Consider the following 49,720-nt stretch of genomic DNA (forward strand, 5'->3'; position numbering starts at 1 on the left):
ATCTTCCCCTTCAGTTTGATAAACATTCCAAGCATTCAGCGACAATCCTAATCCCCACGTTAGTAAAATGAACAGTGACCAAGAAAGCTCGTGCGAACCTGCTAGATTAAACAAAACTAGAAAAGTATTGATAATTGCGTACTTGGTCACATTTTTCTGCAATTTGCGACGACGGTAAGAGTTAAAAACCAGCTTTTCTTGAAATTCTCCTCTAGTTGCTAACCATTGCTGTTCCGCTGCTACAATATCCTGTTCGGAAATGCCCAATTCCGCTGCAATCTCGAAAAGCTGCACTCTGGATAATTCGCCTTCATCCTGTCGGCGCGCGATCGCAAGCTGTAAAATACCCTGAGCATCCTCTGAACCGTAAATGTGATTTATTTGACTTTCATTTGTCGCCATAAGAGGTTTCCTATAATTCCTGACATCCTTTCTATGATAGATATAGACGCAGTTAAACGACAGGTAGTGACATTGGCGGATTTCAACACCCGGACATTTGAGTGAGCGAGACTCCTGACTATGAGAGGGGAAATCGAAGAACCGATATATTTCCCCAAATTGCAACTAATTAATTTCCCGAACTGTGACTAAGTTTGCTATCTCGTTTCAACATAAATTGATAAAATATCCCAAACAAAATCACCGCAATCATTCCCACCACTAAAGAACCTTCACCCTCATGCCAATATTTAAACAAATCTAGGCGATTAGATGCAACTAACAATGCCATTCCCGCCACTCGCAAAACATTAATAATAAAACCACAAATGACCGCGAAACCTATTACCAAAGCCTTATTTTGTTTAGTTGGAAACATCAACAAACAAATTACAGCTAAACCTAATAAGTAATTCATTGCCTCTATACCCGAACAACCCCCATTTACCAACACCCTTCCTGTTGGCAAAGCAACATAATTACCGTCGCGTGTTACATCAAAACCGACATACCACAAAGAATAATGAGCAAATTTAGCAGTAAGTGAGGTAACAAAATCCACGAAAGGTAACGTAAGGACACTGGGGGTGCCATGAAAAAATAGTATTACCAATTCACGCCAATATAGTTTTAAGTTCTGAAAACCTACCGCAATTAGGCTCAAACCTAAACCAGACAAAAAAGGTGCAAGTCTTAAAAAAGGATCGAATTTACTGGAAACCACAGCACTTTGAAATAGAATAAAAGCTATTAATAGCGTCCCTGCTATTGTCGATAATAGGTCACTTTTTATCTCACTCTTTTTGAGAATATCCTGGTTGTCCCAAAGCAGGGAACCCACAGCGAACCAAAAAACTATACTCATCCAAAAATGAGCCACATCGTCCAGTTTCCACAGGAGTGTCATATTCAGAGTTACTAAAGCTGTGGCGATAATGATGAGCCAAAAAATTTTTCTCTTGAACATTTTAGATATTCGTTATTAGTTGATTGATGAGAGCCATACTGCGGACAGTTATTGATTGCAAACCCTAGAATAAGGGTTTCCCGGCGATTCGGTAATCGAAGTACCAACGGAAAATTGAGGGTTTCAGACTACAAACTAAAAACAGTCCAGACTATTGTTAGATCATATCATAAAAATAGTAGGGGAGGTGGACAACTCAGTAGCTTGAACCCCTCCTACCCAAAGGACTCGGAGGATGTTAAGCGCCGTAAATCTTTGAGATGAGGTTAGGAAACACTCTGGAATTTGATGAATGGTGAGACTCAGAGGCAACGCATCGCTCAGCATTAGGACACCTATTGAAAAGACTACTACTCGAAATGATTGGTTCGATGCCTAGCGCTTGCTTACTTGGCCCCTGTAAGCAAATACTAAAAAGCGAGTGAATCAACAAAAATTAAAAATAAGTAGCCTCAATGATGCTTGCATTTGTTGAGAGTAGACGTAATTGGCACTCTGCACGGTGTGACACTGAGGTTCGAGTAAATACGGCTGAGCGAGTTAGAGTTCGAGCAATGATCAATGGTGATTATCTCCTTTTAAAGAATCTCAGTGTCTTTATAGCAATCCTAAATCATTTGTGAATTTCTTCCTCAGAGCGGGTTCGGGGTGGGTTGGGGTGGGGTAAAAAATTTACGACTCCTGCAAGGATTGCTATAGGGAAATACTTCACAAACAGCCTTACGGTAGTTCTTAAATGCGCTGTCTAGGGGGATTTGACTGAGATAGGGAGCATCTCAATGAAAGCAGCCCAGCTAGAAATTGGAGCCAGGAGAAAGAAGGAAGGAGCCCGAAGAAGTGTTTTTACAAATATGAGATGCTCCCTTGATCTCGGCTTCCAAGTCGGGGGTGTTCACGGTGGCACGCTATCAGATACTAAAAACCTGGTTTCACCAAGAAACCAGGTTTTTAGCTCGGACATAAAATAATCAGTGTGGCATCAAGCCAGAATCGAAAATGAGTTCAAACGATCGCCTATTCAGATTTTTGAGCCTGAGCGCGTTGCTTTTTGAACATAGTACCAAACCCAACAGCGGCTCCAGCAGCAAGCATTGTTAAAGGTTCAGGAGTAGCTTCAGTGTTGCTAGTGCTGCTGATGTAAGAATCGCTTGCACCATTGGGTAAGGCTTGAACGTGCAAACCTAATTTTAAGGCACCAGTATTCAAAGCGGAAACTACGTCAGCATAATTTCCAGTAAACCTCACTCCCAAACTTTCGCTACCTTGGACAGCCCATTTATTACCACCACCATTATCCCTTGTGAAGGCATAGTCTGTGGTGAAGCCAGTACCACCTTGAGGCAATTGATCGCTACTAGCACCACCAGTAAAGGCTACATCACCAATGTTATTAATGTTAGCCACGGCATTAGACAGATAGCCATTATCATCAAACAGAACTTTACCGATAAACATACTAGGGGCGGCGGCATTTCCCGAGTTGAAGATGTTAAAAAGAACTGAGGAACCTTCGTCAATTACGTCAAATGAAAAGCTATTTACATAGGCATCTCCAGGCGTATCGCCACCAGTGATATTACCAAAGCTGAAGGCAGAGGCAGGTGCTGCGGAGACTGCACTAACAGCGGCGACACCGGCAACAGCTAAAATAGATTTGACTAAGTTTAATTGGAATTTCATGGTTGACACCTTTATTTTTTAAGTTAACTGGAAGCGGGTTTTTTTCCTTCACATATTCAATCTAAAGCAAAGCACAGGTTAATGCAAGTAGGTTTGATAAAGATTCGATGAAGATTGGGAATAAGCTGATGGGATTTAGGCAAAATGCCTAAGTTGATGGCTTCTAGCTAGCTATTTCCTATGGCGTGCATCAAAAAATAGGGGTGCTGCCATCCGGATTTTAGTCCGGACTTCTCTCTCTTTTAAAAAGCTATAACCCAGATCCCTAAACTGGGGTGCAACACAGCATAACTACTGATTAAACTAGAGTTCTTGCAAAAGTCAAATTCACCCCCCCAAGTCCCCCCTTATTCAGAGGGGGGAACAAGAATAATCTTGCCCCTCCCCAGATTTAAGGGCAGGGTTGGGGTGGGTGCTTTTTATTTTTGCAAGAACTCTACTCTTTTTAAGTGAAAAATTAGGTTTTTAATTCGTTCGCACTTTTCAATACTAGCCACTTCGCTACGCCACCCCTCTAGCGATGATTGGCCCTTTAACTGTGCCGCATCAATTCGGCTCAGTCCGTTGCGGAGATTGCTCACCCTCTAAGAGGTTTCCATGCCTAGTTGATACACTTGATTCCCAGGACTCAATTATAGATTTTAATAACAACCGTAGCGCTGCAAAGGTGTTGGAGATAGGCTTCCAAGTCAGGGGTGTTCACGGTGGCACGCTATCAGATACTAAAAAACCTGGTTTCACCAAGAAACCAGGTTTTTAGCTCGAACATAAAATAATCAGTGTGGCATCAAGCCAGAATCGAAAATGAGTTCAAACGATCGCCTATTCAGCTTTTTGAGCCTGAGCGCGTTGCTTTTTGAACATAGTACCAAACCCAACAGCGGCTCCAGCAGCAAGCATTGTTAAAGGTTCAGGAGTAGCTTCAGTGTTGCTAGTGCTGCTGATGTAAGAATCGCTTGCACCATTGGGTAAGGCTTGAACGTGCAAACCTAATTTTAAGGCACCAGTATTCAAAGCGGAAACTACGTCAGCATAATTTCCAGTAAACCTCACTCCCAAACTTTCGCTACCTTGGACAGCCCATTTATTACCACCACCATTATCCCTTGTGAAGGCATAGTCTGTGGTGAAGCCAGTACCACCTTGAGGCAATTGATCGCTACTAGCACCACCAGTAAAGGCTACATCACCAATGTTATTAATGTTAGCCACGGCATTAGACAGATAGCCATTATCATCAAACAGAACTTTACCGATAAACATACTAGGGGCGGCGGCATTTCCCGAGTTGAAGATGTTAAAAAGAACTGAGGAACCTTCGTCAATTACGTCAAATGAAAAGCTATTTACATAGGCATCTCCAGGCGTATCGCCACCAGTGATATTACCAAAGCTGAAGGCAGAGGCAGGTGCTGCGGAGACTGCACTAACAGCGGCGACACCGGCAACAGCTAAAATAGATTTGACTAAGTTTAATTGGAATTTCATGGTTGACACCTTTATTTTTTAAGTTAACTGGAAGCGGGTTTTTTTCCTTCACATATTCAATCTAAAGCAAAGCACAGGTTAATGCAAGTAGGTTTGATAAAGATTCGATGAAGATTGGGAATAAGCTGATGGGATTTAGGCAAAATGCCTAAGTTGATGGCTTCTAGCTAGCTATTTCCTATGGCGTGCATCAAAAAATAGGGGTGCTGCCATCCGGATTTTAGTCCGGACTTCTCTCTCTTTTAAAAAGTTATAACTCAGCTCCCTAAACTGGGGTGTCACACAGCATAATTACTGATTAAACTCTTTTCAAGCTCTAAAGTATGCCGTTAAAAAGTTTTTTATCCGTGAATGTACGGTAGAAAAGTTTAAGTGAGAGCTTGATTGCTGGGTAAAAACAAGTAAAAACCGATGGTGACAGTGGAAACTGCGGAATTTGGGCTATAACTCAGGACAAGATCTTGGATCATATTCGGTGCGTCGATTCTCCCTTTCGGATTCGGCAACCAGCGCAATTTAGACTTATATATTGCACCATTACCAAGAACCGGCTTTGGGGCCCGTTCCACAAAGAATGAGTTTTCTTGTGGGGAGTAGGGGGTGGGCAGGAGATGCCGCCCAAAACAGGCTTGTTGATCATGGTGCAACATCTCTGTTTAGAGACCAATGGTTTCGGTGCTCGTTATTATCTGTGACGCCGGAACTTTGGCAGACTAAAGGGACGACTCGACTTTCTGGGACATAGTTTTCGGAACACCTCTACCGTCAGGGCTGTTTCGGGGCAACCACGGGGGGATTGCCCCTACGGAAAACCAGCTTTTTGTAGGGTTCGTGCCAAGAATGCCGACCAATCCAGAATTTGTTAGGCCTTTGGTGGGATTGGGGCAGCCACGGGATTGGGGCAACCACGGGATTGGGGCAACCACGGGGGGATTGCCCCTACAAGAGAATGAAACAGCCCTGCGTCTACCGTCTGACTCTTTTAAGATACAAGGGGCGGGTTTTTGAGATTGTCAATTATTGGCTGGTATTGTTGGTGAACCCGCCCCTACCTTATTAGGGGTAATCGACCAGACATAATATGACAAGCTTACCCAGCAAAAGCGGAAAAACGCCGAAAATTCGATCGACTGGTGGGCCTGGTGCAACGAAGCCTGAGAGAGGGCCCGGAGGGAAAATAAACCGATTTTTCTGTCAATTAGTTACTGTAGCTGCCACTGGTGTAGGGTGATGGAAGGTGCAGCATTTTGCGATCGGGCGATCGTCCAATACCTGAATTCGCACTTTATATCGATAAAAAGCGCTTTTCACTGTCCCACCTGTTTCTTCAACCGCCACCGCCCAAATGCTTGTTCGTACTTTTCCCCTTCAGTTCGATCGACATTCCCAGCATTCAGCGACAATCCCAAGCCCCACCTTCGTAAAATCAACAGCCACCAATCAAGCCCGTGCACTGCTGCTATATCAATTTTTGCAGGAGTCGTAAATTTTTTACCCCACCCCAACCCTTCCCAAACTCGCGGGGAGGGAGTAAGAAATTCACAAATTATGCCAGGATTGCCATAACAGGTTTCCGATAATTCCTGACATCCTTTATATGAAAGATATAAGCGCAGTTAAACGGCAGGTAGTGGCATTTGCGGATTTCAACACCCTTTTAAGAACAGGCAAGATGTCTGTTCCACAAAAGAGTCTACTTATTGTGGAACAGGCATCTTGCCTGTGCCCGATAGAGGTACAAAATACCAATAACTAACCCAAAGTATACATCCAGCCATCCCTCCCGCAAATCCTCACAATTCCGTCCCAAACTACAGGCGTCGCCTCAAATGACAAACCCGGCTTAAATCTCCCCGATTCTATTACTTTCAAACGGTAAAACTCCCCTTTAGCATTTCTCAAAGCATTCTGATCTCCCGACTTCGCTCGTTCCCAATTCAAATTGAACAAATAAACACCGTTGTATCCCGCACTGATCAGTTTATTGCCATCGGTAAAAATCGGAGTTGAAATTGAAGAACCAATCGCTTTTTTAAATACTATTATCGGAGTATCGTAAGACTGGTTTCGCCAAGGCACAAAAGTTTTTTTACCTGTAATCATATCTTGGGAACCGATGTACAAATTGCCGTCGAGCGCATTTGTGGCAAACAGCGCCGGAAACTCCCCTGAATTGTACTCGTCGTTCAACGCCACCGAGCCAATTATCCCGCCTTCCCAGCTAGACAGTCGGCGATTTCCGGTAGGCAAAAACCATTCAACACTGGCATTCGGTTCTTTATTCGGATTCAGCTTCAGCACTCCGCCGTTGCCCTGAATGTATTGTTTTTCAATCGCACAAAACAGTTTCCCTGATTTAGAAATTACAGCACTTCCATCCAAATCTGAACCAGTATAGAAATCCCAAACTATCTTTTTAGTTTCAATGCTAATACCGTAAATATGACCGGAACCAGCAGCTATAAATATTCTATCTTTGAGCCGTGATGGCGATGACTCCGCTACCAAGTTGCCACGGTGCTTGCTGATATCTGCTGCTGCATAAAGCTGTACTTCTGACAAGATATCTGGCTGTTTAATTCCTTGTTTGAGCTTGGCACTGCTTGTGGAACTATCGAGAAAATAGCCGATCGCATTTTCCCCCGCATTGAACAAAACGCCACCGCCGATGTCCAAAGCGCTGCTGTCATTATCCCGGCTGTAGCTGGGCGTTTTCCTGATGTCTAATTTCCAAAGTTCCTTGCCAGTTCTAAAAGATATTGCCCTAAAACTTGGCACGACACTTTTGCCACCGCCACCACTGCGGCTGCCTTGCAAAATTACAATTTTGTTTTCGGCGCTAGCTTTTTGATCGATATAAATTGTTGATGAACCTTTGATTACATCATCAAACTTATAGCGCCAAACTTCTTTATTGGTGGCAATATCTATTTTTCGCAAATTGTGGTCATAAGCACCTATAATTAAATAAGTTTTTCCCCCGTCTCTGGTAATTGTCGGCTGTCCTGTCCAACCGGCACCGCTCCAAACTACAGACCGCTTTCCCAGAAAAGTCCGGCCACTGCCGAGTTGAAATTTGTCGATTAACTTCAAACTTTTCGGAACACCTCTGCCGTAGAACCGACGCTTGTCGTTACCTAAAAAGGTCGGGACTAATAATTCTATTTCTGGGTCTGCTTTAGCGAGAAGATTGTTAAGATTAGTTTCTAATAAAGCTTGCTCCGAGGATTCAGTTTGGATCAGTCTGATAACAGCAGGAGGAACAGCAGCACTCAGCAAAAATTGTCCTAGCTGTTGATTGAAGGTTCTCCGAGATGATAAGCTCATACTAGATCGAGATAATCAGCCTTAATATTAAAACATAATTATCAACAACAACTCAACTAAAACATCTCGCGCTAAACTGCTATAGAACTGACAAGCTTACTCAGCACGAGTTAAAGTGGATTTGATTATGGTCAACCGTCTTGCTCAATCCCAAAGCCTTTACCTGCGGAAACACGCCGAAAATCCGATCGACTGGTGGCCCTGGTGCGACGAAGCCCTAGAAACGGCCCGAAGCGAAAATAAACCGATTTTCCTGTCAATTGGCTACTCTAGCTGCCACTGGTGTACGGTGATGGAAGGGGAAGCATTTTCCGATCGCGCGATCGCCCAATACATGAATTCGCATTTTATACCGATAAAAGTCGATCGCGAAGAACGCCCGGATATTGACAGCATTTATATGCAAACCTTGCAAATGATGACCGGTCAAGGCGGTTGGCCGCTCAACGTTTTTCTCACTCCAGACGAGCGAGTTCCCTTCTACGGAGGCACTTATTTCCCCGTAGAACCGCGCTACGGACGGCCGGGATTTTTAGAAGTTTTGCAAGCAATTCGCCGCTTTTACGACACAGAAAAAGGCAAAGTAGAAGCCTTCAAAGCAGAGATTTTAGGCAATCTCCAACAGACGGCAGCGCTGTCAGGAGTAACCGCCGAATTAAATCGCGAACTCTTCCAAAAAGGCTTAGAACTCAACACCGGAATTATTGCGGGCAGCAACCCCGGCCCCAGTTTTCCGATGATACCTTATGCTGATCTAGCACTGCGGGGAACGCGATTTAATTTTGAGTCAAAATACGACAGCACACAAGTCTGCACTCAGCGCGGATTAGACTTAGCATTGGGCGGCATTTACGACCACGTAGGAGGCGGATTTCACCGCTATACGGTTGATGCGACTTGGACTGTGCCTCACTTTGAAAAAATGCTCTACGACAACGGTCAAATTGTTGAGTATTTAGCAAATTTGTGGAGCGCGGGAATACAAGAACCCGCTTTTGAAAGTGCGATCGCGGGGACAGTAGAATGGTTGAAGCGAGAAATGATTGCGCCAACAGGCTATTTTTATGCTGCACAGGATGCGGACAGCTTTAACACTTCTGAAGAAGTTGAACCGGAAGAAGGAGCATTTTATGTCTGGACTTATGCCGAACTCGAAGCACTATTAACTGCTGAGGAATTGGCGGAAATTAAAGCACAGTTTACTGTTAGTCGCAGCGGCAATTTTGAAGGCAAGAATGTATTGCAGCGCCGCCATCAGGGAAAAGTGAGCGACACGGTAGAAACGGCTTTGGCTAAACTTTTTGCTGTGCGTTACGGTGCCAAGCCCGATACTGTAAAAACCTTTCCGCCAGCGCGCAACAATCAAGAAGCTAAAAACGACAGTTGGCCGGGTAGAATTCCCGCCGTTACTGACACGAAAATGATTGCTGCTTGGAATAGCTTAATGATTTCGGGTTTAGCCCGCGCTGCGGCTGTTTTTGGGAATTGGGAATATCTGGAATTAGCTGTGAAAGCGGCTAAGTTTATTTTAGAAAATCAGTGGAGGGATGGGCGGTTTCAGCGGTTGAATTATGACGGACAATCTGCTGTTACCGCGCAGTCGGAAGATTATGCTTTGTTTGTGAAAGCATTGTTGGATTTGCACCAAGCAAGTTTGACTTTAGGCAATGGGGAAGAGGCAAAACAGTTGCCGAATTCTCTGTTTTGGTTGGAGAAAGCTGTGCAGGTGCAAGAAGAGTTTGATGAGTTTTTGTGGAGCGTGGAATTGGGAGGATATTACAATACTGCTAAGGATGCTAGCGGAGATTTGTTGGTGCGGGAACGCAGCTATATAGACAATGCAACTCCGGCGGCGAATGGAATTGCGATCGCCTCTTTGGTTCGTCTGGCGCTGTTGGGCCCGAATTTAGAATATCTCGATCGCGCGGAGCAAGGTTTGCAAGCTTTCAGCAGTATTGTACAAGATGCTCCGCAAGCTTGTCCGAGTCTACTTTCGGCGATCGACTGGTATCAGCATTCTACCCTGATTCGCACGACTCCCGACCAGATTTCGGGGTTGATTTCGCAGTATTATCCGACTGCTGTCTGTCAGATTGAGACTGATTTGCCTGAAGGGGTTATCGGGTTAGTTTGCGAGTGTTTGACTTGCAAGGAACCTGCGAAAAGTCAAGAGCGACTGTTGGAGGAAATTGTGCAAAGTCAAACGCGAGTTTAGCACCAATACGGTCTATATTATTGAACCGCGAAGACACCAAGGACGCGAAGGAAGAAGGAGGAAGCAGAAGGAAGAAGTAGATTATCTTCTACCGGGAAGGAAGTGCATCTTCAATCGGCTCCTCAATCTTCTAAAATCTCAACTAAGTTTTCCATTGTCAACAAATGCAAATACTTTCCGGCGGCACGGCAACTCGAACGCTGTCGCCGACTTGGTGTCGCTGCAAGTCATCTCTGTGCAAGTTTTGTCGGCGAAGGGCGATCGAACTTTTAGCAGTCAACCGTACCGTATAGCGCGTATCAGTGCCAATATAAATAGCCTCTTCTACTATTCCCGGCCAGCTATTTTCATCGTCATAATTAGCCGGATAAATAGCAGCTTTTTCTGGCCGCAACACCAGCGTTACAACTTTCCCAGCGGGCATATCTTCTGCTGTCGCAACTAACACGGGCAACTGCTGGTCAACCAACACGATTATTTTACCGTCTTGCTTTTCTACTACTCGACCACTTAAAAAATTACTGTCGCCAATAAAATCAGCAACAAACCGCGTTTTAGGATATTCATAAATATCAACAGGCGTGCCGACTTGTTGCAGTTTTCCTCCATCCATCACTGCAATTCTGTCCGACATCGTTAGTGCTTCTTCCTGATCGTGAGTTACATAAATAAACGTAATTCCCAATTTTCGCTGCATTTTTTTTAATTCTAATTGCATCTCTTTACGCAATTTTAAATCCAGCGCTCCTAAAGGTTCATCCAACAGCAAAACAGACGGCTGTTTGACTAATGCTCTTGCTAGTGCTACTCGCTGCTGCTGTCCCCCTGACAGTTGGCGGGGATAGCGTTTTCCTACCTCGGTTAACTGTACTAATGCTAAGGCTTCAGCAACGCGATCGCCAATTGTTTTCTGAGGCATATTCTCCATTTCCAACCCAAAAGCGACATTTTGTGCTACTGTCATGTGCGGAAATAAAGCATAGTTTTGAAATACCGTATTTACTGGCCGGTGAAATGGCGGGCGATTTTGCATCGGTTGGCCGTGAATGTAAATTTCGCCGGCGGTGGGAATTTCAAAACCAGCGATCATTCGCAAAGTTGTAGTTTTGCCACAGCCAGAAGGGCCGAGTAAAGAAAAGAATTCTCGATCGTAAATTTGCAGGTTGATGTTATCTACAGCTAAGAAATCTTTACTGCGGGCACTTTTAAATATTTTGGAAACTTCTAAAACTTCGACAGAGTGCATTGTGTTAGTATGTGTGAGTATAAAAATCTGAGTTCGAGTCCGGTTAAACTGATATCTTGCACTATTCTCAATTATTTGTTTAGGAACGGGCAAGATGCCCGTTCCACAAGAAAATTAAGTTTTGTGGAACGGGCATCTTGCCCGTTCTTGACGATGGTGCAACTCCAATGCAAACTAAAAATTTAAGTGAACCAGCCCAGGCAGAAACCTGTTTTATATCTACTTTCCGGCCCCTGCTTTAACTTCCGTCCAAGCTCGATCGTACAATGCGGTTGCTGTCCCGACATCCTGCAATAGTTTCATTTTGCCAAACACCTCAGCCGACGGGTAAATTTGAGGATTATTCAAATCTTTCGGGTCAATTAAACCTTGATCGATTGCTGCTTTGTTCGGCGAGCCGAAGTGGGTAAAATTGGAAATTTGAGCGCCGACTTCTGGCTGCAAAATAAAGTTAATAAATTTCTCCGCTAACTCTTTCTGGGGCGCACCTTTGGGAATAGCCATGTTGTCAGAAAAAATGATTGTTCCTTCTTTGGGAATAGCGTAACGGAGATTAGGATTTTCTGTCATCACTTGGAAAATATCACCACTCCATTCCATTGCCAAATTTACTTCTCCTTGATCTAGCATATTTTGCCCGGTGTCGGGGACAAAAGCTGCAATGATATTTTTACTTTTAATCAGCAAATCGCGGGCTTTGTTAATCTCTTCGGGATTGGTTGTATTTGGGTCAAATCCTAAATACATTAAAACTCCTGCTAATGTGTATCTGGCATCGTCTTGCCACGCGACTTTTCCGGTATATTTTGGGTCGAACATCACCCCCCAACTGTTAATTTCTCCCTGGATTGTTTTCACGTTGTAGCCAATTCCCATGGTTCCCCACTGGTAGGGCAGCGAATATTTATTTCCCGGATCAAAAGCTTGATTGATAAACTTAGGTTCTAGGTTCTTTTGGTTGGGAATATTGTTTAAATTCAGCGGCTCAATTATATTTTCTGCGATCATGATTTTCACCATGTAATCGGCGGGAAATATTAAGTCGTAACCGGGGTTTCCCTGTTTGAGTTTGGCATAGAGTGCGTCGCTGTTCTCGAAAGTGTCGTATTGAATCTTAACATTGTTCTCTTTCTCGAATTGGGCGATCGTTTCTGGGGCGATATAACTTGCATAATTGTAAATGCTGAGCACTTGCTGTTGGTTGCCACCTGTGGGGCTACAGCCGAAAGCCACCGTTGCACTCATCACGAACAAAAGTAGGAAAGTCAGCAGGCGTTTCATAGGTTTTGTTAGTTGCAGACAAAAATAATTATGACACAGAAAGCAATTTTTTTAAGTTTTCTGAACTTTTAACGATGATACAACCAGCAACAAAGAAGCCAACAACATCAAAGTTGAAATGGCATTAATCGCTGGCGTCACTGAGAACTTTATCATGCCATAAACAAATAATGGTAGCGTCATGGAACCGACGCCCGTGGTAAAAAATGTCACGACAAAATCGTCCAGCGACAGAGTAAAAGCCAGCAGTGCCGCGCTGAAAATAGCAGGCCAAATCAGAGGGAGAGTGATGCGCCAAAAAGCCCGCCATTCGTTAGCGCCTAAGTCAAAAGCTGCTTGTTCTAATTGAGGATCGAGTTCCGCCAAACGCGCCCTGACAGTAATAGTCACAAAGGAAATATTAAAGACAACATGACCTATAATTACGGTAGGTAAGCCGAGATTCAGGCGAATTCCCGTGAGATTTTCTACGATCCGAAATACTAGGGTAAAGAAAACTAGCAGCGAAATGCCGATCGTAATTTCGGGCATGATAATCGGCAAAAACAGTAAAGCTTCTACAGATTTGCGCCCTGGGAAATGAAAGCGTTCGAGTGCTAGGGCGAGCATTGTACCAAAAATTGTCGCTAACACCGTCGAAATAGCTGCAATTAGCAAGCTGTTGTTGAGTGCTGTCCAGATTCCGGCGCTGCTACTCGTAGCAATCGTCGCCCCTGCATTGCTAAACAAACTGCGATACCAATCGAGGGTAAAGCCGCGCCAAACGGCATTGAATCTGGAGGCGTTAAAGGAGTAAATAATTAAGATGAGAATTGGCAAGTAAAGAAAGGCTAATGCTAGTACAGCTTGTACCCAAAGCCACTTTTTGCCGATCGCCCGCACGAGTAAATCTAGTTTAGTCATTAGTCAAAAATAGGTTTGCCTGTAGCGGCGGGTTTTAAAGACAATCTGTGCCTAAGAGCAATAATCTCATAAACCCGCCCCCACCCAACTGTAAATCTCAATCTACCTGTTTAAGTTTCATCAGATACGCGGAAGTAAATTAAAACCGGAATCAATATGATTACCGTCAACAGCATAGAAAGCGCCGAACCAAAAGGCCAATCGCGGGCTTTCATAAACTGATTTTGAATCAAATTTCCTACCATAACTGTTTTAGAACCACCCAATATATCCGGTGTGATGAAAGCGCCGACAGCGGGAACAAAAACTAAAATCGAGCCTGCAACTATACCGCGAGTTGTTAATGGTAAAAATACGCGCCAGAAAGTGCGAATATCATTTGCCCCTAAATCGTGAGCGGCTTCTACCAATGAAAAATTGAAGCGTTCTATGCTAGAATATAAAGGCAGAACCATGAAAGGTAAATAGCCGTAAATAAGACCGATCGCCACAGCGAAAGGCGTAAAAAGCAAGTTTAACGGTTCGCTAATAATTTGCAAGCTTTGCAAGGCTGTGTTAACTACTCCTTCGCTACGCAGCAGTATGATCCAGGCGTAGGTTCTCACTAAAAAATTAGTCCAAAATGGAATAATTACCAGCAAAAGCAAAGCATTTCGCCAGCGAGGAGAACGAGTCGCGATGAAGAATGCTAGGGGATAGCCAATTAACAAGCAAGTGGCTGTTGTTAGAAAAGCCAGCCAGAGCGATCGCCCAATTACTCCTAAAAAAAGTCCACTGAACAAACGCTGGTAGTTGCTGAGAGTAAATACCCAAGTAACGCCGCCGTAAGTACCGCGTTCTAAGAAACTGTACAACAGTACAATTAGCACTGGCAAAATGAAGAAAACCATCAGCCATGCCGTAGCGGGAAATAAGAGCAGCAACAGGTTAGTCTGCTGGCGGTTTTTGACACTCATTATTTACTCAAGCGAAATTTAGCACATAATGCAACACATTTTATATCAAATCCGCATTTTATGAATTATGTCATCATTAATAAATTATCAAGAGGTACGCAATGTCAGCAGAATCGTCAACCCCCAAAATAGTCGTCGTCGGTGCAGGATGGGCCGGTTTAGGCGCTACCTATCACCTAGCCCAGCAAGGCTATGACGTAACTTTGTTAGAAGCAGGCCCTTATCCGGGTGGCTTAGTTGCAGGGTGGAAAACCGCCGGCGGGCGTTCCGTAGAAGCTGGGATTCATGGCTTCTGGTATCCCTACCAAAATATCTTTTCCTTAGTCAAGAAATTAGGACTCGATCCGTTCACGCCTTGGACTCGTTCTTGTCAGTATTCACCGGCGGGATTGGAAGTAGAATCGCCGATTTTTCAGGACGAACCGCGCCTTCCCACACCGTTAGGAACCTTTCTTTACACCAGATTTAAAAGGCTGCCATTAGTCGATCGGCTTTCAGCCTTACCCTTACTCTACGCCGTCCTAGATTTCGACAATTCCGACGAAGCTTGGCGCAGGTACGATCGCGTCACCGCCCGCGAACTATTCAAACAGTTTGGCGTTTCTGCAAGACTGTACCGCGATGCTTTTGAACCGATGTTATTAGTAGGTTTATTTGCACCAGGAGAACAATGTTCTGCTGCCGCAGCTTTGGGAATGCTTTATTATTTTATATTAGCACACCAACCGGATTTTGATGTAGTTTGGTGTCGCGGCACAGTCGGAGAAAAAATCTTTCGTCCCTGGGTCGAACGCATTGAAAAACTCGGTGCAAAAGTATTGACTCAGCGGCGAGTTACTGATTTAATACTTGACAGCAACAACCGAGCCACAGGCGTTGTTTGCGGCGAAGAAACCTTCGATGCAGATGCAGTTATTTTTGCAGTTGGCATCACGGGAATGCAAAAAATTATCAGCAGCAGCCCAGCTTTGCAAAGTCGCCAAGAGTTTCGGGACGCGATGAATTTGGGTGCAGTTGACGTGTTAGCTGTTCGCCTGTGGTTTGACCGAAAAATTGACATCCCGCTGCCTTCTAATGCCTGTTTTGGATTTAGTTCAACTACTGGTTGGACGTTTTTTGATTTGAATGCTTTGCACGACGAATTTCGAGACGAACCGGGAACAGTTGTCGAAGCTGACTTTTATCACGCAAATCAATTAATTCCCCTGAAAGATGAGGAAATTGTTTCCTTAGTTCAGCGGGATTTAGCCACTTGTATTCCCGCTTTTCGGGAGGCAAAAGTAATTGACAGCAGCGCGATTCGGCTGTCGCGGGCGGTGACGCATTTTGCCCCTGGCAGCTATCAGTATTTGTTGCCTGCGGTAACAAGTTATGATAATGTATTTATGAGCGGCGATTGGGTTGTGACCCGCCACGGTTCTTGGTCGCAGGAAAAGGCTTATGTTACTGGTTTGGAGGCGGCCAATTTGGTGATTTCGCGTTTCGGAATCGGGAACAAAGCGGCAATTATTCCCGTGGAAGCTGACGAACCGCACATTCAAATCGGGAGAAAGATTAATCAGTTTACACGCAGTTTGACTAAAACATTCATTCCTGATTTTTGGCTGCCATAATAAGAAGGAAGTTGGGCAACGAGCAGTGTACGGGATTTAACGGATGGAAGGAAGAAGGAAGACGGAATTTCTTGCTTGAAGCGGTAAGGTGCGCGGCCCGGCGCACCCTACATATAGACTAATAACCAATGACCAATGACTAATGATACTATCTTCAAAAAAGAATGCGACTTTAGACAAGCTCGAAACCACGAGCCTCATCAGTCATGGCCAATCTAAAATCTAAAATCTACAATCTAAAATCGCTTGACTATCGCCAATAAGGACGGCCCTTCCAAAAAACTCCCACCGTAACTCCTATTAGTGCAGTTTCTGATAAACTGGCTAAAGAAGCAGGTATGGGCAGGAATGACTTTAACAGCAAACCCAGGAGTAGGCACAAAACTAAAACCCACAAACTCACTCGGTTCAGCAAAAATTGCTGCTGCCAATACTCTAAAAAGTAAACCGCTAAAGCCCCAATTCCCAATGCGATAGCGAAAGGTATCAATATCCCCAGCGAGGAACCGAAGAGAAGCGTAAAGACCTTCCCGAATACTTCCGACTGAATCAAGCCCCACACTAAAAATAACTCCAATCCAACCACGATGCAGTTGACGAGGGCGGAAATTTGCAGCATTTCTCGCCAAGGTAAAAGTTTTAAGCGCCGCAGAAAATTGCTCACGATCGGCAGATTAGGTAGGTTGCTTTGATTTTATAACAGTTTTGCCCTGGCGATCGACCTTTGATGACAATTTGTGAAGTAAAATAAAGATATAGAGCAGTCTCTTGACAAATTCACCCAGAGTACCTGCCTATTAGTTGTTGGAACCGTGAAAGGAAAAAAGTTATGGTGGAGAACACTGTCGATTGTGCTGTAGCTTGCGTCAATGGCTGCGTTCTGGGCGACAAGTGCCCGAAGCGGGAATACGCAGAAGCAACATCCAACTTTATTGAAAATACTTCTCTGGATAAAATGCTAGAAATAGCAGAGGAAGCGGTGAGAAGGAAACGGATGGAACCCCCCAAATGGGTAATTCCTGATTTTCCAGAATAGAATTAGCCTCCCTATTAAAAAGCGATCGCCCTTTTCAAACGGGCGATCGCTTTTTGTATTCCCAATGAAATAGCTGCTCAAAATCCATATATTTCCTGAGATAGAAGCTAAAAGCTTAAATAGCAATTTATAATATCACTTAATTATAGCGATAAGCCATTACTAAAAACTATTCAGAGCAAGCCAAATTCAGACATTTTTAATTTAATTGAGTTCAAAAACAAACAGGAGTAAGTATCGTGGCACAGCAAAAAAAACGCAACACACAAAAAACAACAGAACGCGATAATGTGGGCGAATTGCCTCAAGAAATTACCGAATCTTACGGTACCGGCGTAATTGATCAACCGGGAGTGACCCAAGACGACATAACAACCCTGCAGGACAGCAGTTCGGAATACTCTTCGGCCAGTTCCCAAATCGGTGGCGAAGATGGTGATCCGGCTGCGGAACAAGAAAGTGCCACTGGCGAGCAATCGGTGGGTGGAACCGCGCCTACTCCCGACCTGGATATGGTTGACGAACTCGGAGCCGCTGCGGGCATAGAAATGCCCGATGGGGCTATTTTGCACACAACAAATATGCTTGAACATCGAGATGAAAGTCGCTGGGAATTAGACCCTAGTTCTGCGGAAGATTATCAGGAACGACCGGATTTTTAGGTATATTTTTCACCCAAAAATAGGTAGTATAATAGGAGCGGGTTCACCAGTATCCATACTTCATATCCCAAGTATTTGTAAATCCGCCCCTCATCACTTTTGCTCTCGCAACACATATCCAAATCCCCGAACAGTATGCAGCCGGCGTTTTGAGTTACTTGCTTCTAACTTAATCCGTAACGCACGAATATACACTTCAATAATGTTTGACTCGCCCCTAAAATCGTAACCCCAAACTTTTTCTAAAATCCGGTCGCGGGTAATGACTTGACGGGGATTTTACAGCCTAAATTCTAACTAATTCAACTCTTTGGCAGTGAGTTCAATTAGTTGACTGCCTCGATATAGTTCACGGGTTAAACCGTTTAATATTATCTCTTCAAATTATAACTTATCCGGGTCATTTGGTTGAGTTCGGTGCAGACGTGCTTTCACTCTCGCTAGGAGTTCTTCAATACTGAAAAGCCAGTAACATATAGGCTCAACGTGATGCAGGGAATTAGTTGCTAATCGGCACTGACATTACCGCCAGCAGTTTTCATTTCCCTGAGAACAAAGTAATTGCTTAATTGCCTAATTGAGAAACCTGTAGCTCACCCAACTGACAACTGCTATATCTTCTTATTGCTCAACATCTCCGGTGAATTACCCCTCATAAAGCGTGTTGGTAGTCAGGACTTTAGCCCTCTATATGGGGGTGAATAATCACTATTAGTCCTGACTAGCAAATTCCTGTGCTTAGATCACCGGGTATGATATTATGTATCGCAAAAACCGGGTTGATGAAGCCAACCCTCTTCAACAAAAAGCTGATCTATGGAATTTAAAGATTTTCTGGCTTTGCTGCATCCTATTTTAGCTGTAGCGATTGTTTTTCCTATGCTTGGTATTGTTCTCAATATGGCGTGGCAAACTATGCAGCGTCGCAAGCAAATTACGATCGACATCAAGAGCAAAATTCCACCTGTAGTCGGTCCAGAACACGTCAAAGCAGGTCGAATTCTGTCAGGTTCTGTAGTAGGAGTGACCTTGTTGGGTCTAGCCTACCCGATTTTTGAGCATATTTTGAGCAAGGATGTTTGGAGCAAAAACTCGTTTCAGGTCATTTTCATTGTGCTGATGTTTGTTGCAACTGTCGCCTCTTTGGTCATGCTATATCGAGCGACACCCGCTTTATGGCGCGGCATATTTGCGACCCTAACAGGTACGGGTTTGGTAATTCTTGGCACTCAAGATGGCGTTTATCGGCGAACCAATGAATGGTATTGGTCTCACTACTACATTGGCATCGCCGCTGCGCTAATTATGGTTTTCTCCCTTGCCATCATTGAAGACATTTACAAAGACCGCTCAAATCGCTGGCGCACTATCCATGTGATCTTGAACTCGATCGCTGTGCTGCTCTTTCTGGGACAGGGAATGACCGGAACCAGGGATTTATTAGAAATTCCTCTAAACTGGCAGAAACCCTATATTTATACCTGTGATTTCACCAATAAGACCTGCCCAAAACCGTGAGCGATCGCATTACTTCGAGATTCCCGTCTAAAATTAGTAGAAATTAGAGCAATAAACCCGGTTTCTGAATTTAACAAAGTCCTCGTATCAACAGGAGTGAGAACGAGAAACCGAGTTTATGAAGCTCCGATTGCGTCAGTTCTAATTATTCATAAATCTTAATCATTGCGAGTCAAACCCTGAAGGCTAACTTGCAAAATCGACAAACCCAAAATTAGCAAAAACAAAACCAGCCCGATCGTACAAGCATAGCCAATTTCCAAATCCTTAAAAGCCCGTTCGTAAAGATAATAAACAACAGTCTTAGAACTATTGCGCGGCCCGCCCTGAGTCATAATATAAACTTCTTCAAAAACCTTAGTAGCAGAAATCGCAGAAATTACCGCTACCAAAACTAAATAAGGCTTCATCAGTGGCACAGTAATATCCCAATGCTTTCCCAAACCATCAGAACCATCAATAGCAGCCGCCTCATAAAGCTCTGCCGGAATAGCTTGCAGCCCTGCCAAATAAATCACCATGTAATAGCCCAATCCTTTCCAGATAGTAACCGCCATGACGCTAAAGATTGCTAACTTCGGATTAGCCAGCCAAGAAACAGGAGGTAAACCCAACAATTCCCCTAACTGATTCAGCAGTCCAGTCTCAGCAAACAGCCACTTCCAAGCAATCCCGGCGACAACCATTGAAATCACCGCCGGCGTGTAGTATGCGGCTCGAAACCAGTTCATCCCCTTAAGTTTTTGGTTGCACAAAATCGCCATTCCCAACGGTAAAACAACCAATACAGGCACAACGCAGGTGAGATACAGCAGCGTATTCGTCAAAGTTTGCCAAAATGTGCGATCGCCCCACAACCTCTCAAAATTCTTCAACCCCACCCACTGCGGCATTTGAGTTAAATCATATTCGTAGTTGGTAAAACTCAAATAAAAAGCTTGCACCGCCGGCCACAAAACAGTCAAACTCAAAATAAATAAAGCCGGTAGCAAAAAGAAATAAGGCGTCAAATAGCGTCGAGAAAAAGTCACAGACATAAATTAATTATTAGTTATTGGTTATTAGTTATTTTACTCGTTAACAGGCTCTGCCTGGTAACGCATATCCGGAGGCTCGGCCTCCAATTTTCCTACTAACAAGCGAGGCAGAGCCTCTGGACATTGATTCCCAGGCATAGCCTGGGAACCATTTATAAAACTCGCATTTTACTCGTTAACAGGCTCTGCCTGGTAACGCATATCCGGAGGCTCGGCCTCCAATTTTCCTACTAACAAGCGAGGCAGAGCCTCTGGACATTGATTCCCAGGCATAGCCTGGGAACCATTTATAAAACTCGCATTTGTAGGGTGCTATTCGGCACACCTGCGCTGAATCCTTGAAAATATTTCTTGTCCCCCCCTTATTAAGGGGGGTTAGGGGGGATCTAGACTTCGACCCTACAAACAATAGTTATTTAACTCCAGAAAACAAAGCCTGCCACTCTCCGGGAGAACTGCCATTTTCCCCCTCTTTTACCTCAAAAGTAACGTTGCAAGCTTGAGGTTGTTCCAAAGCCTGCACACACAATTCTGCAATATCTTCCCGACTGACTTTGCCCCTAATATTGTCTCCTTGCTCAAATATTAAAGCTTTGCCTCCCGGTTCTTCAGTCAAAGCGCAAGGTCTGACAACAGTATAAGGTATGCCGCTCGATCGCACGCAATCTTCCCCTTTCAACTTCCAAGTCAAAATCCCCCCCAACATATCATTCATTCTGACGGCAGGCGGTTCTTCTTCCAAGTTAATTCCAGGGCGGCCCGGGCGGGTAACTCCTGCCGAACTGACCATCACAAATCGCGGCAAGGTCTGTCCCCCATCAGCTTTAATAGATTCTAACTCCAGTTGAAAAATACCCGGTGTAAATTTCGGGTTGAGCGCGCCATCATATTCAAACTTGCTCAACATTAACTGAAAAGAAAAAATACTGCTGGCATCAAATTTAGAGCCATCTTTGACAGTTTTGGCGCGGAATACTGGAATTAACTCATCAAAGGGAACAGTGACAGTAATCCAGATATTGTAAACAGTATCGAACGAATAGCAATAGCCAATTCCATCCCATTTAGCTTCGCTGCGAACAATCAATTTGTAGCGCTTGCCGTCTCCTTTGACACGTAGTTGGAGGCCGCTACATCCTGCGAGATTAAGCGGAGGATCAAAGTTGCGGGTACGCACCGAAGCAAAGCCGCCCGAGTTGGCAGTAGAAACATTGCCTGTGAAGATAGCTGTATTGTCTGTAAGTACGATCGAACTTTCGCTGGTGCCGCCCATTACGATGTCGTCGAGGGCACCCCAAGTTTCTTTTAAATCTTGGCTGGGTTTTGTGAAGTCAAAAATTGTTTTTTCGCCTGCTTGAATTAGCTGGCGGCGAACAGCTTGCACTAAATTATTGAGGCCTTTGTATTCGACTATTTCGGGAACATCGACCACTTCCGGCATATAAAATTTCATGCCTTGATAGTATTTTTCCCTGGTTGGGGTGTCTCCTTCTACTGGTTGAACTTTGGTGCCGGTGCAGCAGATAACTGCTTCTATGCCCTCGGTTACTAACGGTGTTAGGGTTTCTGGCAGAGTGATATCTCCTTCGACTAATTCGACATTTTTGCCGATAATTTCTGTTGCTCTTTTGGTATCTCTGACGAGGCAGCGTACTCTATATCCCCGCTGTTGCAGCCGCTTCACAACTCGCTTCCCGACGCCGCCGGTGGCACCGGCTACCAGTATAAGTTTGGGTTGCTCTTTTTTAGTGTTGCTGCTGCTTCCAAAGAGTTGTTGCAGCCAGCTAATGCTGCCAATGAAGGGAATGACGCCGAAATAAGCCAAGGTTTTGAGAAACCGGCCGGCATCCCATTGGGCGGTTTTTTTTTCAGTCATACTAGCTTCCTCTGAATTGGCTCAAATCTACTTAGCTGCTTTTGTATTTTAATCGAATTTTCGATTTTTGAATTTGGTCGATTTCCTAGCCTTTGGGATACCTTCGCTAGCGCGGACTTTTTTTCACTTGACGATGGGTGTGGGATGAGTTTGGTTCAAGGGAATCTCAATAATCAACTCGGTTCCCTCTCCGGGGGCAGAAATGCAAGTCAATTTGCCACCGTGTTGTTCTAGCACAATTTCGTGGCTAATCGCCAAACCTATCCCCGCACCTTTGCCCACCTGTTTTGTGGTAAAAAAAGGCTCAAAAATTTTCTGGCGCACTTTTTCTTCCATGCCCCAACCGTTGTCCTTGATCCGAACTGCTACGGCTTTTTTTCCCGGACAAAGTTCAGTCACAATCCGAATTTGTCCGTACTTAACTGGCTGTTCTTTGTCCCCGCCGTGCGAGGATAAATTATTGTTGACAAAGGCCTCTTCGAGAGCATCAATTGCATTTGCCAATACATTCATAAATACTTGGTTGATTTGAACTGCGTAACACTCAACCAAAGGCAGAGAGCCATATTCTTTGATGAGATGAATTGCGGGGCGATCGGGCTTCGGTTTGAGTCGGTTGCTCAAAATCAGCAAAGCGCTGTCCAATCCGTCGTGAATGTCAACTGGTTTAATCTCTGCTTCGTCAATTCTAGAGAAGTTTCGCAGCGATTGAACTATCTCGCGGATGCGGTTAGCTCCTACTTTCATTGAACCCAGCAACTTCGGTAAGTCTTCAACTATGAACTCTAATTCTGCTGCTTCTATTTGTGCTTGAATTTCTGGCGAAGGCGACGGATAGTGCTGGTCGTAAAGATGCAATAAATTGATCATTTTTTGACTGTATTCATTAGCATAGCTAAGATTGCCGTAGATGAAGTTAATCGGGTTAGTGACTTCATAAGCTACCGCCGCCACCAACTGTCCCAAACTAGACATTCTTTCGCTTTGCACCAATTGAGTTTGCGCCCGCTTAAGTTCGGACATCGCTGTTTTTAAATTAGCAGTTTTTTCCCGTTCCCTGGCGACTGATTCTTCTAGTGCTGTATTTAACTTTTCTAGTTTATCGACTTGACACAGCACTATATTAATCATTGCTTTTTTCAGTTCCAAGGCCGCGTCTATTTCGCATTGTTTCCAAGGCAACGATTTGTACCTCACATTTTCTTTCCACAGCTCGAAGGATTTCCGAGGAGAGAGTCGAGGGTTGCCATCTTCATCGGTTTCAACTGGTTTGTTGGGGTTGCCCGCCCAATTTACGGTCTTAATTACTTCCGGGCGAAACCACAAAACGTATATTTTCTGCGTCGGCGATATTGCTATAGCCAAACACCCGCTGGCTGTGTCTTTAAATTCCTCAGCTTCTGGATAGCATTTGGTGAGCGAGTCTGTATAAAAAATTTCTTTATTTAAATGCTCTTGCACCCAATTAGTTAAGTATTTGAGCGCTTCTCCTTGAGGTGTTTGCCCTACTTGATAGCAATTGTCTCCAAATACTATTGCGGCTCCCTGGGCGTTGACTGCTTCTAGCAAATTCTGCTGACATTTAACTAACACTTCTGACAAGTTGTCGGACGTGGATATGTCTTCAAAAATCTTGGTTTGAATGGATTTTAAGTGTAGTTTGTAGTCGTAGTCTTCGTTTCCTTCTTTTGATTGCAGTTCTAAGGACATTACTTGCCCGATAAATTCGCAGGCGGCGCGCAATTCATAGTTGAGGTATTTTGGTGTATAATTGTGGCAAGCAATCAATCCCCACAGTTTTTTGTCTTTGATTAACGAGATTGACATCGAAGCTGCAACGCCCATATTTTGCAGGTATTCTATGTGAATGGGAGAAACGCTTCTCAATACGCTGAAACTCAGGTTTAGGGGCTGGGTTGTGACAGCATTATTTCCTGAAACAAGGGGGACTGGTTGATAATTAATATCTGGGATTAACCTCAGCCAATTTAACGCATACAGTTGTCGGGCTTGTTTGGGAATATCTGAACTTGGGTAGTTTAATCCTAAGAAAGGACTCAGCATTTCTGCTTTGTCCTCAGCGATTACAGCGCCGTTGCCTTCGTGGTCAAATTGATAGACCATGACTCTATCAAAACCAGATATTTTTCTGACTTCTTCTACAGTTATTTGAGATAATTCCTTGAGATTTTTGGCGCTTTGAATTTTGCTGATAGTGGCTCTCACTGAATGATAAAAACTGAAAACAGAAAGATTTTCTGGGTTTGTGGCTAATTCCAACTCGACCATCAATACTTCGTCTACTCGGTGGAGGATGCAGTCAAATTCTAAATATTTACCTTTGTTTATGACAGAGAGTTTAATGGGATTAACGGTTTTTAAGTTTTCATTACACAAACAAAGCTTGAGTTTTTTGAGTTGAACTCGATTGAAGAATAAGCTCAAATTTCGACCGATCGCACTTTCCGGCTCTACTCCTAACAAATCTTGCGTATTTTCGCTGACTTGCAGTATTTCTAGTTCAGGTTCTCGTACAACAAGTAGCACCCCGTGTGGCTGAATGTGCCCCGATATGTGAATGGGTTCTCTGTCGCAGTTTGTCAAGTCAACTTCTTCGAGTGCGGGAATTGTGATTTGTAGATCCATTTTCTTTGTCTTCCGCTGTAAAATGTCGAGAGGGTTCTAATGATTGGAGATTGGAGAGCAAAGTGGCTTTTCCATAGTAATCTCATATTGTTCGATCGCATAACGGCTCTATCCCTGGACGGATGCTGAAAATCAATCATCCGAGAATCAGCGCATCAAAAATGTTAGAAAATCAGCCTGCCGTATGTGTTGCTGTTTTAGCAGCCTCAGCCTTATATAATTTTTACCGACTTTGCTCTTCTCTACTATCGATCCCCGATGTTAATTATCATAGCAATTTTTGGCATTTTTCAAGAAGGTTTAATAATTTCCCAAAACTTTAATAGTTGTGGTAAAATTTTGCCTGCTGGAAAAGGGGGAGAGAAATGCGTCTCCAGAGCGGCCTACTTACTGAAATATTAAGTTAAGGTAAGGGTGACAAGATCTGAAAGTAAAGTCACGCTAAGCTCTTTAAGTATACCCAACAGGCCCGACAATTAGACTGATGATCGACTTCAATACAGTTACTGAATTTTCTCATACCTACTGCATAGCTATCTGTGCCTTTTTAGTTCCGGCAAACTTGCTGACTACTTTGCAGACAGCGATTTTGATAGGACTAAACCGACCTCGAATACAAATTTGGGCGTCTGTGGTTGTCGCCAGCCTTTGGGCTACAGCAATGATATTTCACGTTTTTACCTGGTTTGCGATCGGGGTAGTAATGCCTCCGACATACATCTTGCTAGTTATGGCAATCACTTGTCTGACAATCAATGTCTGGGCGATCGCTCATCCTGCAAGCATGATGCAATTAATTAGAGTTGCGGTATCAGTTGTTAGGGGAGGTTTAAGAAGGAAGAAGGATTTAGTTGTCTAAAAACTAAAAAAGAATGGCAGGGGGTAATGTGAAAAAAATCAGGGAAAATATGGGTTTCAGAAGAGTTTTTCGGGAGACAAATCGTGCTTCCGAGGGCTGAGTTTTCAGGGGTTATTCCGGTTCGCGATCGCGACAATCTTCTGTTTCCGGGCCGCGGGGATGGATCGTGCAGTTGAGCAGGTAGCCGCCGTCGCTTCTGCCGTAATAGTAGCGGCATCCGATGCAAATTGCGGGAGGTTCGATCGCACTTTGGTAAACCGGATAATCCGCAGTCGCCAGCAGCGAAAAGTCCCGCTGCGTCTGAACATTCCCGATAATAGCGCCGGAGAGTTCGACAGCTTGGCGGATGTTTTCGATCCTGGTGTAAGGCGGCAGGTAAATGTCAATACAAAGGCGTAGGCCCTGGCTATCCTGATCGTGGCGGGTAATAGTGCCTCCGAGCAAACCGACGCGCGAAGCGATAGCCGAGGAAAATTCGCTCAGGGAGGTGCAGTAACCGGAGAAAACGTGAATATGTTCGTCCGTAGTAGCTCTCACAGTCACGCGAGTGGGAATTCGCAATCTCAGGTAAGCGTCGAGTTCGTCAAAAACCGGTTCGGCGAGGGAGAGCATTTGGTTTGCGTCTTCGTGGTTGAGCCCAAAACCCTTAGAAACCTTGGACACGAGGGCTGCTAAAATATCAAAAACTTCGGTTAAGAGGGATTGTAGCCTGCTATCAATGGCGATCGGACATTCTCTCAGCAGCTTTAAATAATCCTCCAACCGATGAGCAATGCGCTGAATGCTGCTAAATCCGAGCATAGCTGCTCCCCCTTTAATCGAGTGCGAGGCTCGGATGAGCTGGTGTATTCTTTGGGGATCTGGCACGGTATTTTGCAAACCTTGCAAGCCTGGTTCGATAATTTGGATCTGTTCTGTGGCTTCTTCGATAAAGTAGCCGATGATCCGCTGTAGTTGTTCTGGCAGCATAATTTTATTCTCCTAAAGGCACCCAAGTATTGTTAGTCATTAGTCAGACCTTTGATAGTTTTGAATCGATATTTCACTGATCAGTTATTGGGGTTTTTAAGCCCTAATTTGTTTTATTCTGACTCACTGCAACTGTAGTGGCAATGTCGAAAACTGTTAACTCTTAACTGTTGACAGTAATTTTTTTTGCTCCGACGGTAGCGATTGCTACCCCCAACAGCAGCACCGCAGCACCTGCGAGTACCGCCGGCGCCGGCACTTCCCCAAACACCAAATAACCCAACCAACTCGCCCCAACCGGTTCAAACAAGATGGCAAGAGTTACCAGAGTTGGGGAAATCTGCACTACGGCCCAGTTCAAAATGGTGTGGCCGACTAACTGAGGCAAAGCGGCTGTTAACAAAATATAAAAATATACAATGTCAGGGTAATTAGTATAAGTAGTGCCGAAGGCGAAGGGGAGAGGCAGCAGGACGATCGCAGCAACAGTATAGGCGATCGCGATATAGCCACCAATTCCCAGTCCCCGCCGCTGAGCTTCCCTGCCCAACAGCAAATACAAGCTGACAGCCCAGGAACCAGCCAGAGCCAGGAAATCGCCAAGCAGTTGGCTGCTGCCAGCATTAGCTGCGCCCGCACTTCCAAGGGCGATCGCCATTCCCCCAGTCAGGGCTATAGTAATGCCAGCGATCGACATTTTGCTGAGTTTTTCCCCGAACCAGAAACGCGACAACAGCGCTACCCAGACAGGATTAGTCGTGACGAGAGCAGTCGAGGCGGCGATCGAAGTATAAGAAAGTGAGGTAATCCAGAGGGCAAAATGCAGGGCGAGACACAAACCCGCAGCAGCAGCATAGCGCCGAGTTCCCGGTTGCAGGGCGTTCCACTGAATTTTCCGCCAAGCCGGAAGCAGAATTAAAGCAGATAAAGTCAGACGAGAGGCCGCGAGCACCAGACTGAAACCCAAACCGCCCGCCCCTGCGGAAAAGTTAGCCAGCCGAATTAAGATTGATGAAGTTGAGACAGCTAAAACCCCAATAATTAACACTAGGGCGATCGACCAATTAGGCGTTTGTTTCGGAAGATTCATTTTTTAGGCATTGGGCATTGGGCATTGGGCATTGGGCATTGGGCATTGGGCATTGGGCATTGGGCATTGGGAAAATTTATATAGCAATTTTCACATAATGCTGAACACTTTCTGAAGACTTTCTCTTCCCTTCTCTTCTCCTATCTTCCTTCGTGTCCTTCGCGTCTTCGTGGTTCGTTAAAAAAAAACCGATCGCCATTCTTAAAAAATTCCCATATCCAAGAAATATTAATGTATAGTAGGGGCAGGGCGGGTTTATGAAATTGTATATTACGGGCAATTATTGTTTGCGAACCCGCCCTACAAAATTCAACATCAAACAAGTCCGAATCATCTCGTTTCCGGTTGCATCGGTATTATTCAAACAGTCAACAGTCAACAGTCAACAGTCAACAGTCAACACTCATTCCGGTTCAGCCGGAATTGATCTTACAATTTATAACTATCTATGGCTCCTACAGTTTTGATTACAGGCGCTTCTCAAGGAAGCGGCAAAGCAACAGCAATTTTATTTGCAAGTAAAGGTTACGATGTAGTTATGGTAGCTCGCCAGCCAGAGAGATTGGCAGCAGCAGCGGCTCAAGTGCAGCGAGAAGGCACTTCCGCTGTAGCTATTCCGGGGGATGTTGGCGATATTCATCAAGTGCGCGCGATCGTCCAAAAAGCCCTAGATGCCTGCGGCAACATCGATGTTTTAGTTAACAATGCTGGCATTTGTCTCACGGGGGCGATCGAGCACACTACCTCCGAAGACTGGCAGCAATTAATGAACACCAATTTTTGGGGCTGCGTTAACACAATTCAAGAAATGTTGCCACATTTTTTGGAACGAAAAACAGGGACAATAGTCAATGTTGGTTCCATTGGTGGCAAAATGCCTTTACCTCAAATGACTGCTTATTGTGCCAGCAAATATGCAGTAACCGGTTTAACAGAAACTTTGCGATTGGAATTAGCGCCTCAAGGTATTCACGTTTGCGCTGTGCATCCGGGCCTGATTAACAGCGATTTTTTAGAAAGAGCTCAATTTCGCGATCGAGACGAACCCGCAGTCGAATTGCGCCGTCAGCAAATGAGCAAAATGCTGAAATCTGAGTGGGCAACTCAGCCAGAAGATATTGCTAAAGCTATCTGGGATGCTGTGAAGAATCAGCGTGCAGAAGTTACCGTCGGCCCTGCTTTTTTGGCATCTGAAGCTTATCGGTTGTTTCCCGGTTTGATGCAGTGGGCAATGGAAAAGGGCAAGTTATAATCCTAATTGGTAATTGCTAATTGGTAATTGCTAATTGGTAAGGTGCGCCATAAGCACCAGACAAATTATTAGTAACGCGCATCAGTCCTAGGGGTCGGTTCACCTGAATATATACAACTAAAGAAAGACAGTGTGAAAGCCGCCCCAACACTATAATGGCAAACAAACCAGGAAATATACCATGCAAATCAAAGCACTAGCAGTTAAAAAAACAGGCGGATTGCTTGAAGAATACAAATTCGATGTCGCCCCTCCAAAAGTACATGAATGTATTATAAAAGTTTTAAGCTGTGGCATTTGTCACTCTGACTTGCACATGATTGACAATGACTGGGGTCAATCAAAATATCCCCTCGTTCCGGGCCACGAAGTTATCGGAGAAGTGGCAGAAATAGGCCCGCAAGTGACTCATTTAAAAGTGGGCGATCGCGTTGGTGTCGGTTGGCAAAGGTCGTCTTGTTTGCAGTGCCGCGACTGCTTGCGCGGTAACGAAAATCTCTGCGATGAAAACCAGGGATTAATTGTTACAGGCCCGGGCGGTTTTGCCGATTATTTGATGGTAGATTCCCGCTTTGCTTTTCCTATTCCCAAAGGCATCGATTCCAAAATAGCGGGGCCGCTGTTGTGCGGCGGAATTACGGTTTACGCCGGTTTGCGGAATGCAGGGATGAGTTCTGGCCAAGAAATTGGCATTCTCGGCATCGGCGGATTGGGACACATGGCGGTGCAATTTGCGAAAAAATTAGGCAACCGCGTTACAGTTTTTACTACTTCCCAAGATAAGGCAGAATTTGCACATAAAATGGGGGCGGACGAAGCTATTGTAGTAGGAAAAGGTGAAGTTCCTCAAGCCCCCAGCAGCAAATTAGATATTTTGTTGAGCACTGTTCCTGCTGCTTTAGATTGGGTTCCTTACATTGATTTTCTCGATTCTAACGGTGCGCTTGCTTTTGTGGGAGTTCCCGACGAACCTTTGAGCATTCCGTTATTTTCGCTGCTGGTGAAGCAACGCCGAATTGTGAGTTCTCTCATCGGCGGTCGCGCTATGATTAATGAAATGCTGTCAATTGCAGAGAAGTTTGGGATTGAGCCGATTATCGAAGTTTTTGCGATCGCACAAGCGAATGAAGCAATGCAGAAAGTCCGCGACAATCAAGTGCGCTATCGCGCAGTTTTGACGGTGAGTTAAATAAAGGCTAATCGGTAAGGTGCGCCTAGCGCACCCTACTAGAGATATATAAGCAACGAATTAAAGCACAGAATTAGCATTAATAAAACGACCGTTTAAATCGGCTGGGGTCACATTCAAAACAGTACCCAACAACGCATTAGTAAAACCAAATCTAATATTAGTAGCTTCCACACGGCCGTTGCCATCGGGATCGAGACTTCGCTGGGAGATGCCACCCTTGCCTAACAAACTCGTTCCCCCCGTTATAGTTGCAGGATCGATCAGCAGCAGTCTCGGATCGTTCAAGCTATAACTTACCTCTTCCAAAGAGATATTGCTGCTGGTAAATGCCACACTAATGCCAATCGAATCGCTAGACTTATCAAAATCCACAATTACCGCGTCAGGAACTTCAATTCCAACTACTCTGCTTCCCGCTTGATCTACTCGCAAAACAAAAACATCATTCCCTGCACCACCTTGGTAAATATCCACCTCTCTGTCGCCAATTAAAGTATCATTACCCTCACCGCCCACTAACAAATCAACACCTTGTCCGCCGCGCAGCAAATCATTTCCCGCACCCCCATCAAGAAAATCGCTATTTCTATCTCCTGTCAAGAAATCGTCGCCAGTTTCTCCCAAAACATCGTCATCATCTTTGCCGGCATAAATAGAATCATTGCCGACACCGCCTAACAGACTGTCTTTACCATCGTTGCCGAAAATCCGTTCTGCATCTGACGAACCCCTGACAGTATCATTGCCGCCCAGCATCCAAAGTCCCCCAGGAAAACTAGCAAGTTGTCCTGGTGCAAGTGTAATATTTTCAGGAGAATTGTCTCCTACCAAACGAGAGATGCCTGAATTATCTGGGGTGAGTACCATAATTGTAAACTTTGTGCGATGTGAGGATGGATATTGTGCAATATTCTACAGTTTATTAGGGTGCGCCAGAACACAGTTACTTCCTGACTCGCGATCGAGCAGTCGCTGGCGCACCCTACTAGATAGCTCGATCGCTCCATCTTGGCACAAGCCTGATGGAAATACCCTAGATTAAAATAAAAGTTAAAATTTGAGCCGATGCCAATTATCTTAGTTGAAGACTTGAGCAAAGTTTATCCAGTAGCGATTAAAGAACCGGGACTTAAAGGAACAGTGCGACACTTTTTTAGTCGCACTTACCGCAATGTCAAAGCTGTTGAGGGCGTTTCTTTCAGTATTGAATCTGGGGAAGTGGTGGGGTTTCTCGGCGCTAACGGTGCGGGCAAAACTACTACGCTGAAAATGCTGACGGGTTTGATTTATCCGTCTGCGGGTACTGTGAGAGTGTGCGATCGTACTCCTTTTCGTCGGGAAGCAGATTTTCTGCAAAAAATCACCTTAGTGATGGGGCAGAAACAGCAGTTAATTTGGGATTTACCTGTGCTTGACTCTCTACGAATCAATGCCGCAGTCTACGGCATTCCCGATGCAGATTATCGGCGGCGAGTCGGAGAATTGACAGAGATGCTGTCACTAGAAGGCAAGTTAAATCAGCCGGTACGAAAGCTTTCTTTAGGCGAACGCATGAAAGCTGAATTGATGGCGGCCCTGCTGCACCAGCCGGAGGTATTATTTTTAGATGAACCGACTTTAGGTTTGGATATAAACGCACAGTTTAGCGTTAGGCAATTTCTGCGAGAATATAACGAGCGCTATCAAGCAACGGTGCTGTTGACGAGTCATTACATGGCTGACATTACTGCTTTGTGCAAGCGCGTTTTGTTAATCCATGAAGGGCAATTAGTTTATGATGGCAGTTTGGACGGATTGCTCGACAGGTTTGCACCTTATCGGGAAGTTCAGGTAAAATTAGCTAAGCCGCTGGAAAAAGATAGTGCTTTTGCTTACGGCGAGGTAGAATCTATTGAGGGACAATCGGTGCGATTTTTGGTGAAAAGGGAAGAGCTGACGGTGAGCGTGGCGAAGATTTTGGCGGAGTTAGAAGTGATAGATTTGACTGTTACCGATCCGCCAATTGAAGAGGTTATTGGTAGAGTTTTTCGCACGGGAAAAGTGTAATGTTTTTGGCTGGGTTGATTTTCCATAGCAGGCAATATATCTGTTTCACTAAAGTTTCAATATTTTGTGGAACGGGCATCTTGCCCGTTGCTAAAACCGAAAAATTGAACAGGCAAGATGCCTGTTCCACGAGAGTTTCAATATTTTGTGGAACGGGCATCTTGCCCGTTGCTAAAACCGAAAAATTGAACAGGCAAGATGCCTGTTCCACGAGAGTTTCAATATTTTGTGGAACGGGCATCTTGCCCGTTGCTAAAAATGAAAAATTGAACAGGCAAGATGCCCGTTCCACGAGAGTTTCAATATTTTGTGGAACGGGCATCTTGCCCGTTGCTAAAACCGAAAAATTAAATCTAGAATTGATATGAACAGAATTGTTAAAATTGCTAAAACTTTGCTAGTTACCTACTACGCTTATATGCTCGAATACCGGGCGGAACTGTTTTTGTGGGCGCTGTCGGGAGCTTTGCCGTTTATCTTGATGGGTGTCTGGATGCAGGCGGCCGAAACTGGTCAATTTGGGCTGAATTCGATCGACTTTGCCCGTTATTTTTTAGCGGCTTTCATTGTCAGGCAAACAAATGTAGTTTGGGTGATTTGGGAGTTTGAAAAGGAAGTAGTGCAAGGCAGGCTATCTAATAAATTGTTGCAGCCTCTCGATCCCGTATGGCATCACTTCGTATCTCACATTTCCGAAAGGTTTGCGAGGCTGCCGTTTGTATTGGGATTAGTGCTGCTATTTTTTGCACTTTACCCGCAGTCTTTTTGGCTGCCGAGTTTGGGCAGGTTTTTGCTGTTTTTGTTGGTTATCGTCTTGGCTTTTTGTCTGCGGTTCCTGATACAGTATACCTTTGCGCTGTTTGCTTTTTGGCTGGAAAGGGCAAGTGCGATCGAGCAATTCTGGTTTCTAATTTACCTGTTTTTATCGGGACTTATCGCGCCGCTAGAAGTGTTTCCTGCACCCGTGCGCGAAGTAGTTTTGTGGACGCCGTTTCCTTATTTGATTCATTTTCCCGCTTCAATCTTGATCGGATTGCCCGTAGATCTAGGCCGCGGTTTGTTGGTAATGTTGGGTTGGAGCGCGGTGTTTTTTGTGTGGAATCGCTGGCTTTGGCGGCAGGGCTTGAAGCAGTATTCGGGCATGGGAGCGTGAATTACCCAGGACTGATGCTACAGCATTCCTCATATGCGAGAATGGTTATGAATCAAGTGGGCATTCAACCCACTTAATTTGTGCGTTTTCATCCCCTCGCTTCACTCGTAAGGTTTTGGGCGCGGGACTTCCCGCTTGTTAGTTAAATAATAATTAAAATTTATAAAACTCTAGAGTCCGTCCTAGTATAATACTAATCCTTTTGTCAAAAAGACTTAGGTGAAGCACCGTATTTACCTCGATCGCAGACATCATGCAAAAATGCAATCGCGAGTATTCGACAATTGCATAAACCTCCATTTTTTGTATATATAAGTACAAAAGTTTACAATAAACTCTTATATTAATTAACCCAACGACTGATAAACGGGATAAAAGAGATTCTAATGACAGCCAAAAAAAACCTCATTGTAATCGGCAATGGCATGGTAGGTCACAAGTTCCTGGAGTTAATGGTGAGCTCGGATGCTGCCAAACACTGGAATTTAATTACTTTTTGTGAAGAACCGCGCGTTGCTTACGATCGCGTAAACCTCAGCGGATTTTTCTCTGGCAAAACAGCGGGAGATTTATCTTTAGTTGCACCGGGATTTTATCAAGAAAACGGCATCCAAATTTATATCGGCGACAAAGCAGTCGCCATTAACCGGGAACACAAAATAGTCTCTTCAGCCAACGGTTTAGAAGTTCCCTACGACAAAATTGTTCTCGCGACTGGTTCCTATCCATTTGTGCCATCAATTAAAGGCAAAGACGCTACAGGAACTTTTGTTTACCGGACAATTGACGACCTGGAAGCGATGTCCGATTACGCTAAAAATTGCAAAACAGGCGTAGTAATTGGCGGCGGTTTGTTAGGTCTAGAATGTGCTAACGCCCTGCAAAATATGGGATTGAAAACTCACGTTGTTGAGTTTGCGCCGCGGCTGATGCCCGTGCAAGTTGACGAGATGGGCGGGGCAATTCTCCGCAGCAAAATAGAAGAGTTGGGGGTTTCGGTTCACACCAGCAAATCAACCACAGAAATTGTCAGCGAAGATGGCAAAGTTACTAAAATGCTGTTTGCTGACGGTTCGGAATTGGCAACAGATATGATTGTCTTTTCTGCTGGCATTCGCCCCCGCGACGAAATTGCCAGAAGTTGCGGTATAGAAGTAGGAGAACGCGGTGGCATTTTGATTAATGATAGCTGCCAAACCTCCGATCCTGACATTTATGCGATCGGAGAATGCGCGCTGTATCAAAATCGCATCTACGGCTTAGTTGCGCCTGGGTATACAATGGCAAGCGTAGCAGCAGATATTTTGAGCCGTGTAGCGGATGACGCGCAAGATGCCCGTCCCACAAGCACTTTTACAGGTGCGGATATGTCCACTAAACTCAAATTATTGGGGGTGGATGTCGCTAGTTTTGGAGATCCTTTCCCCAAGTCGGGCGATGCTAAAGAAATTGTTGTCACTGACACCTTCCAAGGCATTTACAAAAAATTAGTTTTAAATCAAGACGGCAGCCGAATTTTAGGCGGAATTCTCGTGGGAGATGCTTCGGCTTACGGCACTTTGCTGCAATTCATGCAAAATGAAATTGCTCTGCCGCCGCATCCCGAAGATTTGTTAATGCCACCGCGAGAAGGGGGAGCAGCGGCCGGTTTTGGAGTAGACAGTTTGCCGGATTCCGCTCAAATTTGTTCTTGCAATAATGTTACCAAAGGGCAGATTTGTGCAGCAATTCGCGATCATAATTTAACCGATGTTGCCAGCGTCAAGAAATGCACTCAAGCTGGGACGGGCTGCGGCGGCTGCGTGCCTTTAGTGACTGATATCTTCAAGTCGGAGATGAAAAAAGCTGGGTTTGCAGTCAAAAATCATCTCTGCGAACATTTTGAATATTCCCGTCAAGAATTGTACCACTTAGTGCGTTCTCAAGAGATTAAAACCTTTGAGGAGTTGATTCAAAGACACGGCAAAGGTAAGGGTTGCGAAATTTGTAAGCCGGCTGTTGGTTCGATGCTAGCTTCTACTTGGAATGACCACATTTTAGAGAAGTCTCACGTCGGTTTGCAAGATACGAACGATTACTTTTTGGCAAACATTCAGCGCGACGGTACTTATTCGGTGGTGCCCCGAATACCGGGGGGAGAAATCACTCCCGATAAGTTGATTGTTTTGGGTGAAGTTGCCAGGGATTTTGGGCTTTATACTAAGATTACTGGCGGGCAACGGATTGATTTGTTTGGAGCTCGCGTGGATCAATTGCCGCATATTTGGCGGCGGTTGATTGATGCGGGATTTGAGTCGGGACACGCTTACGGTAAGGCTCTGCGTACTGTAAAATCTTGTGTTGGTAGCACTTGGTGCCGCTTTGGGGTGCAGGATTCAACGAGTTTGGCGATCGAGGTTGAATTGCGGTATCGTGGTTTGCGATCGCCCCACAAGCTCAAATCTGCTGTCTCTGGTTGCACTCGCGAATGCGCGGAAGCTCAAAGTAAAGATTTTGGGATAATTGCGACAGAGAATGGTTGGAATTTGTATGTGTGCGGCAACGGTGGTATTAAGCCACAACACGCGGTTTTGCTGGCGACGGATATCGATAAGGAAACGCTGATTAAGTATATCGATCGATTCTTAGTTTTCTACATCCGCACCGCCGACAGATTGGAACGCACTGCTACTTGGTTGAACAAACTTGAGGGCGGAATTGAATACTTGAAACAGGTGATAATTGATGATTATCTGGGCATTTGTGCTGAATTAGAAGCGCAGATGGAACATTTAGTGAATACTTATCAATGTGAGTGGAAAACGACGATTGAAGACCCACAAAAGGTGCAGCGGTTCCAGCATTTTGTGAATTCCGATTTGCCTGATCCGAGTATTGTTCGTGTTGCGGAACGGGGACAAACGCGGCCGGCTAACGAACATGAAAAGGCTCTGGCTGGAGTTTCGGAATAACCCATATAATCGGGTTTCCAAGCAGAGCCTAGGAAACCCGGAGATCCCCCCTAGCCCCCCTTAATAAGGGGGGAACAAGAACACTAGATTGAAGTAAATTAATCTCGTTCCCAGGCTCTGCCTGGGAATGAAGTCCCGGAGGCTCTGCCTCCTCTAACCGTAAGCCAGAGCCTCCTTCCGCGAGGCGAGGCAGAGCCTCGAAACCTACGTTCCCAGCCGGAGACTGGGAACGAGATTGAAGTAAAATAACAGGAAAAGAAGATGGTTCAATCATTACAAGTTTCGGATACTGTGACTACTTGGGTAGATGTGTGTTCTCTGGATGCGATCGCCCCTTATACTGGAGTTTGCGCTTTAGTTAAAGGCGAACAAGTGGCGATTTTCCGAGTGGGAAACGGGGATGAAGTTTATGCGCTTAGCAATTACGACCCGTTTAGCAAAGCTTTTGTTTTGTCGCGGGGAATTGTGGGCGATCGCAACGGCACTCTCAAAGTTGCTTCTCCCATTTACAAGCAAAACTTTAGTCTCACTACCGGGCAATGTCTGGATGATGAAACGGTAAAGATTCCTACTTTTGCGGTTCGGGTTGTAGCCGATCGCGTCCAAGTAGCTGTTAGTTAGATTCAGCGCCTTAATTGTTCGATCGCCATCCGCCACCACCTAACATTCCTGTGGGTGCTGGCGGATTTTGCGTTGGGGCCCTCCAGACTCAGTATTTTTCGTCTAAAATAGAGTCGATTGGTTCCAATACGGTTGAGTTAAGCTCGATCCCTCCTAGCCCCCCTTCTCAATGTGGGGACAAGAACTTACTCTTGCGTCCCCCAACAACCAGGGGGATTTAGGGGGAGCTCCGAGGAATAAATAGTTTTAAGTGAACCGTATTGCGATTGGTTCCATACTCCAGGCTCGCTCAAAAAAATCTCAACTAATATCGGATCTGATGCGAGGATTGTCAATGCAAACAAACTTCAGGGGCAGGGTATCGGTATGTTGTTAAAAAAACTTGTTTCCGAAAATAATCCCCAGACTGTAGCAGAGTTAATCCATGCCCAACTCAAAATCGGTCAACTGACTTGGGGCGAGCTCAACATACAAGTTTTCGGCCAGCACTGGCGGGACGAATCTTTGCACGAAGTCCTCAGAGAAATTGCAGCTAAGCTCGACAAAGAAACAGCGAGCCAAATTATAGAATATCTCACAGAGCAAAACGGTCAACAAGAAAAATTTATTAATTTGTTTTTAGCAGCGCAATGCCTGTTAAAAGTTAAAAATGATATTAATAAAAAAACGGCCAAAAAACTGTTAAACGCTTTAAAAAAGTTATCGCAATACGGTACGGGTTTTCTGATTCTTTATCAAAGCGCTCAAGAATTGCAGGAAACTTATCAAATTCGCAATCGATCGATCGCGGCGATCGCCCAAACTTGGAAAAACGACCCGCAAACCCTGCCCTGGCTGAAAATACTCGCTCACTCCACCGACTGTGGCGAAGTCCGAGCCACAGCAGTCGAAGCAATAGCCCGTGGTTGGCCAGACCAGCCAGAAATTTACCTGATGCTCAAAAACCTCGCCAAATCAGATCCAAGCTGGGCAGTGCGATCGACCTGTGTGCGAGAAATTGCTTGTGGTTGGCCAGACACCAGCGATACCTTGCCACTGCTGAGTGCCCTGGCTATGTCAGATCAAAGTCCCGCAGTTCGCACCGCAGCACTCGAACAATTGGCCTCTAATTGGCCCGATCGCACAGATACCTTACTGCTGCTGAGAACCGCCGCCGAATCCGACGAAAATTTGGGAGTGCGAGTCTGTGCGTGGCAAGAAATAGCCAGAGGTTGGCACAGCCTTTTAGGCACGGTTTCCCTGCTGAAAAATCTTGCCCAGACAGGAAGTTCTATCCTGCGAACCGTAGCGGTGCGGGAGTTGGCAGCGGGCTGGCCCGCCGCAGCCGACGTTTGCCTGCTGCTGAAAACCCTAGCCGAATCCGACAGCAGCAAAGAAGTGCGGACAGCAGCCTTAGAAGAATTGGCTTCGCACTGGCCCGACGAACCAGACATTTACCCGCTGCTGAAGACTAAAGCCGAGTCCGACGCGAGTTCTAGCGTCCGGCGCTCAGCAGTGCAAGCAATTGCCTCTGGCTGGCCCGGGAACCCCGAAACTCTGACTTTTTTGAAAAATATAGCATTGGGCGATCGCGACGCCGACCTGCGAGAAATAGCCCTACAACAGATAGCCGCAGGTTGGGCCGACCACCCAGAAACCCTGCCCCTGCTGCAAAAAATAGCTGATTCCGAGGATTACTGGACTGTGCGGCAAGTAGTAGTGGAGGCTGTCGCCACTGTGGCATCAGGCAGTCTCGAAGTCTTTGGCTGGTTGCAAAATCTCGCCGCGTCAGACAGACACCTCAACGTCCGAGAAACTGCGGTGGAAGAGATCGCAAAACGCTGGTCTCACCGGGGCGAGACGCTGCCTTTCCTCAAAAGCCGGGTCGAGTTGGAGCATGATGCTCACCTGCTGAGCGTGCTGATGCGATCGATCGTGCGGGGGTGGCCCGACGACCCGGAAACCTTGCCTTGGCTGAAAATTCAGCTCGATTCTGGGGAAGCGCTGGTGCGGCAAGCGGCGGTGCTTGAACTCGCTTACAACTGGCCAGACAATCCTGAAACTTGGATGCTGCTGGAGGCTCAAGCAGAGGGTGATGAGAGTCCGGCTGTCAGGCAAATCGCTTTGCAAAAGTTAGCCCGCGGGCGAACAAATCAGTCTCAAACTTTCGAGTGGCTCAAAAGTAGATCTCAAAAGGATGAAGATTCGCAGGTGCGGGCGATCGCCCTGGTAGAGTTAATGCGGGGATGGAAAGACGAGCCGGGAATGTTTGAGTTTTTGCGCGATCGAACTTTGAGCGATCCTGAAAATCAAAACGGTTCTTTTCCTTACAATCCCAGATTTACAGCACTCGAAGCGATTATCGAACATTATCCCGAAAATCCGGGAGTTGTGCCGTTATTGCGATCGCTTGCAGTTTCCGACGCAGAAGAGCAAGTGCGGGCCTTAGCGAGTCGCCGGCTACGCAGCCAAGACTGGTAAGTGGAAAAAATCCTTTAGACACCTCGGAAAATTCATCATGCCTGCTCTTCTTTCTGGAGTTTGAGGAGGCTCCAACTTTAGACGTTTAGGAATAACTTGTCTTCGTTGTACTCTTAACATTCTTTGAGTATATCATTCGGGCGCAGCCGGAAGAGATATTAACAGTTAACACTGGGACTAACTCAAACGAGTGACACTCAAATGAGTGACACTCGAAAAAGTGACTGTGCATCCACAAATTCCACCAGTTATACCTGAAATATCAAACACCAAAACTTAAATGTTGAGAGGAAGCACATTATGTACACCGAAGAAAGAAGCTTGAACAATGAAACTATGGCTCTCGTCGCCGATACTACTGCTCAATCAACTCTGGCATTTGCTGAAACCACGGGAGTAAACAAACCCACTTTACAAATGGGTTCAACAGGTCAAGCTGTCAAGGAACTACAACAGCTTCTATATCATTGGGGTTATTATTTTGGCCCGATTGACGGTATCTTCGGTGTCCAAGTTCAAAACGCGGTCAAAGGCTATCAACACCGCGTCTTTTTAAAAGAAGATGGGATTGTCGGCCCTATCACTTGGGAAGCACTATACTCTGGTGCACCTGTGAATATGCCAGTAGTCATGAAGGGCAGTTCTGGTAATGCTGTTAAAATTGTTCAGAATGTCTTGAAAATCAATGGATACTATTTCGGATTCATTGACGGCTTCTTCGGGCCGATGACAGATGTAGCCGTGCGACAATTGCAACTGAGCAAGGCTTTACCGCAAGATGGAATTGTCGGCTATAGAACTTGGCACGCCCTCAGCAAGTTACCGCACTAATAACTGATTGGATTCATATCAATTCCGGTTGCACTCCTCATGATTGTTGACTGTTGACTGTTTAGTCGGGAGCCAAAAACTCAATGGTTGAGTGTTAACTGTTGACTCGATTTTCTTATTCCGAGGCAACCGGAAACCATATGATGACGTTGGTTATTGGTATTTTGATGCTGTATGAGTTTGTTTCATTTATCTTGACAACTTAAGCAATATCTAAAGGAGTAAATGTGATGGGTACTAAATTCAAGAGAAGAATTCTCTCAATTGATGGTGGCGGTATCCGGGGTATTATTCCTGCGATCGTTCTCAACTACATTGAAGAGCGCACAGGAAAACGCATAGCAACAATGTTTGATTTTATTGCCGGCACTTCAACAGGAGGAATTTTAGCACTGGGTTTAACTAGAAAGAACTCAGACTCTAGCATCAATTGTGAGCCAGAGTATACCGCTGCCGAACTTGTAAATTTCTATCGCAAATATGGAAAAAAGATTTTTAATGAGTATGTTCCACTGGATTTTGATGATTTGTTACAACCCAAGCACAACCCAAAAGGTAGGCAACAAGTTTTAAAGGAGCTTTTAGGTGAAGCTAAGGTTGAAGAGGCATTACGAGAAATTTTCATCCCCAGCTATGATATCGAACTGAGAGCACCAGTTTTTTTTACAAGCAATCCGGACGCAGAGGAATGCGACAGTATTCATAGCCGCAAAGTATGTAGCGGATTCAAAATGTGGGAGGCAGCAATGGCAACTTCTGCGGCACCGACATTCTTTCCACCCTACAAACTCGAAACGGGACATACTACCGATGAGGGATATTACGCTTTGGTAGACGGTGGAGTTTTTGCAAATAATCCTGCCTCACTTGCAATGATGGAGGCGATGATTTCTTACAAGAACAAGACTCGTGAAGAACTACACCGTAAGGATACACTTGTTGTTTCTTTGGGTACGGGATCTGTAACCAGGAGGTATAAGTATAAAGATGCAAAAAATTGGGGACAAATCAAATGGGCACTTCCCTTACTTAACGTTGTTTTAGATGGTAACAGCGAATCTGTTGCATTTCAGCTTCAGCAGCTAATGGTGAGTAAAGGAGACAAAGAAAATAACCGAAACTACTATCGTTTTCAACTTCAATTGAGTAGCGATAATGGTCAAGACCAAATGGACAACGCAAGTCCCAGTAATATTGAACACCTTGAGGAGCGAGGTGAAAAACTGATTGAACACAGTAAGAAAGATTTGAATGAGTTGTGTAACCTTTTGAAGGAGGAAACTGAACTATATCCTAATCAACCGGACAGTTAAATCAAGATATGGTTGGAGGATTTTTAATGGGGGTAAGACTTTGTGTGTATTCATTCCCACAAAAGGGCATCCCAAACCGCACCGCTTCCCCCATTACCTAACACCGATCGCACTCCGAAACCGTTTTCTCCCACGTAAGTAACTCTTCCCGAAAAAGTTGGTATTGCTTGGCCTGCTGCACGAGGCTTGCAGTTTCCGACGCTAACGAGCAAGTCCGGGCCTTAGCGGGCTGCAGGCTGCACAGCCAAGATTGGTAAACAAAAACCATACCCCAGTTTCTCCAACAGTCCTCGACGCAAAGCCTCTGGACAAGCCCGTGAAATGTAGCGACAATCCCCCGTGGTTGCCCCGTCTGTGGTGATGTTGCGTCCAGGATTGTCCAAGAAACCGGGGTTCAAGAAATTTCCCAACAGTTTTTAATTATGTCTCACGAACTTCCGGGGTAATTCCTTCAGGTTTTGCTGTTTCAGTCAGAATTGCCAAAATTTGGTCAGGAGTTAGGTTTGGATTCGCCTGAAGCATGAGAGCAATTACACCCGCAACATAGGGGGCAGCCTGAGACGTTCCCTGCTTGAAGTCATAACCTACGTTTCCCGGCTTAATCGGAATTGTAGATAAGACTTCATGACCGGGAGCAACCACAAAATTTGTTGGTATCGAACCAGCAGGATTGGAAAATGTTGTCACCTGTTTGGCTGGAAAACTTGTTACTGCTCCGACAGCTATTCCCAAATTATCGAAAGCATAAAATGCTGGAAAACCTGGTTCGCTAGGGTTGAGTTTATCCCTCTCATTTCCCGCTGACATTACCACAAAAACTCCGCGTTGCTTGGCATATTCTAGGGCTTGTCGTACTTCCGGAGCAGCAACCAGTCGGCCCAAACTCATGTTAATAACATCTGCGCCATTATTAACCGCATAGCGAATGCCATCAGCGATATCTTTATCTTTCCCACCTTTGCTGCCCAACACCCTAATCGGCATAATCTGAGCATCATAAGCGACCCCATTCATTTCTAAGGTATTATTGGGAGAATTGATGTCAATTCCATTTCTTTTCGCCCCAATAATTCCTGCTACGTGAGTTCCGTGATCCTGTTCCGGATCTCTTAAATCTGGGGAGGGATTGGCATCGCCATCCACAAAATCCCACCCATTTACATCATCACCAACTCCGTTGAGATCGTCATCAATACCATTCCCCGGAATTTCTTTAGGATTCCGCCAGATATTGCTCTGTAAATCGGGATGACTCAAGTCAACGCCACTATCCAGTACCGCAACCACAACACCTTTACCCGTGTATCCTGCTTTCCAGGCTGGGGCAACATCGATCAGGTTTAAGTCTCCTATGTTATTTTTTACCGCTGCACTGGTGAGCGGGTTAGCAGCATCCAACTGTTTACCAGTGGCCGCCGCAACTGCCGCTGCTGCATCCACCAGTCCGTAGCCAAACAAGCTGTTGAACTTATCTGTTGTAGGTGCAGCTAAGATGCTGAGATTGTAGAGTGTGCTGCCTACAAAAGGGTTGACTCCGAGATAATAAGTACCTGCTGATAAACCCATAAAGAAAATTTCCTCTGGATTGTTGCCTTGCTGTTGAGGAACGCCAAGAATTTCACCAAAATCAACCTTGTTGTTATTGTTGACATCCTGAAACAGCACTAAATCCGCATCTGTACCTGGAGACATTCCCCGCAAGTTGACTTGAAGGTTGCTGGGTTGCGGGAGATCGAATTTGTAGAGTTGTGCAGGTTGGTTTTCATTAACAAAGCCGTCCCCCGAACCCTTGACTCCGTTGCTGAATGTGCCCAGAGAAGTAAGTTGATTCAGCAAAACCTGAATTGGCTTGAAAGTTATATTCAGGTTGTAGCTGGTGTTAGCTCCCCGTACACCTTGTCGAACTAAGACAGAGTATGTACTTGGTAAAGAAAAGCGACTTATCATTACTTCTGGCTCAATTCCCAAATTCTGGGAGGCAGAGATTTCATCTCGACTCAGGCTACCATCGCCATTAATATCCCTCCCAAACCATAAATCAGCGTCCGCACTCAAACCGCTGAGTTCTAATATGATACTACTGGGTGTGTCAGTGGTGAAAGTGTAAATATCTTGGATGTCGTTTTCATCTACGAAGCCATTCAGGCTAATTGAATTTTTCAGAGTACCGAGGTCTGTTATTCCTACTGCTGCTGCTTTTCGTTCGGTTTGGGGTACAAAAGAGTCATTGCCACTACCACCAATTAGCGTGTTTCCACCCAAATTGCTAACCGAACTGTCTTGGCCATCAGAACCTGTAAGTATGTCGCTGCCTTGACTACTGTGCAGCGAGTCTGTTCCTTGACCTCCAACGAGGGTATTGTTCCCAAAGTTGCCAGAGATGAAGTCATCAAAATTCCCGCCCAATAGGGCATCGTTACCGCTACCTCCTAACAGGAAATTCTGACCGCCACCGCGATCGAGCAATTCTGGAGAGACCGAACCAATCACAATATCATTACCTTCTAAAGCCCGCAGTCCTCTGGTGAAGGGGTTTAAAAGTCCTGGGGTTAGCCTGAAGTAATCAGAATTGGGAGTTAGATCGAAAAAGTTAGCGTCACTGCTGGAACTATTCATAACAAGATGCTCCTGGTCAGATTAACAAATGTATTTTAATAAGGAAAAAAAAATGATCGTGAAATTGCAACGTTTTTTAACAATACAGGACTTACGCAATTGGCACACTAAAATTTAAGTTTACGGTGCGTCAGGTAAATTGCTCGAACGGTTATTGAGGGTTTCGATATCTGAGGCACCTTACTAATTATGACAATCGCCTCAGTCCTGCAATTCTTCAAGAAGATTATGTTCCTCTTCCTGACTCGATCGAGCTTGCGATCGCCAGCCTGGTGATTTCGGGACTAGGGAATATTTTGTCAATACAACAGAATGTATAGGAGCTAACACAAACGCGTTGCTTAATCAAGGTATCAAAAAAATCAGTTAAAAATCCCGAAGCTTGGTATGTAATGGTTGATACGAGTTGCATATTTAGCCTTTCATACCGTAAATCAGCAAGTCCCAGAAACCGTGCGAACATCTCCTGTACCGATCGCACATATCGATTTATTCTGATAAAAAGCCGATCGCATACCGCACCGCTTCCCCCATCATCGAACCGCGAACACGAGCGGACGCCGTTTTCTCCCACGTGAGCAACTGTTCCCGAAATACCGGGTCTTGCTTGGCCCGCTGCACGATCGCCTGACTGATGACTTTCTTTTGAATCTGCTCCGTCGGGATACCTTGCTGCTTCAAATAATCCAACAGCCGCTGCACGCTGTCGGAAAATTTATCCGGCGTCTGAGACATCAAAATAAACGAAATTTGGCGGACCATCCGCTGGTAGATTTCCTGTCTTCTGAGCAACGCCTCCTTGGGACTCGGCTCCGCATTGTTACTAGGAAAAGCCAAGTCGAGCAAAGTCAAAATTTCAGCGCCCTTGGCTAAAACCTTTTCCAACATATCTGGATAAAGCTCCAAAATGCGATCGCCCAAAATCTTGCCGTTCACCAAACGGTTCGCGCTCAACCGCAGTAAATTTTGTTCTCCCGCAGACTCAAAAAATTGAACATTCAATTTGAGTTCGCGGCTTTCCAACTCCACGCGACGCAGCGTAAAAACCAAAGCCTCCCAATTAGGAGCTTCCTCAAAAAACACCTTGACAATAGAACTGTCCTCTTGATGCTGCCGCCCCAATTCCCCCGACTCAAAATCGCGATCGACCGGAAAGCGATTTGCCGCAACTTTCGCAGTATAATCAAACTGAGTAAAAACATAGCTGCAGTCAACTCTCGACAGATCGACATCTTGAACTTGCCAATTTTGAATGCAGCAACCCGTAAGCTGCGCCCCCTCCAAATTCGTCCGAATAAAACGGCACTCAATCAAACAAGCTTCTCTTAAATCCGCCTCACCCAACATCGCATCCATCAAATAAGCGCCACTCAAATCAGCTTTCCGCAAATCAGCACTTCGCAAATTAGCTTCGCTCAAATCAGCCCGCAGCAAATACACTCCTTGCAGGTTAGCTCGCAGCAAAAGTGCCTTCTTAAAACTCGCTTTCAATAAATAAGAACCCGCAAGATTAGCTCGACTCAAATCAGCGTTATCCAGCACCGCCTCAGTCAAATCCGCCCCGGCCAGCACAGCTCGGTGCAAGTCAGCACCCGTCAGATTTGCCGATCGCATTTGAGCGCCATTCAAGTCAGATTCAATCAAATTTACACCGATTAAAATTGCCGATCGCAAATTCGCTTCCACTAAATGCGCTTCCCGCAAATTAGCACCCGTTAAATTAGCACCAACAAGACTGGCGCGGTTGAGATTCGCCTCCATCAATTCCGCCGCCATCAACTTCGCGCCGTCGAGTTTAGCCCCGGCAAAATTAATCTGGTCAGATTTAACTCCCTGAAGATTAGCACCGCCCAAATCTGCTTCGGGGAACGCGGCCCAATTGAGTTCTGCTGCTTTCAAACAAGCAAGGCGCAAATCCGCTTTAGCAAGATTTGCCCCGCTCAAATTTGCCCCGCTCAGATTCGCCCCAGCCAGCCCCGCACTGCGGAGATCCGCGCGTCGCAAACAAGCCCCTATCAACTTGGCATTGCTCAAAAAAGACCAGCTTAAATTAGCGCCGGTCAAGTTAGCACCAGTGAGGTCTATTTCTCGCAGGTTAACACCGCTTAAACTAGCGCCGCTGAGGTCAATGTGACCAAAGTTGCGCTCTCCCTGTTGATAGCGCTGTAAAAATTCTTGTGTTTGCATTCCGCAGATTTGGGGGCTAGCAATTGAGCTGTTTTAGGACGCGCTGGTCAATCGATTTTAGATTTTAGATTTTAGATTTTAGATTAAAGAATTGAAGCATTGACCCCACCGATAAATTCGGGGGGGAAGTTTCTCGGATACAGATTTTTTATTTCTGGACGGATGAATCCGGGGGCTTGTATCTTGGATGCTTACGGTCAATAAATTTAACTGTAAGGTAAGGACGAAACACCAGCGGGCTAGGCACGGGGACACTACTCCTACTACTTACTGCAATAACTCATGTCCTCCGGGTGATCCGTGGGTACTTTACCCCTATAGATGGCAGGTCAAAGGATTTGGTGCGTCAGTTCTATTTCTACTACCAGTTTTACAGACTTTTGTAACTTCAAGTAGCAGAGTTCATATCTGATAAGCTGCCCAGCCGGAGAGTGTTTTTACCTAAAGCGCTGCAATTCTTGCTGCAAGTGTTTTCCCCATTTAGTCGCTAGAGGAATTTCTGTAAAAGGAACCTGCACCGCAGCAGCATCTTTCAACAAAAATTCGAGGGCGATTGGACTTCCAGAACTCGGGGGCGAGTCTAAATCCACTGCCTGAGAGTTGACTAACAACCGCAGCGACTGCACGTCTTTTAAAGAAAAAGTTTGCAAATTCACAGGCCCGCTGCGAGTAGGTTTTCCCCAAGTTAAACTGTCTTCTTGCTGACCGAGTACAGCATAAATATCGTACTTGGCTTTAGCGAATTGTTCTGCCCAGACGCGATACGCTTCCAGCTTTTGATACTCGTTCCATCCAGCCCAAGCCAGCCCAATAAAAATTGCCAGCAGCGGCAGCCACATTAAACCTCTTTCCATGCAATACCCTTGTTGAAAATAGTCCAGGTTTTGTTTGTCATCTTCTCTAATGATACAATTAATTGAACTCCTAAAACTTGCTCTGCAATTTCAACTAGAAATTAGAGCCATTTATGAGCGAGCAACAGCCACCGCCGAAAACTACCAAACCCCCGCGTGCGAGATCCCCACAAGTCGCAGCAAGGAAAACTGGCACTGGCGGTGAAAATTGGGTTATTGTGGTGAACACGCCTTCCCTAAACGGACGATCGGCCATGAAAAAGTTTTTCCTTCTGTGCTTATTTTTAATCGGGCTCGGCTGGGCGATTTCTAATTTCCCAGGACTTGCTACTCAAGGCACTTACGACTCGATTGTGCTTGATTTCCGCGAAGATTTGGGTGCTGCTGAGATTGCGAAAGAAGTAAATGCGATCGCCCAACAGTACCAAATCGCACCGCAACTCAACAGCGAATTCTCAGCGGCCGACAATGTATATGTAGTTAAGGGCGATCGCACTTTGCTAAACGCCCTGAGAAAATCAAATTTGGCTAAAGATACCGAATACATTGAACCGAACTACGTCTACAGCGCTTTCGAGATTCCCAACGACCCCATGTATACCAAGCAGTGGAATCTCCGCAGCATCAATGTAGAATCTGCCTGGAACGAAACCAAAGGCAGCGGCACAACAGTAGCGATAATTGACACGGGTATTAGTCCAGTCGCTGACTTAAAAGAAACCAAATTTGTACCGGGCTACGACTTTGTAAACGATCGCGCCGAGGCCTACGATGACAACGGCCACGGTACTCACGTCGCAGGTACTGTCGCCCAATCAACTAACAACAATTACGGCGTCGCGGGCATTGCCTACGAAGCAGCTTTAATGCCGCTAAAAGTGTTAGGCGGCAGCGGTGGTGGCACGGTTTCTGACATCGCCGAAGCAATTAAATTTGCTGCTGACAACGGCGCAGATGTCATCAACATGAGTTTAGGCGGCGGTGGCGAAAGTCAGTTAATGGAAGAGGCGATCGACTACGCCCACTCTAAAGGCGTTGTCATCATCGCAGCCGCCGGCAACTCCGGCGACAGTTCCGCTTCCTATCCCGCCCGCTATCCCCACGTCATCGGCGTTTCCGCCCTCGGCCCCGACGACGAAAAAGCCTCTTACTCCAATTTCGGCGCAGGGGTTGACATTGCAGCCCCCGGCGGTTCTGAAATGGGCAAAATCCTGCAAAGTACGATCGACCCGGAAACCGGCGCCGAAGTCTTTGAAGGCTACCAAGGCACTAGCATGGCTTCTCCCCACGTTGCAGCCGTTGCAGCCCTTGTCAAGACTTCCGGCATCACAGAACCAGACGCAATTCGCAGCGTACTCTTGCAGTCCTCGCGAACTGTCACTGAAGATCCCTTAAACCATTTTGGTTCAGGACACCTAGACGCAGCCGCAGCAGTTCAGCTAGCCCAGCGCGGACAAATCAACTTCCGCGATTTCTTCCGCTGGCTGCGCGATAACGGCTATCTCAACCCCCGCTTTTGGATTGACGGCGGTGCAGTCGCCCTGTTGCCTAAAATTGCAATGGTGCTCGGTTCTTACCTGCTGGCTTTCTTGATGCGGAATTATTTCCCCTTCGCCTGGACTTGGGGCTTTTCCGGTGGCTTGATTGCTGGTAGTTCAGGGTTCTTTTTCCTGCGGAACTTGTTTGTATTTGACTTGCCGCAGTGGCCGATGCGGGTGATGGGCAGTTCTATTCCTGAACTCGGCGGTGCAATTAATGGCAGCAGTATGCTGAATCCCTTTTTTGCTAGCGTTTTGATTCCTGGGATTTTGATTGCTTTGCTGTTGGGACATCAACAGTGGAAGTGGATCGCGATCGCAATTTCGATCGGCTTTGCTAGCAGTTTAGCAGTGAATGCTTTTGTGTCTCCCACAGTCTGGGGATTGGGCACAGGTTTGGTATCACAAACATTTTTGATTGTCAATGCTTTTCTGTGTTTCGGACTGGCGCGTTTAGCAATTAAAACAGAGGTGCGATCGGCATGAGTATTACTGTCAAAGGTGAAATTGAACGCAAAGGATTAGGCCCGGGAACTTGGGCTTTGGTTGGCCAAGATGGGGAAACTTACGAACTTAAGGATGCTCCTTCTGACTTGAAAAAAGCTGGTTTGAAAGTCAGTGTTAAAGGTGAAGTCCGCAAGGATGTGATGACTTTTGCTATGATCGGCCCGGTGCTTGAGGTGCAGTCTTTTGACGTGTTGTAGGTCGATCGACTAATCCAGCTTTCGAGCAAAAAAAACCCCGGCCAAAATTGGCTGGGGTTTATTAGACCTCTTGCGAAAGTGCGCTCGTTCTAGGTAAAATAAAATAAAAAATTAGATTAATAAGATGAATTACGAACAATTACAAAAGTTGAACCCTGCAGACTTTAAACGGTACTGTGGAGTACATCAAGA

40 protein-coding genes and 2 pseudogenes (1 of these 42 running past the window's edge) are annotated in these 49,720 nt (G+C 45.4%); 18 read left to right on the forward strand and 24 right to left on the reverse strand.

Going from position 1 to position 49,720, the window contains the following annotated elements:
* From QUA83_RS08130 to QUA83_RS08145, 4 genes are all read right to left on the reverse strand, one after another.
* Positions 1 to 402: the 5' portion of a 2TM domain-containing protein gene (locus tag QUA83_RS08130; protein WP_333292477.1), read on the reverse strand. It extends 96 nt beyond the left edge of the window; only the first 402 of its 498 coding nucleotides appear in the window; the start codon lies at positions 400 to 402; its stop codon lies off the left edge, out of view.
* 169 nt (positions 403 to 571) lie between these two features.
* A complete protein-coding gene (gene crtA / locus QUA83_RS08135; RefSeq protein WP_333292478.1) occupies positions 572 to 1,408 on the reverse strand; it encodes a cyanoexosortase A in 837 nt (278 codons plus the stop codon).
* Between the two features lie 1,014 nt (positions 1,409 to 2,422).
* Positions 2,423 to 3,088, reverse strand: coding sequence for a PEP-CTERM sorting domain-containing protein (locus tag QUA83_RS08140; RefSeq protein ID WP_333292479.1), 666 nt, complete (start codon positions 3,086 to 3,088; stop codon positions 2,423 to 2,425).
* An 822-nt stretch (positions 3,089 to 3,910) separates the two neighbouring features.
* Entirely contained in the window at positions 3,911 to 4,576 is a 666-nt protein-coding gene (locus tag QUA83_RS08145; RefSeq protein ID WP_333292480.1) for a PEP-CTERM sorting domain-containing protein, read from the reverse strand.
* Positions 4,577 to 5,701: 1,125 nt separating this feature from the next.
* Between QUA83_RS08145 and QUA83_RS30545 the strand changes: the two are divergent.
* Positions 5,702 to 5,875 (forward strand): annotated as a pseudogene (locus QUA83_RS30545) (DUF255 domain-containing protein); the annotation flags it as partial.
* A gap of 8 nt (positions 5,876 to 5,883) precedes the next feature.
* On the opposite strand, the gene QUA83_RS08150 reads toward QUA83_RS30545, so the two are convergent.
* Both QUA83_RS08150 and QUA83_RS08155 read right to left on the reverse strand, forming a co-directional pair.
* Entirely contained in the window at positions 5,884 to 6,081 is a 198-nt protein-coding gene (locus QUA83_RS08150) for a hypothetical protein (protein WP_333292481.1), read from the reverse strand.
* A gap of 247 nt (positions 6,082 to 6,328) precedes the next feature.
* Positions 6,329 to 7,903, reverse strand: a complete 1,575-nt coding sequence (locus QUA83_RS08155; protein WP_333292482.1) for an outer membrane protein assembly factor BamB family protein — start codon at positions 7,901 to 7,903, stop codon at positions 6,329 to 6,331.
* A 127-nt stretch (positions 7,904 to 8,030) separates the two neighbouring features.
* Between QUA83_RS08155 and QUA83_RS08160 the strand changes: the two genes are divergently transcribed.
* Positions 8,031 to 10,118: a thioredoxin domain-containing protein gene (locus tag QUA83_RS08160; RefSeq protein ID WP_333292483.1), complete on the forward strand. Its 2,088-nt coding sequence runs from the start codon at positions 8,031 to 8,033 to the stop codon at positions 10,116 to 10,118.
* Positions 10,119 to 10,275: 157 nt separating this feature from the next.
* On the opposite strand, the gene QUA83_RS08165 is transcribed toward QUA83_RS08160, so the two are convergent.
* From QUA83_RS08165 to QUA83_RS08180, 4 genes are all read right to left on the reverse strand, one after another.
* The gene (locus QUA83_RS08165) at positions 10,276 to 11,364 is read right to left on the reverse strand and encodes an ABC transporter ATP-binding protein (protein ID WP_333292484.1); all 1,089 of its coding nucleotides are present in this window, start codon (positions 11,362 to 11,364) and stop codon (positions 10,276 to 10,278) included.
* A gap of 219 nt (positions 11,365 to 11,583) precedes the next feature.
* Positions 11,584 to 12,645, reverse strand: coding sequence for a spermidine/putrescine ABC transporter substrate-binding protein (locus QUA83_RS08170; protein WP_333292485.1), 1,062 nt, complete (start codon positions 12,643 to 12,645; stop codon positions 11,584 to 11,586).
* 51 nt (positions 12,646 to 12,696) lie between these two features.
* Positions 12,697 to 13,548, reverse strand: a complete 852-nt coding sequence (locus QUA83_RS08175; protein WP_333292486.1) for an ABC transporter permease — start codon at positions 13,546 to 13,548, stop codon at positions 12,697 to 12,699.
* A gap of 110 nt (positions 13,549 to 13,658) precedes the next feature.
* Positions 13,659 to 14,504, reverse strand: a complete 846-nt coding sequence (locus QUA83_RS08180; RefSeq protein ID WP_333292487.1) for an ABC transporter permease — start codon at positions 14,502 to 14,504, stop codon at positions 13,659 to 13,661.
* 101 nt (positions 14,505 to 14,605) lie between these two features.
* Between QUA83_RS08180 and QUA83_RS08185 the strand changes: the two genes are divergently transcribed.
* Positions 14,606 to 16,117, forward strand: a complete 1,512-nt coding sequence (locus tag QUA83_RS08185; RefSeq protein WP_333292488.1) for an FAD-dependent oxidoreductase — start codon at positions 14,606 to 14,608, stop codon at positions 16,115 to 16,117.
* A 250-nt stretch (positions 16,118 to 16,367) separates the two neighbouring features.
* Here QUA83_RS08185 and QUA83_RS08190 read toward each other — a convergent pair whose 3' ends face one another.
* Entirely contained in the window at positions 16,368 to 16,781 is a 414-nt protein-coding gene (locus tag QUA83_RS08190; RefSeq protein WP_333292489.1) for a peptide chain release factor 1, read from the reverse strand.
* 165 nt (positions 16,782 to 16,946) lie between these two features.
* On the opposite strand from QUA83_RS08190, the gene QUA83_RS08195 reads away from it, so the two are divergent.
* Positions 16,947 to 17,153: a hypothetical protein gene (locus tag QUA83_RS08195; protein ID WP_190734170.1), complete on the forward strand. Its 207-nt coding sequence runs from the start codon at positions 16,947 to 16,949 to the stop codon at positions 17,151 to 17,153.
* A gap of 239 nt (positions 17,154 to 17,392) precedes the next feature.
* Positions 17,393 to 17,815, forward strand: coding sequence for a DUF6335 family protein (locus QUA83_RS08200; RefSeq protein ID WP_333292490.1), 423 nt, complete (start codon positions 17,393 to 17,395; stop codon positions 17,813 to 17,815).
* Positions 17,816 to 17,908: 93 nt separating this feature from the next.
* On the opposite strand, the pseudogene QUA83_RS08205 reads toward QUA83_RS08200, so the two are convergent.
* Positions 17,909 to 18,082, reverse strand: a pseudogene (locus QUA83_RS08205) (winged helix-turn-helix domain-containing protein); the annotation flags it as partial.
* A gap of 549 nt (positions 18,083 to 18,631) precedes the next feature.
* On the opposite strand from QUA83_RS08205, the gene QUA83_RS08210 reads away from it, so the two are divergent.
* Positions 18,632 to 19,333 (forward strand): DUF4079 domain-containing protein, encoded by a 702-nt coding sequence (locus QUA83_RS08210; protein WP_333292491.1) that lies wholly within the window; start codon positions 18,632 to 18,634, stop codon positions 19,331 to 19,333.
* A gap of 158 nt (positions 19,334 to 19,491) precedes the next feature.
* Here QUA83_RS08210 and QUA83_RS08215 read toward each other — a convergent pair whose 3' ends face one another.
* The 3 genes from QUA83_RS08215 to QUA83_RS08225 all read right to left on the reverse strand — a co-directional run bounded on the left by QUA83_RS08215 (position 19,492) and on the right by QUA83_RS08225 (position 24,892).
* Positions 19,492 to 20,370, reverse strand: coding sequence for a sugar ABC transporter permease (locus QUA83_RS08215; RefSeq protein WP_333292492.1), 879 nt, complete (start codon positions 20,368 to 20,370; stop codon positions 19,492 to 19,494).
* A gap of 412 nt (positions 20,371 to 20,782) precedes the next feature.
* Complete coding sequence (locus QUA83_RS08220) at positions 20,783 to 22,246, reverse strand: CIA30 family protein (protein WP_333292493.1); 1,464 nt, start codon at positions 22,244 to 22,246, stop codon at positions 20,783 to 20,785.
* Between the two features lie 123 nt (positions 22,247 to 22,369).
* Positions 22,370 to 24,892 carry an ATP-binding protein gene (locus QUA83_RS08225; protein ID WP_333292494.1) on the reverse strand — a complete coding sequence of 841 codons (2,523 nt, stop codon included), beginning with the start codon at positions 24,890 to 24,892 and terminating at the stop codon, positions 22,370 to 22,372.
* Between the two features lie 484 nt (positions 24,893 to 25,376).
* Between QUA83_RS08225 and QUA83_RS08230 the strand changes: the two genes are divergently transcribed.
* Positions 25,377 to 25,751, forward strand: a complete 375-nt coding sequence (locus QUA83_RS08230; RefSeq protein WP_333292495.1) for a hypothetical protein — start codon at positions 25,377 to 25,379, stop codon at positions 25,749 to 25,751.
* A 111-nt stretch (positions 25,752 to 25,862) separates the two neighbouring features.
* On the opposite strand, the gene QUA83_RS08235 is transcribed toward QUA83_RS08230, so the two are convergent.
* A complete protein-coding gene (locus QUA83_RS08235) occupies positions 25,863 to 26,720 on the reverse strand; it encodes an Hpt domain-containing protein (protein ID WP_333292496.1) in 858 nt (285 codons plus the stop codon).
* 163 nt (positions 26,721 to 26,883) lie between these two features.
* Positions 26,884 to 27,810: a DMT family transporter gene (locus QUA83_RS08240; RefSeq protein WP_333292497.1), complete on the reverse strand. Its 927-nt coding sequence runs from the start codon at positions 27,808 to 27,810 to the stop codon at positions 26,884 to 26,886.
* 448 nt (positions 27,811 to 28,258) lie between these two features.
* Between QUA83_RS08240 and QUA83_RS08245 the strand changes: the two genes are divergently transcribed.
* Positions 28,259 to 29,062, forward strand: coding sequence for an SDR family oxidoreductase (locus QUA83_RS08245; protein ID WP_333292498.1), 804 nt, complete (start codon positions 28,259 to 28,261; stop codon positions 29,060 to 29,062).
* Between the two features lie 181 nt (positions 29,063 to 29,243).
* Positions 29,244 to 30,251 carry an NAD(P)-dependent alcohol dehydrogenase gene (locus tag QUA83_RS08250; RefSeq protein ID WP_333292499.1) on the forward strand — a complete coding sequence of 336 codons (1,008 nt, stop codon included), beginning with the start codon at positions 29,244 to 29,246 and terminating at the stop codon, positions 30,249 to 30,251.
* Between the two features lie 60 nt (positions 30,252 to 30,311).
* Here QUA83_RS08250 and QUA83_RS08255 read toward each other — a convergent pair whose 3' ends face one another.
* Positions 30,312 to 31,121, reverse strand: a complete 810-nt coding sequence (locus tag QUA83_RS08255) for a calcium-binding protein (RefSeq protein ID WP_333292500.1) — start codon at positions 31,119 to 31,121, stop codon at positions 30,312 to 30,314.
* 198 nt (positions 31,122 to 31,319) lie between these two features.
* Here QUA83_RS08255 and QUA83_RS08260 point away from each other — a divergent pair, with 198 nt between their 5' ends.
* Positions 31,320 to 32,300: an ATP-binding cassette domain-containing protein gene (locus QUA83_RS08260; RefSeq protein WP_333292501.1), complete on the forward strand. Its 981-nt coding sequence runs from the start codon at positions 31,320 to 31,322 to the stop codon at positions 32,298 to 32,300.
* On the opposite strand, the gene QUA83_RS08265 is transcribed toward QUA83_RS08260, so the two are convergent.
* The gene (locus QUA83_RS08265; RefSeq protein WP_333292502.1) at positions 32,266 to 32,622 is read right to left on the reverse strand and encodes a hypothetical protein; all 357 of its coding nucleotides are present in this window, start codon (positions 32,620 to 32,622) and stop codon (positions 32,266 to 32,268) included. The two genes, QUA83_RS08260 and QUA83_RS08265, sit on opposite strands and share 35 nt — an antisense overlap.
* 42 nt (positions 32,623 to 32,664) lie before the next feature.
* Here QUA83_RS08265 and QUA83_RS08270 point away from each other — a divergent pair, with 42 nt between their 5' ends.
* The 6 genes from QUA83_RS08270 to QUA83_RS08295 all read left to right on the forward strand — a co-directional run bounded on the left by QUA83_RS08270 (position 32,665) and on the right by QUA83_RS08295 (position 41,629).
* Complete coding sequence (locus QUA83_RS08270) at positions 32,665 to 33,453, forward strand: ABC-2 family transporter protein (RefSeq protein ID WP_333292503.1); 789 nt, start codon at positions 32,665 to 32,667, stop codon at positions 33,451 to 33,453.
* Positions 33,454 to 33,839: 386 nt separating this feature from the next.
* Positions 33,840 to 36,404, forward strand: a complete 2,565-nt coding sequence (nirB, locus tag QUA83_RS08275; RefSeq protein WP_333292504.1) for a nitrite reductase large subunit NirB — start codon at positions 33,840 to 33,842, stop codon at positions 36,402 to 36,404.
* A 261-nt stretch (positions 36,405 to 36,665) separates the two neighbouring features.
* Positions 36,666 to 37,025: a nitrite reductase small subunit NirD gene (gene nirD, locus QUA83_RS08280; protein WP_333057424.1), complete on the forward strand. Its 360-nt coding sequence runs from the start codon at positions 36,666 to 36,668 to the stop codon at positions 37,023 to 37,025.
* A gap of 366 nt (positions 37,026 to 37,391) precedes the next feature.
* Positions 37,392 to 39,485, forward strand: coding sequence for a HEAT repeat domain-containing protein (locus tag QUA83_RS08285; RefSeq protein ID WP_333292505.1), 2,094 nt, complete (start codon positions 37,392 to 37,394; stop codon positions 39,483 to 39,485).
* Positions 39,486 to 39,785: 300 nt separating this feature from the next.
* Entirely contained in the window at positions 39,786 to 40,316 is a 531-nt protein-coding gene (locus tag QUA83_RS08290) for a peptidoglycan-binding protein (protein ID WP_333292506.1), read from the forward strand.
* 230 nt (positions 40,317 to 40,546) lie between these two features.
* Entirely contained in the window at positions 40,547 to 41,629 is a 1,083-nt protein-coding gene (locus QUA83_RS08295; protein WP_333292507.1) for a patatin-like phospholipase family protein, read from the forward strand.
* Between the two features lie 50 nt (positions 41,630 to 41,679).
* Here the strand turns inward: QUA83_RS08295 and QUA83_RS08300 are convergent, their stop codons facing one another.
* From QUA83_RS08300 to QUA83_RS08320, 5 genes are all read right to left on the reverse strand, one after another.
* Positions 41,680 to 41,841 (reverse strand): hypothetical protein, encoded by a 162-nt coding sequence (locus QUA83_RS08300; protein WP_333292508.1) that lies wholly within the window; start codon positions 41,839 to 41,841, stop codon positions 41,680 to 41,682.
* 9 nt (positions 41,842 to 41,850) lie between these two features.
* Positions 41,851 to 42,027, reverse strand: a complete 177-nt coding sequence (locus QUA83_RS08305; protein ID WP_333292509.1) for a hypothetical protein — start codon at positions 42,025 to 42,027, stop codon at positions 41,851 to 41,853.
* A gap of 22 nt (positions 42,028 to 42,049) precedes the next feature.
* Positions 42,050 to 44,245, reverse strand: a complete 2,196-nt coding sequence (locus QUA83_RS08310; protein ID WP_333292510.1) for a S8 family serine peptidase — start codon at positions 44,243 to 44,245, stop codon at positions 42,050 to 42,052.
* Between the two features lie 489 nt (positions 44,246 to 44,734).
* Complete coding sequence (locus tag QUA83_RS08315; RefSeq protein ID WP_333292511.1) at positions 44,735 to 46,432, reverse strand: pentapeptide repeat-containing protein; 1,698 nt, start codon at positions 46,430 to 46,432, stop codon at positions 44,735 to 44,737.
* Positions 46,433 to 46,869: 437 nt separating this feature from the next.
* On the reverse strand, positions 46,870 to 47,286 hold the full coding sequence (locus QUA83_RS08320; RefSeq protein WP_333292512.1) for a hypothetical protein: 417 nt from the start codon (positions 47,284 to 47,286) through the stop codon (positions 46,870 to 46,872).
* A gap of 254 nt (positions 47,287 to 47,540) precedes the next feature.
* Here QUA83_RS08320 and QUA83_RS08325 point away from each other — a divergent pair, with 254 nt between their 5' ends.
* Both QUA83_RS08325 and QUA83_RS08330 read left to right on the forward strand, forming a co-directional pair.
* Positions 47,541 to 49,310, forward strand: a complete 1,770-nt coding sequence (locus QUA83_RS08325; protein ID WP_333292515.1) for a S8 family peptidase — start codon at positions 47,541 to 47,543, stop codon at positions 49,308 to 49,310.
* On the forward strand, positions 49,307 to 49,528 hold the full coding sequence (locus tag QUA83_RS08330) for a hypothetical protein (protein WP_333107641.1): 222 nt from the start codon (positions 49,307 to 49,309) through the stop codon (positions 49,526 to 49,528). Before QUA83_RS08325 ends, QUA83_RS08330 begins: the two co-directional genes overlap by 4 nt.
* Positions 49,529 to 49,720 lie beyond the last annotated feature (192 nt).

Source organism: Microcoleus sp. K1-B1, assembly GCF_036704705.1.
In the GTDB taxonomy this organism is placed as follows: domain Bacteria; phylum Cyanobacteriota; class Cyanobacteriia; order Cyanobacteriales; family Microcoleaceae; genus Microcoleus.

Coding starts and splice junctions, on each gene's coding strand:
- crtA (WP_333292478.1), bottom strand. CDS start 1,408: ATGTTCAAGAGAAAAATTTTTTGGCTCATCATTATCGCCACAGCTTTA.
- QUA83_RS08140 (WP_333292479.1), bottom strand. CDS start 3,088: ATGAAATTCCAATTAAACTTAGTCAAATCTATTTTAGCTGTTGCCGGT.
- QUA83_RS08145 (WP_333292480.1), bottom strand. CDS start 4,576: ATGAAATTCCAATTAAACTTAGTCAAATCTATTTTAGCTGTTGCCGGT.
- QUA83_RS08155 (WP_333292482.1), bottom strand. CDS start 7,903: ATGAGCTTATCATCTCGGAGAACCTTCAATCAACAGCTAGGACAATTT.
- QUA83_RS08160 (WP_333292483.1), top strand. CDS start 8,031: ATGGTCAACCGTCTTGCTCAATCCCAAAGCCTTTACCTGCGGAAACAC.
- QUA83_RS08165 (WP_333292484.1), bottom strand. CDS start 11,364: ATGCACTCTGTCGAAGTTTTAGAAGTTTCCAAAATATTTAAAAGTGCC.
- QUA83_RS08170 (WP_333292485.1), bottom strand. CDS start 12,645: ATGAAACGCCTGCTGACTTTCCTACTTTTGTTCGTGATGAGTGCAACG.
- QUA83_RS08175 (WP_333292486.1), bottom strand. CDS start 13,548: ATGACTAAACTAGATTTACTCGTGCGGGCGATCGGCAAAAAGTGGCTT.
- QUA83_RS08180 (WP_333292487.1), bottom strand. CDS start 14,504: ATGAGTGTCAAAAACCGCCAGCAGACTAACCTGTTGCTGCTCTTATTT.
- QUA83_RS08185 (WP_333292488.1), top strand. CDS start 14,606: ATGTCAGCAGAATCGTCAACCCCCAAAATAGTCGTCGTCGGTGCAGGA.
- QUA83_RS08195 (WP_190734170.1), top strand. CDS start 16,947: ATGGTGGAGAACACTGTCGATTGTGCTGTAGCTTGCGTCAATGGCTGC.
- QUA83_RS08210 (WP_333292491.1), top strand. CDS start 18,632: ATGGAATTTAAAGATTTTCTGGCTTTGCTGCATCCTATTTTAGCTGTA.
- QUA83_RS08215 (WP_333292492.1), bottom strand. CDS start 20,370: ATGTCTGTGACTTTTTCTCGACGCTATTTGACGCCTTATTTCTTTTTG.
- QUA83_RS08220 (WP_333292493.1), bottom strand. CDS start 22,246: ATGACTGAAAAAAAAACCGCCCAATGGGATGCCGGCCGGTTTCTCAAA.
- QUA83_RS08225 (WP_333292494.1), bottom strand. CDS start 24,892: ATGGATCTACAAATCACAATTCCCGCACTCGAAGAAGTTGACTTGACA.
- QUA83_RS08230 (WP_333292495.1), top strand. CDS start 25,377: ATGATCGACTTCAATACAGTTACTGAATTTTCTCATACCTACTGCATA.
- QUA83_RS08235 (WP_333292496.1), bottom strand. CDS start 26,720: ATGCTGCCAGAACAACTACAGCGGATCATCGGCTACTTTATCGAAGAA.
- QUA83_RS08240 (WP_333292497.1), bottom strand. CDS start 27,810: ATGAATCTTCCGAAACAAACGCCTAATTGGTCGATCGCCCTAGTGTTA.
- QUA83_RS08245 (WP_333292498.1), top strand. CDS start 28,259: ATGGCTCCTACAGTTTTGATTACAGGCGCTTCTCAAGGAAGCGGCAAA.
- QUA83_RS08250 (WP_333292499.1), top strand. CDS start 29,244: ATGCAAATCAAAGCACTAGCAGTTAAAAAAACAGGCGGATTGCTTGAA.
- QUA83_RS08255 (WP_333292500.1), bottom strand. CDS start 31,121: ATGGTACTCACCCCAGATAATTCAGGCATCTCTCGTTTGGTAGGAGAC.
- QUA83_RS08260 (WP_333292501.1), top strand. CDS start 31,320: ATGCCAATTATCTTAGTTGAAGACTTGAGCAAAGTTTATCCAGTAGCG.
- QUA83_RS08265 (WP_333292502.1), bottom strand. CDS start 32,622: ATGCCCGTTCCACAAAATATTGAAACTCTCGTGGAACGGGCATCTTGC.
- QUA83_RS08270 (WP_333292503.1), top strand. CDS start 32,665: ATGAACAGAATTGTTAAAATTGCTAAAACTTTGCTAGTTACCTACTAC.
- nirB (WP_333292504.1), top strand. CDS start 33,840: ATGACAGCCAAAAAAAACCTCATTGTAATCGGCAATGGCATGGTAGGT.
- nirD (WP_333057424.1), top strand. CDS start 36,666: ATGGTTCAATCATTACAAGTTTCGGATACTGTGACTACTTGGGTAGAT.
- QUA83_RS08285 (WP_333292505.1), top strand. CDS start 37,392: ATGTTGTTAAAAAAACTTGTTTCCGAAAATAATCCCCAGACTGTAGCA.
- QUA83_RS08290 (WP_333292506.1), top strand. CDS start 39,786: ATGTACACCGAAGAAAGAAGCTTGAACAATGAAACTATGGCTCTCGTC.
- QUA83_RS08295 (WP_333292507.1), top strand. CDS start 40,547: ATGGGTACTAAATTCAAGAGAAGAATTCTCTCAATTGATGGTGGCGGT.
- QUA83_RS08310 (WP_333292510.1), bottom strand. CDS start 44,245: ATGAATAGTTCCAGCAGTGACGCTAACTTTTTCGATCTAACTCCCAAT.
- QUA83_RS08315 (WP_333292511.1), bottom strand. CDS start 46,432: ATGCAAACACAAGAATTTTTACAGCGCTATCAACAGGGAGAGCGCAAC.
- QUA83_RS08320 (WP_333292512.1), bottom strand. CDS start 47,286: ATGGAAAGAGGTTTAATGTGGCTGCCGCTGCTGGCAATTTTTATTGGG.
- QUA83_RS08325 (WP_333292515.1), top strand. CDS start 47,541: ATGAAAAAGTTTTTCCTTCTGTGCTTATTTTTAATCGGGCTCGGCTGG.
- QUA83_RS08330 (WP_333107641.1), top strand. CDS start 49,307: ATGAGTATTACTGTCAAAGGTGAAATTGAACGCAAAGGATTAGGCCCG.